At 67.9% G+C, this 55697-nt stretch carries 56 protein-coding genes (2 of these 56 running past the window's edge); 16 read left to right on the forward strand and 40 right to left on the reverse strand.

From position 1 onward, the window contains the following. The 17 genes from dnaE to rpsB all read right to left on the reverse strand — a co-directional run. Positions 1-838 carry the start of a DNA polymerase III subunit alpha gene (gene dnaE, locus MVF76_RS10815; RefSeq protein WP_297528988.1) on the reverse strand. It extends 2669 nt beyond the left edge of the window, so the window shows 838 of its 3507 coding nt (coding positions 1-838); the start codon lies at positions 836-838; its stop codon lies off the left edge, out of view. A 109-nt stretch (positions 839-947) separates the two neighbouring features. Beyond that, positions 948-1607, reverse strand: a complete 660-nt coding sequence (locus MVF76_RS10820) for a hypothetical protein (protein WP_297528991.1) — start codon at positions 1605-1607, stop codon at positions 948-950. Positions 1608-1716: 109 nt separating this feature from the next. Next, the gene (rnhB, locus tag MVF76_RS10825) at positions 1717-2325 is read right to left on the reverse strand and encodes a ribonuclease HII (protein ID WP_297528993.1); all 609 of its coding nucleotides are present in this window, start codon (positions 2323-2325) and stop codon (positions 1717-1719) included. Next, the gene (gene lpxB / locus MVF76_RS10830; RefSeq protein ID WP_297528995.1) at positions 2322-3476 is read right to left on the reverse strand and encodes a lipid-A-disaccharide synthase; all 1155 of its coding nucleotides are present in this window, start codon (positions 3474-3476) and stop codon (positions 2322-2324) included. Before lpxB ends, rnhB begins: the two co-directional genes overlap by 4 nt. A gap of 65 nt (positions 3477-3541) precedes the next feature. Next, complete coding sequence (lpxA, locus tag MVF76_RS10835; protein WP_297528997.1) at positions 3542-4312, reverse strand: acyl-ACP--UDP-N-acetylglucosamine O-acyltransferase; 771 nt, start codon at positions 4310-4312, stop codon at positions 3542-3544. Further along, on the reverse strand, positions 4309-4764 hold the full coding sequence (gene fabZ / locus MVF76_RS10840) for a 3-hydroxyacyl-ACP dehydratase FabZ (RefSeq protein WP_297528999.1): 456 nt from the start codon (positions 4762-4764) through the stop codon (positions 4309-4311). The genes lpxA and fabZ overlap by 4 nt, the downstream gene beginning before the upstream one ends. A 61-nt stretch (positions 4765-4825) precedes the next feature. Beyond that, positions 4826-5854: a UDP-3-O-(3-hydroxymyristoyl)glucosamine N-acyltransferase gene (gene lpxD, locus MVF76_RS10845; protein WP_297529001.1), complete on the reverse strand. Its 1029-nt coding sequence runs from the start codon at positions 5852-5854 to the stop codon at positions 4826-4828. Positions 5855-5873: 19 nt separating this feature from the next. Continuing rightward, positions 5874-6368, reverse strand: coding sequence for an OmpH family outer membrane protein (locus tag MVF76_RS10850; RefSeq protein WP_297529003.1), 495 nt, complete (start codon positions 6366-6368; stop codon positions 5874-5876). Between the two features lie 45 nt (positions 6369-6413). After that, positions 6414-8696, reverse strand: a complete 2283-nt coding sequence (bamA, locus tag MVF76_RS10855) for an outer membrane protein assembly factor BamA (RefSeq protein WP_297529110.1) — start codon at positions 8694-8696, stop codon at positions 6414-6416. Positions 8697-8724: 28 nt separating this feature from the next. Continuing rightward, positions 8725-10080, reverse strand: a complete 1356-nt coding sequence (gene rseP, locus MVF76_RS10860) for an RIP metalloprotease RseP (protein WP_297529112.1) — start codon at positions 10078-10080, stop codon at positions 8725-8727. A 5-nt stretch (positions 10081-10085) separates the two neighbouring features. Continuing rightward, complete coding sequence (ispC, locus tag MVF76_RS10865; protein ID WP_297529005.1) at positions 10086-11309, reverse strand: 1-deoxy-D-xylulose-5-phosphate reductoisomerase; 1224 nt, start codon at positions 11307-11309, stop codon at positions 10086-10088. Beyond that, positions 11302-12108 (reverse strand): phosphatidate cytidylyltransferase, encoded by an 807-nt coding sequence (locus tag MVF76_RS10870; protein ID WP_297529007.1) that lies wholly within the window; start codon positions 12106-12108, stop codon positions 11302-11304. The genes ispC and MVF76_RS10870 overlap by 8 nt, the downstream gene beginning before the upstream one ends. After that, on the reverse strand, positions 12101-12865 hold the full coding sequence (gene uppS, locus MVF76_RS10875; protein WP_297529009.1) for a polyprenyl diphosphate synthase: 765 nt from the start codon (positions 12863-12865) through the stop codon (positions 12101-12103). The genes MVF76_RS10870 and uppS overlap by 8 nt, the downstream gene beginning before the upstream one ends. A 6-nt stretch (positions 12866-12871) precedes the next feature. Further along, positions 12872-13429 carry a ribosome recycling factor gene (frr, locus tag MVF76_RS10880; RefSeq protein ID WP_297529011.1) on the reverse strand — a complete coding sequence of 186 codons (558 nt, stop codon included), beginning with the start codon at positions 13427-13429 and terminating at the stop codon, positions 12872-12874. 6 nt (positions 13430-13435) lie between these two features. Next, positions 13436-14161: a UMP kinase gene (gene pyrH / locus MVF76_RS10885; RefSeq protein ID WP_297529013.1), complete on the reverse strand. Its 726-nt coding sequence runs from the start codon at positions 14159-14161 to the stop codon at positions 13436-13438. Positions 14162-14335: 174 nt separating this feature from the next. After that, positions 14336-15220, reverse strand: coding sequence for a translation elongation factor Ts (tsf, locus tag MVF76_RS10890; RefSeq protein WP_297529015.1), 885 nt, complete (start codon positions 15218-15220; stop codon positions 14336-14338). Positions 15221-15322: 102 nt separating this feature from the next. After that, positions 15323-16087 carry a 30S ribosomal protein S2 gene (gene rpsB, locus MVF76_RS10895; protein WP_297529017.1) on the reverse strand — a complete coding sequence of 255 codons (765 nt, stop codon included), beginning with the start codon at positions 16085-16087 and terminating at the stop codon, positions 15323-15325. Positions 16088-16375: 288 nt separating this feature from the next. Between rpsB and map the strand changes: the two genes are divergently transcribed. The 4 genes from map to MVF76_RS10915 all read left to right on the forward strand — a co-directional run bounded on the left by map (position 16376) and on the right by MVF76_RS10915 (position 20685). Continuing rightward, positions 16376-17164 (forward strand): type I methionyl aminopeptidase, encoded by a 789-nt coding sequence (gene map / locus MVF76_RS10900; RefSeq protein ID WP_297529019.1) that lies wholly within the window; start codon positions 16376-16378, stop codon positions 17162-17164. Next, positions 17164-19869, forward strand: a complete 2706-nt coding sequence (gene glnD / locus MVF76_RS10905) for a [protein-PII] uridylyltransferase (RefSeq protein WP_297529021.1) — start codon at positions 17164-17166, stop codon at positions 19867-19869. Before map ends, glnD begins: the two co-directional genes overlap by 1 nt. Before the next feature lie 2 nt (positions 19870-19871). Beyond that, positions 19872-20240, forward strand: a complete 369-nt coding sequence (locus tag MVF76_RS10910) for a cupin domain-containing protein (protein ID WP_297529023.1) — start codon at positions 19872-19874, stop codon at positions 20238-20240. Between the two features lie 85 nt (positions 20241-20325). Beyond that, positions 20326-20685: a TusE/DsrC/DsvC family sulfur relay protein gene (locus MVF76_RS10915; RefSeq protein ID WP_297529026.1), complete on the forward strand. Its 360-nt coding sequence runs from the start codon at positions 20326-20328 to the stop codon at positions 20683-20685. Positions 20686-21009: 324 nt separating this feature from the next. On the opposite strand, the gene MVF76_RS10920 is transcribed toward MVF76_RS10915, so the two are convergent. The 13 genes from MVF76_RS10920 to MVF76_RS10980 all read right to left on the reverse strand — a co-directional run bounded on the left by MVF76_RS10920 (position 21010) and on the right by MVF76_RS10980 (position 34749). Further along, a complete protein-coding gene (locus tag MVF76_RS10920; protein WP_297529028.1) occupies positions 21010-21609 on the reverse strand; it encodes a prepilin-type N-terminal cleavage/methylation domain-containing protein in 600 nt (199 codons plus the stop codon). Positions 21610-21743: 134 nt separating this feature from the next. After that, positions 21744-22370 carry a type II secretion system protein gene (locus MVF76_RS10925; protein WP_297529030.1) on the reverse strand — a complete coding sequence of 209 codons (627 nt, stop codon included), beginning with the start codon at positions 22368-22370 and terminating at the stop codon, positions 21744-21746. After that, entirely contained in the window at positions 22367-23062 is a 696-nt protein-coding gene (locus MVF76_RS10930; RefSeq protein ID WP_297529032.1) for a hypothetical protein, read from the reverse strand. Before MVF76_RS10930 ends, MVF76_RS10925 begins: the two co-directional genes overlap by 4 nt. After that, a complete protein-coding gene (locus tag MVF76_RS10935) occupies positions 23059-23505 on the reverse strand; it encodes a hypothetical protein (protein ID WP_297529033.1) in 447 nt (148 codons plus the stop codon). The genes MVF76_RS10930 and MVF76_RS10935 overlap by 4 nt, the downstream gene beginning before the upstream one ends. Beyond that, complete coding sequence (locus tag MVF76_RS10940; RefSeq protein WP_297529035.1) at positions 23502-24131, reverse strand: hypothetical protein; 630 nt, start codon at positions 24129-24131, stop codon at positions 23502-23504. Before MVF76_RS10940 ends, MVF76_RS10935 begins: the two co-directional genes overlap by 4 nt. Continuing rightward, a complete protein-coding gene (locus MVF76_RS10945; RefSeq protein ID WP_297529037.1) occupies positions 24128-25717 on the reverse strand; it encodes a hypothetical protein in 1590 nt (529 codons plus the stop codon). Before MVF76_RS10945 ends, MVF76_RS10940 begins: the two co-directional genes overlap by 4 nt. Continuing rightward, on the reverse strand, positions 25717-26919 hold the full coding sequence (locus tag MVF76_RS10950) for a type II secretion system F family protein (RefSeq protein ID WP_297529039.1): 1203 nt from the start codon (positions 26917-26919) through the stop codon (positions 25717-25719). Before MVF76_RS10950 ends, MVF76_RS10945 begins: the two co-directional genes overlap by 1 nt. 7 nt (positions 26920-26926) lie before the next feature. Continuing rightward, on the reverse strand, positions 26927-28633 hold the full coding sequence (locus MVF76_RS10955; RefSeq protein WP_297529041.1) for a GspE/PulE family protein: 1707 nt from the start codon (positions 28631-28633) through the stop codon (positions 26927-26929). Further along, positions 28630-30141 carry a tetratricopeptide repeat protein gene (locus tag MVF76_RS10960; protein ID WP_297529043.1) on the reverse strand — a complete coding sequence of 504 codons (1512 nt, stop codon included), beginning with the start codon at positions 30139-30141 and terminating at the stop codon, positions 28630-28632. Before MVF76_RS10960 ends, MVF76_RS10955 begins: the two co-directional genes overlap by 4 nt. Continuing rightward, the gene (gene mshL, locus MVF76_RS10965) at positions 30138-31874 is read right to left on the reverse strand and encodes a pilus (MSHA type) biogenesis protein MshL (protein ID WP_297529045.1); all 1737 of its coding nucleotides are present in this window, start codon (positions 31872-31874) and stop codon (positions 30138-30140) included. The genes MVF76_RS10960 and mshL overlap by 4 nt, the downstream gene beginning before the upstream one ends. Beyond that, positions 31871-33241 (reverse strand): ExeA family protein, encoded by a 1371-nt coding sequence (locus MVF76_RS10970; RefSeq protein ID WP_297529047.1) that lies wholly within the window; start codon positions 33239-33241, stop codon positions 31871-31873. The genes mshL and MVF76_RS10970 overlap by 4 nt, the downstream gene beginning before the upstream one ends. A gap of 252 nt (positions 33242-33493) precedes the next feature. After that, complete coding sequence (locus tag MVF76_RS10975) at positions 33494-33865, reverse strand: VOC family protein (RefSeq protein ID WP_297529049.1); 372 nt, start codon at positions 33863-33865, stop codon at positions 33494-33496. Further along, entirely contained in the window at positions 33862-34749 is an 888-nt protein-coding gene (locus tag MVF76_RS10980; protein ID WP_297529051.1) for a DMT family transporter, read from the reverse strand. Before MVF76_RS10980 ends, MVF76_RS10975 begins: the two co-directional genes overlap by 4 nt. 89 nt (positions 34750-34838) lie before the next feature. On the opposite strand from MVF76_RS10980, the gene dapC reads away from it, so the two are divergent. Both dapC and dapD read left to right on the forward strand, forming a co-directional pair. Then, positions 34839-36035, forward strand: a complete 1197-nt coding sequence (gene dapC / locus MVF76_RS10985; protein WP_297529052.1) for a succinyldiaminopimelate transaminase — start codon at positions 34839-34841, stop codon at positions 36033-36035. A gap of 29 nt (positions 36036-36064) precedes the next feature. Further along, the gene (gene dapD, locus MVF76_RS10990; protein ID WP_297529054.1) at positions 36065-36886 is read left to right on the forward strand and encodes a 2,3,4,5-tetrahydropyridine-2,6-dicarboxylate N-succinyltransferase; all 822 of its coding nucleotides are present in this window, start codon (positions 36065-36067) and stop codon (positions 36884-36886) included. Positions 36887-37129: 243 nt separating this feature from the next. Here the strand turns inward: dapD and MVF76_RS10995 are convergent, their stop codons facing one another. After that, positions 37130-39265 carry a putative bifunctional diguanylate cyclase/phosphodiesterase gene (locus MVF76_RS10995; protein WP_297529056.1) on the reverse strand — a complete coding sequence of 712 codons (2136 nt, stop codon included), beginning with the start codon at positions 39263-39265 and terminating at the stop codon, positions 37130-37132. A gap of 178 nt (positions 39266-39443) precedes the next feature. Between MVF76_RS10995 and MVF76_RS11000 the strand changes: the two genes are divergently transcribed. The 6 genes from MVF76_RS11000 to MVF76_RS11025 are packed head-to-tail and all read left to right on the forward strand — an operon-like array spanning position 39444 to position 44619. Then, positions 39444-39791, forward strand: a complete 348-nt coding sequence (locus tag MVF76_RS11000; RefSeq protein WP_297529058.1) for an ArsC family reductase — start codon at positions 39444-39446, stop codon at positions 39789-39791. Next, the gene (dapE, locus tag MVF76_RS11005; protein WP_297529060.1) at positions 39788-40921 is read left to right on the forward strand and encodes a succinyl-diaminopimelate desuccinylase; all 1134 of its coding nucleotides are present in this window, start codon (positions 39788-39790) and stop codon (positions 40919-40921) included. Before MVF76_RS11000 ends, dapE begins: the two co-directional genes overlap by 4 nt. An 18-nt stretch (positions 40922-40939) precedes the next feature. Then, positions 40940-41824: a TRAP transporter TatT component family protein gene (locus MVF76_RS11010; RefSeq protein WP_297529062.1), complete on the forward strand. Its 885-nt coding sequence runs from the start codon at positions 40940-40942 to the stop codon at positions 41822-41824. Then, a complete protein-coding gene (locus MVF76_RS11015; RefSeq protein WP_297529064.1) occupies positions 41815-42861 on the forward strand; it encodes a TRAP transporter substrate-binding protein in 1047 nt (348 codons plus the stop codon). Before MVF76_RS11010 ends, MVF76_RS11015 begins: the two co-directional genes overlap by 10 nt. 4 nt (positions 42862-42865) lie before the next feature. After that, on the forward strand, positions 42866-43351 hold the full coding sequence (locus tag MVF76_RS11020) for a TRAP transporter small permease (protein WP_297529066.1): 486 nt from the start codon (positions 42866-42868) through the stop codon (positions 43349-43351). Next, the gene (locus tag MVF76_RS11025) at positions 43348-44619 is read left to right on the forward strand and encodes a TRAP transporter large permease (RefSeq protein WP_297529068.1); all 1272 of its coding nucleotides are present in this window, start codon (positions 43348-43350) and stop codon (positions 44617-44619) included. Before MVF76_RS11020 ends, MVF76_RS11025 begins: the two co-directional genes overlap by 4 nt. A 233-nt stretch (positions 44620-44852) precedes the next feature. On the opposite strand, the gene MVF76_RS11030 is transcribed toward MVF76_RS11025, so the two are convergent. From MVF76_RS11030 to MVF76_RS11040, 3 genes are read right to left on the reverse strand one after another with little or no spacing between them, the layout of a single operon-like run. Beyond that, the gene (locus MVF76_RS11030) at positions 44853-45365 is read right to left on the reverse strand and encodes a hypothetical protein (RefSeq protein ID WP_297529070.1); all 513 of its coding nucleotides are present in this window, start codon (positions 45363-45365) and stop codon (positions 44853-44855) included. Positions 45366-45397: 32 nt separating this feature from the next. Beyond that, positions 45398-45745 carry a hypothetical protein gene (locus tag MVF76_RS11035; RefSeq protein WP_297529072.1) on the reverse strand — a complete coding sequence of 116 codons (348 nt, stop codon included), beginning with the start codon at positions 45743-45745 and terminating at the stop codon, positions 45398-45400. Continuing rightward, positions 45738-46046, reverse strand: coding sequence for a cupin domain-containing protein (locus MVF76_RS11040; RefSeq protein WP_297529074.1), 309 nt, complete (start codon positions 46044-46046; stop codon positions 45738-45740). The genes MVF76_RS11035 and MVF76_RS11040 overlap by 8 nt, the downstream gene beginning before the upstream one ends. 321 nt (positions 46047-46367) lie before the next feature. Between MVF76_RS11040 and MVF76_RS11045 the strand changes: the two genes are divergently transcribed. Continuing rightward, positions 46368-46724, forward strand: coding sequence for a sirohydrochlorin chelatase (locus MVF76_RS11045; protein WP_297529076.1), 357 nt, complete (start codon positions 46368-46370; stop codon positions 46722-46724). A 4-nt stretch (positions 46725-46728) separates the two neighbouring features. On the opposite strand, the gene MVF76_RS11050 is transcribed toward MVF76_RS11045, so the two are convergent. After that, a complete protein-coding gene (locus MVF76_RS11050) occupies positions 46729-47898 on the reverse strand; it encodes a cation:proton antiporter domain-containing protein (RefSeq protein WP_297529079.1) in 1170 nt (389 codons plus the stop codon). Positions 47899-47995: 97 nt separating this feature from the next. Here MVF76_RS11050 and MVF76_RS11055 point away from each other — a divergent pair, with 97 nt between their 5' ends. From MVF76_RS11055 to cmoB, 3 genes are read left to right on the forward strand one after another with little or no spacing between them, the layout of a single operon-like run. Beyond that, positions 47996-48496, forward strand: coding sequence for a YcgN family cysteine cluster protein (locus MVF76_RS11055; RefSeq protein WP_297529081.1), 501 nt, complete (start codon positions 47996-47998; stop codon positions 48494-48496). Further along, on the forward strand, positions 48493-49224 hold the full coding sequence (gene cmoA / locus MVF76_RS11060; protein WP_297529083.1) for a carboxy-S-adenosyl-L-methionine synthase CmoA: 732 nt from the start codon (positions 48493-48495) through the stop codon (positions 49222-49224). The genes MVF76_RS11055 and cmoA overlap by 4 nt, the downstream gene beginning before the upstream one ends. Beyond that, complete coding sequence (cmoB, locus tag MVF76_RS11065; RefSeq protein ID WP_297529085.1) at positions 49221-50204, forward strand: tRNA 5-methoxyuridine(34)/uridine 5-oxyacetic acid(34) synthase CmoB; 984 nt, start codon at positions 49221-49223, stop codon at positions 50202-50204. The genes cmoA and cmoB overlap by 4 nt, the downstream gene beginning before the upstream one ends. Before the next feature lie 162 nt (positions 50205-50366). Here cmoB and MVF76_RS11070 read toward each other — a convergent pair whose 3' ends face one another. From MVF76_RS11070 to MVF76_RS11090, 5 genes are all read right to left on the reverse strand, one after another. Next, positions 50367-51608 (reverse strand): EAL domain-containing protein, encoded by a 1242-nt coding sequence (locus MVF76_RS11070; protein ID WP_297529087.1) that lies wholly within the window; start codon positions 51606-51608, stop codon positions 50367-50369. Between the two features lie 749 nt (positions 51609-52357). Next, positions 52358-52624: a hypothetical protein gene (locus tag MVF76_RS11075; RefSeq protein WP_297529090.1), complete on the reverse strand. Its 267-nt coding sequence runs from the start codon at positions 52622-52624 to the stop codon at positions 52358-52360. Between the two features lie 401 nt (positions 52625-53025). Continuing rightward, positions 53026-53697 carry a tRNA (adenosine(37)-N6)-threonylcarbamoyltransferase complex dimerization subunit type 1 TsaB gene (gene tsaB, locus MVF76_RS11080; RefSeq protein ID WP_297529092.1) on the reverse strand — a complete coding sequence of 224 codons (672 nt, stop codon included), beginning with the start codon at positions 53695-53697 and terminating at the stop codon, positions 53026-53028. Continuing rightward, a complete protein-coding gene (locus MVF76_RS11085; protein ID WP_297529094.1) occupies positions 53694-55652 on the reverse strand; it encodes an ATP-dependent DNA helicase in 1959 nt (652 codons plus the stop codon). Before MVF76_RS11085 ends, tsaB begins: the two co-directional genes overlap by 4 nt. A gap of 2 nt (positions 55653-55654) precedes the next feature. Further along, positions 55655-55697, reverse strand: partial view of a hypothetical protein gene (locus MVF76_RS11090; protein ID WP_297529096.1) — the end only. It continues 488 nt past the right edge of the window; only the last 43 of its 531 coding nucleotides appear in the window; its start codon lies off the right edge, out of view; its stop codon occupies positions 55655-55657.

Raw genomic sequence — 55697 nt, forward strand, 5'->3', positions numbered from 1 at the left:
AGTTGGGCAGGTAATAGGTACCGAGCGTGAGCTCGAGATTGCAGCGGCGCGCGATCTCCACCGAGTTGGCCAGGGCCTCGGGGATGTCGGCGAACAGCTCGGCCATTTCCTCGGGGCTGCGCAGGTACTGCTGGGGACTGTAGCGCTTCGGCCGGCGCGGATCGTCCAGGGTACGGCCGTCGTGGATGCAGACCCTGACCTCGTGGGCCTCGAACTCCTCGGGGCGCAGGAAGCGCACGTCGTTGGTGGCCACCACCGGCACGCCCTGTGCCGCGGCCAGCGCCACCGCGGCATGGAGATAGTCTTCCTCGCCCTCGCGGCCGGTGCGCTGCAACTCCAGATAGAAGCGATCGGGAAACAGGCGCTGCCAGTCGGCGAGCAGATCGGCCGCCTCGGCCTCGCGGCCACCGAGCAGGGCGCGACCCACCGAACCCTCTCGGCCACCGGACAAGGCGATCAGTCCTTCCGTCGCCCCTTCGAGCCAGGCCTTGTCAATGACCGGAACGCCACGCTGCTGGCCCTCGGTATAGGCCCGGGACACCAGCCGGGACAGATTCAGATAGCCCTGGCGATTCTGGCACAGCAGCACCAGGGCGCCCGGATCCTCGCCTGCCCGGGGATCCTGCACCTGCAGGTCGACGCCGACGATGGGCTTGATGCCGGCCGCCATGGCCGCCCGGTAGAACTTGACCAGGGCGAAGAGATTGTTCTGGTCGGTAACCGCCACCGCGGGCATGCCGGCGGCTGCGGCGGCCTGCACCAGCGGCTTGATGCGCACGATGCCATCGACCAGCGAATACTCGGTGTGCAGGCGCAGATGAACGAAGGAAACGGCCATGAAAACCCGGCTAGCGGTGGTTAATGCGCGGCAGTGGCGCCGCGTGTCCACGGCAGTCGAGTGTGCGGCCTCGCCAGGCACGATGCAAGCTTGACAGGCTGCCCCTCCTTCACTCCATCTTCAGCAGCTCGCCGATCTGGTCACGCAGGAACTGGTTCTCGTCCTCGAGCACTTGCACACAGGTCTTGAGTTCCCTGTTCACCCGCTCGATCTCGGCGAATCTTGCCTCGACCTCCTCGGTGCCCTCTTCGTCGCCACCGGCGCGTTTCACCAGTTCGGCGATATAGCCGCGCAGGTAGTCGATGGTCCGGGCCTGCCGTTCAATGACGCTACCGGCGTCGACCTTATCCTGATCCACTGCCGAGGTCTCTGCCACCTCCGGACCCTCCGCCCCGGCCGATACGTCCTGTGCGGCCGGGGCCCGTGGCAGGATCGTCTCGATGCGACCGGGCAGAGCCTCCCAGAAGGCCTCGTCGACACCGCTCCCGTTCTGTTCCGCGATCTCCCGCTCCAGACCCAACCAGGCCAGTCTCATGCGCAGGGTATCCGGCGCCGCATCGCCCAGCGCCTCGATCCGGGAGCGGGTCAGCGCCAGTTCACGCTCCAGGTACAACGAGGGGGGCGGGTGGTCTTCGTCCTCGATGTCTTCGCTTCCGCCCGACCGGGCTCTCTGCTGCCGTCGCCGCCACCACAGGAGGCCGCCGAGCACGACGGCGGCCAGCCCGACCTCGAGCCCGAACAACAGCAGCAGCATTTGGGGGTTGGTCATCGCTGTCCTCTGCAGTCGTTCCGCCCCTGTTCACTGGGACTTGACCACCCGTTCTCCGAGGTTAAACACGAATTGGGGGGTGGGCAACCGAAACCACGCGAAACCGCCTTCAAGGCTCGCACAGCCGACGCACCGGGCCGAAGCTGCGCCGGTGCACCGGGCTCGGCCCGAGCCGGGCCAGCGCCTCGAGGTGGGCCGGGCTGGGATAGCCCTTGTGCCCGGCCAGCCCGTAGCCGGGGTACTCGGCGTCCAGGGCCACCATCTCGCGATCCCGGGCCACCTTGGCGACGATGGAGGCGGCACTGATGACCGCCACCCGCTGGTCGCCCTTGACCACGGCCTCGGCGCGGCAGGGCAGGCCCTCGGGGCAGCGGTTGCCGTCCACCAGCACCCGTTCCGGGGCGGCGCCCAGCGCCAGCACCGCGCGGCGCATGGCCAGCAGGCTGGCCTGCAGGATGTTGATGCGGTCGATCTCCTCGACCTCGGCGCGTCCCAGACCGACGGCGAGGGCGCGGGCGTGGATTTCCACCGCCAGCGTCTCGCGGTGGCGTTCGCTCAGCCGCTTGGAGTCGGCCAGTCCATCGATGGGCTGTTCGGGATCCAGGATCACCGCTGCGGCGATCACAGGGCCGGCCAGCGGGCCGCGCCCGACCTCGTCGACGCCGGCCAGCCAGGGCGCGGCCACCGGGCAGTCCGGCAGGGGCGGCAACACCTTCATGGCCGCGCCACCGACAGCACCGCCTCGGCCGCCTGCCGCGCGGCATCGCGGCGCAGCTGGTGGTGGAGGGCATCGAAGCGCGCGACCAGCGCCTTGCGGGCGGTCGCGTTGTCCAGCCAGCCCAGCAGCGCCGAACCCAGCGCCTCGGGTTGCGCCCGGTCCTGGATGAACTCCGGCACCAGCGTCTCCCCGGCCAGCAGGTTGGGCAACGCGAAGCGGTCCACCGCCACCAGCCGCCGCAGCAGCCGGTGGGTGAGCGGTGCCACCCGATAGGCCACCACCATGGGCCGCTTGAGCAGCATGGCTTCCAGCGTCGCGGTACCCGAGGCCAGCAGCACCGCGTCGGCCGCGGCCATGGCCTCGCGGGCGCGGCCGTCCAGCAGGGTCACCGGCAGGCGGCCGTCCTGGCGCGACAGGGCGGCCTCGAAATCGGCACGCACCTCGGCGCTGGCCATGGGCGCGACGAAACGCAGCGAGGGCCGCTGTTCGAGGCACCAGCGAGCGGCGCCCAGAAAGACATCGGCGAGCCGGCCCACCTCGCCGCGCCGGCTGCCGGGCAACAGCGCAATCAGCGGTCCCTCGCCCAGCCCCAGCGCGGCCCGGGCGGCGGATGCATCGACCCGGTCAGGGATCTCGTCGGCCAGGGGATGACCGACGAAACGGACCGGCACGCCGGCCTCGCGGTAGAAGTCGGCCTCGAAGGGAAACAGGGTCAGCATCAGGTCCACGCTGCGCGCAATGCGCCGCACCCGGTAGCGCCGCCAGGCCCACACCGAGGGGCTGACGAAATGCACCGTGGGAATGCCGCCGGCCCGCAGGCGGCGCTCCAGGCCCAGATTGAAATCAGGGGCGTCGACACCGACGAACACCGCCGGCCGCTCGGCCAGCAGGCGCCGGGCCAGTTGGCGTCGCAGGCGCAGCAGGCCAGGCAGATGGCGCAGCACCTCCACCAGTCCCATCACCGACAGCGACGCCAGGGGATACAGGCTGCGGCAGCCCGCCGCCTGCATGCGCGGACCGCAGATGCCGCTGACCTCGAGGCTGCCGCAGCGCTCGGCAAGCGCCTCCAGCAGCGCCCCGCCCAGCAGGTCACCGGACATCTCGCCGGCGACCAGGCCCAGCCGCAAGCGCCCCTGCCGTTCGCTCACCATGGAACGACTCCGGGAAAAAGGCGGGAAGGTGGGCAGCCGGGACGGATCGCCATCGCCCCGCCCGCTCAGCGCACGATGCCTCGGGTCTGCCCTTCCAGGAAGCGGACCAGCGCCTCGACTTCCGGGCTCTCTGCTGCCTGGTCGCGCAGACGCGCCAGCGCCTCCTCCAGGGTCAGGCCAGACCGGTACAGGGTCCTGTAGGCCTGCTTGAGCGCGCGCAGGGCGTCGGCGCCGAAGCCCCGCCGCTTGAGGCCCTCGATGTTGAGCCCATGGGGCCGGGCAGGATTGCCCGAAACCATCACATAGGGCGGGACATCCTTGCCCAGTACGGTACCAAAGGCCGTGAAACAATGGGCGCCGAGGGCACAGAACTGGTGCACCAGGGTGAAGCCGCCCAGTATCGCATGGTCCTCGACCCGCACATGGCCGGCCAGCGAGGCACTGTTGGCAAAGATGGTATGACTGCCCACCTCGCAGTCATGGGCGATATGCACATAGGCCATGATCCAGTTGTCGTCGCCGATGCGGGTCACGCCCTTGTCCTGGACGGTGCCCCGGTTGATGGTGACGAATTCGCGGATGGTGTTGCGGTCGCCGATCTCCAGCCGCGTGGGCTCGCCGGCGTATTTCTTGTCCTGCGGCGCGTCACCGATGGAGGCGAACTGGTAGATGTGGTTGTCGCGCCCGATGCGGGTCGGCCCCTGGATGACACAGTGCGGGCCGATGCGGCTACCGCTGCCAATCTCGACCCGCGGGCCGATCACGGCAAACGGGCCGACCTCGACATCGTCGGCCAGCCTCGCCTGCGGGTCGATGACAGCACGTGGATCGATCAAGCGTCGATTTCCCTTTCCGTGCACATGATCTCGGCACTGGCCACAAGCTGGTCGTCGACCCGGGCCTCGGCATCGAACACCCAGATACCGCGACGCGTGGTCTTGACCTTCACTTCCAGCATCAGGCGATCGCCGGGCTCCACAGGCCGCTTGAATCGCACCTTGTCCACGCCGACCAGATAGTAAAGCGTGTCACGCTCGGCCTTCTGCTCCACGGTACGGAACGCCAGCAGCCCGGTCGCCTGGGCCAGTGCCTCGATGATGAGCACGCCCGGCATGATGGGCTTCTGCGGGAAATGTCCCTGAAAAAAGGGTTCGTTGAAGGTGACGTTCTTGTAGCCCAGCAGGGTTTCACCCGGGGTATAGGAGAGCACCCGATCAATGAGCAGAAAGGGGTAGCGATGCGGCAGGTGCTGCATGATCTGGTTGATGTCGAGGGTGCCGTCGGCCATGTTCGTATCTTCCGTTGTGTTTGCGCTTTCCGGGTCCGCGCGATGCCGCGCCCTGCCCGCCTCAGTCGGCGTCTTCGCCCTGCTCCAGCCGACGTTCCAGCTCGCGCAGACGCCGTGCCATGTCATCCAGTCGACGCAGGCGCGCCGTGATTCTATTCCATTGTTCGTTCGGCTGCGCCGGCAGCCCCGAGGAATACACCCCCGGTTCGGGAATGGACCTGGTCACCATGGACATGCCGGTCACCACCACGCCATCGGCGATCTCCAGGTGGCCGACCACGCCGACCCCGCCTGCGATCATGCAGTTGCGTCCGATGCGCGCACTGCCGGAGATGCCGGCACAGCCGGCGATGGCGGTATTCTCGCCAATCTGCACGTTGTGGGCGATCTGGATCTGGTTGTCCAGCTTGACGCCGGACTCGATCACCGTGTCCTCCAGCGCCCCCCGGTCGATGGTGGTGTTGGCGCCGATCTCGACATCGTCGCCGATACGCACGCCGCCGAGTTGCGGCACCTTGACCCAGCGCGCGCCATCCCTGGCGATACCGAAGCCATCGCTGCCGACCACCACCCCGGGATGCAGCAGGCAGCGCACCCCGAGACGGACGCCCTCGCACAGGGTCACGTTGGCGACCAGCCGGGTATCGGCACCGATGCGCACGTCGCGCCCCACCACGCAGCCCGGCCCCACCAGCACGCCGGGTCCGATATCGGCCCCGCTCTCCACCACCGCCTGCGCGGCAATCTGGGCGGAGGGATCGACGACCGCGTCCTCTGCCACCACGGCGGAGGGATGCACGCCCGGCTCCAGCGCCCGCGGCGGCGCCAGCAGGGCCGCCGCGCGGGCGTAGGCGAGATAGGGGTTGTCATTGACCAGCGCGGCCACCGGGCACTGCTCTGCCAGCTCGCGGGTCACAAATACCGCGCCGGCGTGCGTGTCCGCCAGGTACTTCCGGTATCGCGGATTGGCGAGGAACGCGATACAGTCCGGCCGCCCATTCTGCAGGGTGCAGACGCCCGCGACCTGCTGCTCGGGGTCACCGATCAGTTCACTGCCGGTTCGTTCGGCAATCTCTCCGAGCGTCAGCACCGGACCCGGGCACCCCGCCCTACTTGAACTCGCGCTTCAGCCGCTCGAGCACGGCGTTGGTGATGTCGATACGCTCGCTGGCGAACACCACGCCCTCGCTGATGATGAGGTCGTACTTCTCCTCCTTGGCCAGGGCCACGATGGCCTCGTAGAGATGACGTTGCAGCTTGGACAGTTCCTCGTTGCGGCGGATGTTCAGGTCCTCGCGGAACTCGTCCTGGGCGCGCTTGAGTTCGCGCTTGCGGCTGATGATGTCGCGCTCCGCCTTGCTGCGCTCGCTGTCGCTCATCACCGCGCCATCGCGCTGCAGCCTGTCCTCGGCCGCCTTGATCTCGCGCTGCATGGCCACCAGTTCCTTTTCCCGCGGCGCAAACTCGGACTCCATCTTGCTGATGGCCGCCTTGGCCTGTGGCGCCTCCTCCAGCAGCCGTGAGGTGTTGACGAAGCCCACCCTGGCCTCGGCCCAGGCCCCGCCTGCCATCGCCAGCAGCCCCGCCAGCAGAAACCAACGCATTGATCGAATCATGTATTTCATTCTCATCCTCTCCGCCACAGGGCCTCAGAAGGTGGTACCGATGGTGAACTGGAATACCTGGACCTGATCCCCGCTCTGGTCATTCATAGGTTGCGCCAGGCTGAAGGTCAGCGCGCCCAGCGGCGACAGCCAGGTCGCGCCCACGCCCAAAGAATAGCGCAATTCGCTCGCCTGGAAGCTGTCGAAATCCGCAAACACGTTGCCCACGTCCAGGAATGCACTCATGCGCATGGAATTCGAGTCCGGGAAAAAGGGCGGCGGAAAAAAGAGTTCGATGCTGCCGACCAGCCTGAAGCTGCCACCGATGGGCTGGTTGGTGACCGCATCACGCGGTCCAAGGGTGTTGTCCTGGAACCCGCGCACCGAACGCACGCCACCCGCGTAATAATTCTTGAAGAAAGGCAGGTTGTCGAACTTGCCGAAGCCATCGCCATAACCCAGCTCACCGTTCACCGACAGGGTGAACAGTCTTGTCAGCGGCACATAGAACAGGTGCCGATAATTGATCTTGTAGTACTGCAGGTCCACGCCCGGCACGCTGAACTCCATGCTCAGGCGCTGGAGCATGCCGCGATCAGCGAAGATTGCCCGGTTCCGGGTATCGTGCGCCCAGCTGCCCGTGAGTCTCAGGTTAGCGAAGGTATTGCCATAGGCAGCCAGGAAATCATCCACCACCTGCGGCGAAAACGCCGTCGTACCGATATCCAGATACTCCGCCTCCACATTGAGATTGACCCGGTCGAACTCGTTGATGGGAATGCCATAGCTGACATTGCCGCCGAAGGTATCCACCACATAGTTGGCAATGTTGGCCTGGGCGGCGTTGGTCTCGCGATAGTAGGCCCCGAAACCACGGCTGACACCATCAATAGTGTAGTAGGGGTTGGTGTAGGAAAAGCTGTAGACGCTGTTGATGTTACTGTTGTTGAACGCGAAACTCACCCGCTTGCCCGAGCCGAGAAAATTGTCCTGGCTGACGCTGGCATTGAACAGGATGCCCGAGGTCTGAGCGTAGCCCAGGCCCAGCACCAGGTTGCCCGACGGACGTTCGGTAACGGAAAAGTTCACGTCGACCTGATCGGTGGTCCCCGGCACGGCCGGGGTTTCCACGTTGACTTCCTCGAAGAAACCCAGCCGGTCGAGCCGGGTTCGGGAACGCTCCACCGCCGCGGCCGAAAACCAGCCGCCCTCCATCTGCCGCATTTCCCGGCGCAGTACCTCGTCGCGGGTGCGCGTGTTGCCGATCATGTTGATGCGCCGCACGTAGACACGCTTGCCCGGGTCGATGAAGAAGGTCACGGTGACCTCCTTGCTGTCTTCGTCCACCTCGGGGATGGTATTGACGTTGGCGAAGGCATAACCCTGTTCGCCCAGATGGTCGCCGATGCGCTCCACTGTCGCGGTCACGCGGCGGCGCGAGAAGATATCGCCCGGATTCAGGGTCACGCTCGGGAACAGTTCCTCGGGCGGCACCACGAAGTCACCGGCCAGCTTTACCTCGCGAACGCGGAACTGGTCGCCCTCGGTGACATTGATGGTGATGTAGATGTCCTGCCTGTCCGGCGTGATCTGGACCTGGGTGGAGTCTATGTTGAAGTTGATGTAACCGCGGTCCAGATAGAATGAGCGCAAGGTTTCCAGGTCTCCGGCCAGCTTCTGCTTGGAATACTGGTCGGCCCGGGTGTAGAAGGACAGCAGCGTGGGCGTGCTCAGTTCGAATTGATCGAGCAGGGTCTCGTCATCAAAGGCCCGGTTGCCGACGATGCTGATCTGGCGGATACGGGCAGCGCGGCCTTCGGAAATGCGAATGCTGATGCCGACACGGTTGCGCTCCAGGGGACTGACCTCGGTGCGGATGCGCACCCCGTACTTGCCGCGCGCGAAATACTGCCGACGCAGTTCCTGCTCGACCTTGTCCAGCAGCGAGCGGTTGAATACCCGACCCTCGGCCAGACCGATCTGCTTCAGCGACTCCAGCAGCGGCTCGCTCTCGATATCCTCGTTGCCCGTGATCTCGATGCTCGAAATCGCGGGACGTTCCTCGACCACCACCACCAGCACGTCCCCGTCCCGCTCCAGTCGCACGTCCTGAAAGAAGCCGCTGCGGAAAAGCGCACGGATAGCGGCCTCGGAACGCGCATCGTCGAAGCGCTCCCCGACCTTGACGGGCAGATAGCTGAACACCGTACCGGCGGAAATGCGCTGCAGACCCTCCACCCGGATGTCGCGGACGGTAAAGGGCTCGAAGGCCAGCGCCCGGCCGCACAGCAACAGGGCCAGCAGGAAACTCGAAAGGGAAGTTCTCATCACGGGTGCGAATTCTTGTTCTCGGCGCTCACTGCAACAGGCGCGTGAAGTCGTTGACGATGGCTATGGTCATCAGCGCCAGGAGAATGGCGATGCCGATGCGCTGTCCGAGGATCTCGGTCTGTTCGGAAACCGGACTCCCCTTGAAAAGCTCAATAAGGTAATACAGAAGATGCCCGCCATCCAGTATCGGAATGGGCAGCAGATTGAGAACGCCGAGGCTGATGCTGACAATGCCGAGAAAACCCAGGAAGGACGCCAGACCCAGGCTGGCCGACTGGCCGGCGAACTGCGCGATGCTGATGGGGCCGCTGAGATTTTCCACCGAGGCCTCGCCGACCAGCATCTTCCACAGGGTACGCAGGGTGAGCAGGCTCATGTCCAGGGTCTTGGCCATGGCCTTGCCCAGCGCCCGCACCGGCCCATAGCGGGTTTCGGTACGCAGTTCCGCTCCCAGCGACTCGGGCACCTCGGGATACGCGCCGATGCGTCCGATCGCGCCCTCGTCGATCTCCACGCGGTCCGGGCGCAGCTCGAGCGTCAACGTCTGCCCGTCGCGCTCGACCGTGACCGGGAAACGCTGCTCCGGGCGTTGCTGGACGAAGTCTACCCACGCCTCCCAGTTGGCGATGGGCACGCCGTCGGCACTTATGATACGGTCTCCCGCCCGGAATCCGGCCCGCTCCGCCGCCCCGCCCGGCACCAGCTTGCCCATCACCGCGGGCAGTTCGGGGCGCCAGGGCTTGAGTCCGATGTGATCGAGCAGATTGCCCCGATCCAGCAGGCCGTCTTCCCGGCTCAGATCCAGGCGCCGTTCCTGCAGCACGCCATCGGCACCGCGCACCTCCACGACCACCGCGGCCCGGTCCAGCGCTGCATCCAGCAGCGCCAGTACCGCCGTCTGCCAGGTGTGGGCATCGCGCTCGCCGACACGCAGGATCTCGTCCTGCGGCTGGAATCCGGCATGGGCGGCGGGACTGCCGGGCGTGACCTCGCCGACAATGGCCCGCACACCCGGCACGCCGGTGACGTACATCATCCAGTACACCAGGATGGCAAGCAGGAAATTGAAGGCCGGCCCGGCGGCCACCACCGCGATGCGCGCACCGACCGGCTTGCGGTTGAAGGCCTGGTCACGCAGTTCCGCGGGCACCTGTCCTTCCCGCTCGTCCAGCATTTTCACATAGCCGCCCAGCGGAATGGCGGCGATCACGAACTCGGTGGCATCGGGATGCTTCTGCCGGCGCCAGATGGGCTTGCCGAAGCCGACCGAGAAGCGCAGCACGCGCACGCCCATGCGGCGCGCCACCCAGAAGTGGCCGAACTCGTGCACTGTCACCAGCAGGCCGAGCGCAACGAGGAAGGCAGCCAGGGTGAACAGCATGCCGCTCACGAGGCCGACCTCCGTTGCCGCGCAACAACGAGGTCGCGCGCCCGCTCGCGCGCCTCGCGGTCGGCGGCCAGCACCGTATCGAGCGAGTCCGCCGTCACCGGCGGGAGCGCAGCCAGCGTGTCCTCGATGACACCCGGAATGCCGGGAAAATCGAGCATCCCGTCGAGAAAGGCCGCGACGGCCACCTCGTTGGCCGCATTGAGCAGCGCCGGCGCCGTGCCGCCCGCGGCCCAGGCCTCGTAGGCCAGTCGCAGGCAGGGAAAACGCACCGGGTCCGGCGCCTCGAAGTCCAGCCGCCCCACCGTCACCAGGTCCAGTGGCTGCACACCGGAGTCGATGCGCTCGGGCCAGGCCAGGGCGTGCGCAATCGGCGTACGCATGTCGGGATTGCCCAGCTGCGCCACCACCGAACCGTCGACGTAGTCGACCATGGAATGGATCACGCTCTGCGGATGCAACACCACCTGCACCTGCTCCGCCGGCAGGCCGAACAGCCAGCAGGCCTCGATGACTTCCAGCCCCTTGTTCATCATGGTCGCCGAGTCGACCGAGATCTTGCGGCCCATGTCCCAGTTGGGATGCGCGCAGGCCTCATCGGGCGTGACGCGCGCCAGCGCCTCGACCGGGGTGTCGCGGAAGGGTCCGCCGGAGGCGGTCAGCAGCACCCGGCGCACCCCTTCCGGCGTGCGCCCGGGCCGAAAGCCCGCCGGCATGGCCTGAAACACCGCGTTGTGCTCGCTGTCGATCGGCAACAGCACGGCATCGTGGCGACGGACCTCGTCCATGAACAGGGCACCGGACATCACCAGCGCCTCCTTGTTAGCCAGCAGCACGCGCTTGCCGGCACGCACCGCCGCCAGCGTCGGCGCGAGACCCGCCGCACCCACGATGGCAGCCATCACCAGTTCGGCATCCGGCAGCGCGGCCGCCTCCAGCAGACCCTCGGGGCCGCCGGCCACGCGGGTATCGATACCCTCTCCGGCCAGCGCGTCGGCCAGTGTCGCGGCCTGACCGGCATCGGCCATCACCGCCAGCTCGGGACGAAAGCGCCGGCACTGGGCCAGCAACCCCTCGACATCGCGGTGGGCAGTCAAGGCACGAACCCGGTAACGATCGGGATGGCGGGCAACCACGTCCAGGGTGCTCACGCCGATGGAACCGGTCGCACCGAGGACGGTGATCCCGCGCGGCCCGCGGGAGGCCCTGCCCGCGTCAGCCACGGACCTGCTCCAGACCCAGCACGAAGGCGGGTGTTGCGGCCAGCAGGCTGTCGATGCGGTCCAGCACGCCACCATGCCCGGGAATCAGGTGACCCGTGTCCTTGAGGCCCACCTGGCGCTTGAGCAGGCTGATGAAAAGGTCGCCGACGATGGAAATCGCCCCGGTCGCCACCGCCAGCAGCACCAGTCCGGGCCGGTTGAGGCCGGCATCGCCCAGCCAGCCGCCGCCCAGCCAGCCGACCAGGGCACAGGCGATCAGCCCGCCGGCGACACCTTCCCAGGTCTTGCCCGGGCTCACCCGCGGTGCCAGCTTGTGACGGCCGAATGCGCGACCCGCAAAGTAGGCGCCGCTGTCCGCCACCCAGATCAGCACCAGCAGGAACATGACCCAGGCCGGCCCCTGGGGCGCGGCGTGCAACAGATTGAGGCCGACCCAGGCCGGCGGCAGCGCCAGCAGTGCCAGCAGCGCCTTCAGTCCGCGCTGCCGCTGGCCGGCCAGCGGCCGCAGGATCCAGGCCAGTGCCAGCAGCCACCACGCCAGTGCCAGCACCAGCAGCCCCGGCGCCCAGTCGGGCTCTGCAAGGCGCAGCCAGCCCAGCCCCAGCAGACCCGCGAACGCCAGCAGATAGCCGACGCGCAGAACCCGTCCGCGCAGGGCGGCCAGCCGCGTCCACTCCCAGATACCGCCAAGCACTACCAGCGCGGTCGCCACTGCGAACACCGGCGGCGGTGCCCACAGCACCACCCAGACCACCAGCGGGATCAGCACCAGGGCGGCGAGGAGGCGCTGCCTAAGCACCCTTGAGCTGCTCCACCTGTTCGCCGGTGCAGCCGAAGCGGCGCTGACGGCCGGCAAACCATGCCAGGGCCTCGGCCAGCCGGTCCTGGTCGAAATCGGGCCAGAGGATGTCGGTGAAATAGAGCTCGGTGTAGGCGAGTTGCCAGAGCAGGAAATTGCTGATGCGCTGCTCACCACCGGTGCGGATGAAGAGATCGGGCTCCGGCAGGTCGGCCAGGCTCACCTCGCGACCCAGCCGGTCGGGATCGATCCCGGCGGGGTCCAGTGCCCCGGCCGCCACCTGCTCGGCCAGGCGCCGCGCGGCGCGCGCCAGATCCCAGCGTCCGCCGTAATTGGCGGCAATCGCCAGGGTCAGGCCCTCGTTGCCGCCGGTCAGGGCCTCAGTCTCGTCCATCAGTTGCTGGAGCCTGGGCGAGAAGGCCGTGCGATCACCGATGAAGCGCACCCGCACGCCGTTGGCATGCAGGTCACGCACCTCGCGCTTGAGGGTGCTGATGAACAGGTCCATCAGCAGCTTGACCTCGGTCCGCGGCCGGCGCCAGTTCTCGCTGGAAAAGGCGAACAGGGTCAGTGCCTCGATACCGTTCTGGCGGCAGGCCTCGACCACCCGCCGCACCGCCTTGACGCCCTCGCGGTGACCGGCCGGCCGCGGCAGGCCACGGGCGCGCGCCCAGCGGCCGTTGCCGTCCATGATGATGGCAATGTGCCGGGGTCGGTCCGCCAGCAGCCGGCTGTCGATGTGGCCGAGTTCGCTCACGCCGGATCAGATCTCCATCAGTTCCTTTTCCTTGGCCGCCAGCACCTCGTCCACCTTGGCGACATACTTGTCGGTCAGCTTCTGGATGCGCTCCTCGCCGTGACGCGCCTCGTCCTCGGAGATCTCCTTTTCCTTGAGCAGTTCCTTGAGATCGCTGTTGGCATCGCGGCGGATGTTGCGAATCGCCACCCGCGCACCCTCGGCTTCCTGGCGCACGATGCGGATCATGTCCTTGCGCCGCTCCTCGGTCAGCGGCGGGAGCGGGATGCGGATCACCGTCCCCGCGGTATTCGGGTTCAGGCCGAGATCGGACTCCATGATCGCCTTCTCGATCACCGGCACCATCTGCTTTTCCCAGGGGGTGACGGTGAGCGTGCGCGCGTCCTCGATGGCCACGTTGGCGACCTGTTTCAGCGGCGTCTGGCTGCCGTAGTAGTCGACCGTGATGTGGTCGAGCAGGCTGGGATGGGCGCGTCCGGTGCGCAGCCTGGAAAGCTCCGTCTTCAGGGACTCGACGCTCTTGCCCATGCGGGTCTCGGCGTCCTTGACAATGTCATCGATCATTCCGGTTCATCCTCTTTCCACCAGCGTGCCAACCGGCTCACCGCAGACAGCGCGCATCAGGTTGCCACGTTCGTGAATGTTGAAGACCATCAGCGGCAGCTTCTGTTCCTGGCACAGCACCACCGCCGTCGCATCCATCACTGCCAGCCTGCGGGTCAGCGTCTCCTCGTAGCTCACGCGCTCGAAGCGCTTCGCATCGGGATTGCTGCGCGGGTCGGCGTCGTATACGCCATCCACCTGGGTGGCCTTGAACAGGATATCCGCCCCGATCTCGATGGCGCGCAGGCTCGCGGCGGAGTCGGTGGTGAAGTACGGATTGCCGGTACCCGCGGAAAACAACACCACCCGCCCCTTGTCCAGGTGACGCAGCGCGCGGTCACGATCGAAGGGCTCGGCCAGGGTCCCGATGGGAAAGGCCGACATCACTCGCGCCTCGCTGCCCTGGCGGCGCAGCGCATCCTGCATGGCCAGCGCGTTCATCACCGTCGCCAGCATCCCCATCTGGTCGCCCTTGACCCGATCCATGCCGGCCGCGGCCAGGCCGGCGCCGCGGAAGATGTTGCCGCCGCCGATCACCAGCCCGACCTGGACGCCGAGCGCCGCCACTTGATGGATCTCGGCGGCGAAGGCGTCGAGCCGGGCGGGGTCGATGCCGGCGGCCAGCTCACCCATCAGGGCCTCGCCGGAGAGCTTGAGAAGGATACGGCGGTAACGCGGAGTCTGTTCAGGCATTTATATCCGTAAAACCAATGGGCTAGCGTTTCTTTTTCATGCAACTTCGGCGCACGGGGCGCAGGAATCGGCCTATTGTCGTCTTTTTCAGTGCGGAATGCCATGCATGCAACGGGGCCGCAGAGCGGCCCCGTGCACGGCGGCAAGTCCCGCCGATCCTTCGTGCCGACCGGCTCAGTCGCCGCGTACCTGCGCCATCACCTCGTCGGCGAAGTTCTCGGACTTCTTCTCGATGCCCTCGCCCAGCTCCATGCGCTGGAAACCGGCGACGCTGGCACCGGCCTTGTCCAGCAGCTTGCCCACGGTGGTGTCCGGGTCCTTGACGAAGGGCTGACCGACCAGGGTGACCTCGGCCAGGAACTTGCGGATACGGCCGTCGACCATCTTGGCCACGATCTCCGCCGGCTTGCCGCTCTCCTCCGCCTGGGCGGTGATGATCTCGCGTTCCTTGGCCAGCAGGTCGGCGGGGACGTCCGCTTCGGACACGGCCACGGGCTTGCTCGCCGCCACATGCATGGCGACATCCTTGGCCAGATCGGCGTTGCCACCCTGCAGGTCCACCAGCACCCCGATGCGGCCACCGTGAATGTAGCTGCCGATGGTGCCGCTGGTCTCCATCACCGCAAAGCGGCGCACGGCAATGTTCTCGCCGAGCTTGGCGATGAGTTCCTTGCGCGCCGTCTCGATGCTGACATCGGAGCCGTCCTCGAGCGGCATTTCCATCAGCGCCTCCAGCGACTCGGGGCTGGAGGTCAGCACGCGACGCGCGACCTTGCGCGCGAAGTCCTGGAACTCCTCCTTCTTGGCCACGAAGTCGGTCTCGCAGTTGACCTCGACCTGCGCGGCGCGCTTGCCGTCGTCGCTGATCTCGATCACGATCAGGCCCTCGGCCGCCACCCGGCCGGCCTTCTTGTCGGCCTTGGCCAGGCCCGACTTGCGCAGCAGCTCGACCGCCGCCTCCATGTCGCCGCCGGCCTCGACCAGGGCCTTCTTGCATTCCATCATGCCGGAGCCGGTGCGCTCCCGCAGTTCCTTTACCTGTGCCGCTGAGATTGCCATGCGCTCATCTCCCAAGACTTGTCTGTTTGCGAATTCGGAAACGGGTGCACCCGCCGGTCCCGGCGCGCCATGCCGGGAGCCGGCGGTGCATCGGGGACCGGATCAGGCCTTGGCCTCTTCCCCGGCGGGTGCCGCCGGTTCCTGAACCTCGACGAAATCGTCGTCGCCGACGCCCACCTGCACCGAGGCACTCTTGCCCTCGATGATGGCATCCGCGGCACCGCGCACATACAGCTGAATGGCGCGGATGGCGTCGTCATTGCCGGGGATGACGTAGTCGATGCCTTCCAGCGAGTTGTTGGTATCGACGATGCCGACCACGGGGATGTCGAGCTTCTTCGCCTCGGCAACAGCGATCTTCTCGTGGCCGACGTCGACCACGAACAGCGCATCGGGAATGCCGCGCATGTCCTTGATGCCGCCGAGACTGCGCTCCAGCTTTTCGAGTTCGCGGCGACGCATGAGGGCTTCCTTCTTGCTCAGCCGGTCGAGGGAACCATCCTCGGCCATGGCCTCGAGTTCCTTCAGGCGACGGATGGACTGGCGCACCGTCTTGTAGTTGGTGAGCATGCCGCCCAGCCAGCGATGGTTGACATAGGGCATACCGCAGCGGCGCGCCTCCTCGCCGATGACCTCGCGCGCGGCGCGCTTGGTGCCGACGAACAGCACGGTGCCGCCCTTGGCCGCCAGGCTGCCGAGATAGTTCATCGCCTCGTTGTACAGGGGCAGCGTCTTTTCCAGATTGATGATGTGGATCTTGCTGCGTTCGCCGAAGATGTAGGGGGCCATCTTCGGGTTCCAGAAACGGGTCTGGTGACCGAAATGCACGCCAGCCTCGAGCATCTGGCGCATGGTGACTTCTGCCATGACTAAAACTCCGATTTTGAAGGGTTGGGCCTCCATGCACCCCATGGAACAACCGGCGGCGAATCACCGACGGCACCCGGTCCCATGTGCCGGTGCATGTGCGGATTGGGCGGCCCCGCGGACGGGGCCGGTACTGCAAGCGCGCCTTTATACCACAGCCGGCGCCGCGGGGACAGATGCAACCCGGCCGCGGGCACGGTGGCCGGAACCGGGGCCGGCTTGCTAGACTGCCGCTTTCAGCCAGCAAATCAGGCCCCTCCGGGGCCGTGCCCGAGACTTCAGATCCCCATGTCCGTCACCATCAAGACCCCCGACGAGATCGAAAAGATGCGCGTCGCCGGCCGGCTCGCCGCCGACGTGCTGCAGATGATCCGCCCGCACGTGAAGGCCGGCGTCACCACCGGAGAACTGGACGAAATCTGCCACGACTACATCGTCAACGTGCAGAAGGCCATCCCCGCCCCGCTCAACTACCGCGGCTTTCCGAAGTCCATCTGCACCTCCGTCAACCACCAGGTCTGCCACGGCATCCCCGGCGGCAAGAAGCTCAAGAACGGCGACATCGTCAACATCGACGTCACCGTCATCAAGGACGGCTTCCATGGCGACACCAGCCGCATGTTCATGATCGGCGAACCCTCGGTACAGGCACGGCGCGTGGTCAGCGTCTGCTACGAGGCCATGCGCATCGGCATCGAGATGGTGCAGCCCGGCGTCCGTCTCGGCGACATCGGTCATGCCATCCAGAGCTACGTCGAAAGCCACAGCTGTTCGGTGGTGCGCGAGTACTGCGGCCACGGCATCGGCCGCGAGTTTCACGAGGAGCCGCAGGTGCTGCACTACGGCACCCCCGGCACCGGCCTCGAGCTGCAGCCCGGCATGACCTTCACCATCGAACCCATGGTCAACGCCGGCAAGCGCCAGACCAAGCTGTTGCCGGACGGCTGGACGGTCATCACCCGCGACCGCAGCCTGTCGGCACAGTGGGAGCACACGGTACTGGTCACTGACGACGGCTTCGAGGTGCTCACCCTGCACCCCAGCGAATCGCTGGACACCATGCCCGTCCTGCCCTGATGAACGAACCGGCCTCGCAGCCGCTGGAACCCCAGCAGTGTTTTCCCGACCCGCCCGCACTGGACGGGCTGCTGGACGAGGCAGCGCTGGATGCCGCGCTGGCCGGGGCGGCCGATCCGGTGCCGGTGCTGCGCGACGCCCTGCGCACCGGCGATGCCGCCCTGCGGCGCCACTTCGATGCCGGCGCCTCCGCCGTCGAACTGGTCTATGGCCGCTGCTGGCTGGCCGACCAGCTCATTCGCCGCGCCTGGGACCGGCACTTCGGCGATGCCACCGATATCGCCCTGATCGCCGTCGGCGGCTACGGTCGCGGCGAGCTGCTGCCCGCCTCCGACATCGACCTGCTGATCCTGCTCGAGGAAGGCGCCGAGCCCCGGCATGCCGCCGCCATCGAAACCCTGCTGATGCAACTGTGGGACATGAAGCTGGAAGTCGGCCACAGCGTGCGCACGGTCGCCGAGTGCGTCGAGCAGGCACGGGCCGACATCACCGTCGCCACCAACCTGTTCGAGGCCCGACCGCTGGCGGGACCGCAAGCGCTGTTCGGTGCCCTGCAGGCGGCCATCGGCCCGGACCGGCTGTGGAGCGGCCCCGAGTTCTTCGCCGCCAAGCTGGAGGAACAGGAGGCGCGCCATCGCCGCTTCGGCGACACCGCCTACAACCTCGAACCCAACATCAAGGAGAACCCCGGTGGGCTGCGCGACATCCAGATGATCGGCTGGGTCGCCAAGCGCCACTATGGCTGCGCCACCCTGGCCGACCTGGTAACCCACGGCTTCCTGACCGCGGACGAATACCGGGCCCTCGCCGAGGGCCAGGCCTTCCTCTGGCGCATCCGCTTTGCCCTGCATGTCACTGCGCGGCGGCGCGAGGACCGGCTGCTGTTCGACCACCAGCGCACCCTGGCCGGCCTGCTCGGCTATCCGGAAGACCCCGAACGCCCCACGGCCGCGGTCGAGGCCTTCATGAAGGCCTACTACCGCACCGTCACCCAGCTCAACCGCCTCAACGAGACCCTGCTGCAGCTGTTCCGCGAGGACATCCTCGAGGCGGACGAGGCCGACACGCCGGTGCCGATCAACCGCCGCTTCCAGACCCGTCGCGGCTACCTCGAGGTCACCGCGCCCGATATCTTCATCCGCTATCCCTTCGCCCTGCTGGAACTCTTCCTGATCCTGACCCAGCACCCCGAGATCAAGGGCGTCCGCGCGGCGACCATTCGCCTGGTGCGCGCCCATCGCCACCTGATCGACGACGACTTCTGCCGCGACCTGCGGGCCCGATCACTGTTCCTGGAACTCATCCGCCAGCCGGTCGGCGTCACCCACCAGCTGCGACGCATGAACCGCTACGGCATCCTCGCCGCCTATCTGCCGGCCTTCGGCCAGATCGTCGGCCAGATGCAGTACGACCTGTTTCATGCCTATACCGTGGACGAACACACCCTGTTCGTGGTGCGCAACATCCGCCGGCTGACGGTGCCGGCGTTCTCCCACGAATTGCCCTTTTGCAGCCGGTTGATGCAGGAGGAGATTCCGAAGCCGGAACTGCTGGTGCTGGCCGGCCTGTTCCACGACATCGGCAAGGGCCGCGGCGGCGACCATTCCGAGCTGGGGGCAGTCGATGCCGAACGCTTCTGCCGCGACCACGGCCTCGGCGACTACGACACGGAACTGGTCGCCTGGCTGGTGCGCAGTCACCTGCTGATGTCCACCACCGCCCAGCGCCGGGACATCAGCGACCCGGCCGTCATCCACGAATTCGCACGCCAGGTCGGCAGCCGGGTACGGCTGAACTATCTCTACCTGCTCACCGTATCCGACATCCGCGGCACCAATCCCGAGCTCTGGAACGCCTGGAAGGACACCCTGCTGCGCGAACTCTACGATGCCACCGCCAAGGCGCTGCGCCGCGGGCTCGAGAATCCACAGGACGAACGGGAACTGATCGAGGCCCACCGTCGGCGCGCGGCGGAGCAACTGCGCGAACAGGGTATCTCCGCGGACGATCTTCATCGCCTCTGGGCGCCACTGGGCGACGAATACTTCCTGCGCCACAATCCGCGCGAGATCGCCTGGCAGACCCGCAAGCGGCTGGAGGCCGGCGATCGCGAAACGCTGGTCGCGCTGCGGCCCGACCTGCGCGGCGGCACCGCCATCTTCATCACCACCCCCGTTCGCCCTCGCCTGTTCGAGGTGACCACGGCGGTGCTGGAACAGCTCGGCCTGGACATCGTCGACGCCCGCATCCTGACCAGCGAGGACGGACGCGCGCTGGATACCTATCTGGTGCTGGACGAGCAGGGCCAGCCCATCGAGGACCGCGAACGGCGGCGGATCATCCGTGAACGGCTGCAACAGGCGCTGGCGCCTGAACGACTGGTGCCGCCGCCGGTCACCCGCCGCGCACCGCACCGCTTCCGCCACTTCGACATACCCGTGGAAGTGGACTTCCGGCCCGATCCTTCGGGCGAACGCACGCTGGTGGAACTGATCGCCGCCGACCGGCCCGGCCTGTTGTCCACCGTCGGCCGGGTGTTCACCGAGCAGGGCGTGGAGCTGCACAATGCCCGCATCGCCACCTTCGGCTCCCGCGCCGAGGACGCCTTCTATGTCACCGATACCGAGGGCCAGCCCGTCACCGATCCCGAACGGCAGCAGGCGCTGCGCGCCGCGCTGGTGGCGGCGCTGGAGGGGAACGACTGAGCATGCGCCACGTGCCGGCAGGGTCCACCCGCAGGCAGCCGGTCAGCCATGATCCGGGGCTGCTCAAGTCGGTCTGGCTCGGCGCCGGCGAGGTCGCCGGCCTGACCCAGCTCGCGCGCACCCGGCTGCCGGCCGGCACCGTCACCCGCGCCCATGCCCACACCGACATGACCGAGCTGTTCATTCTGCTGGAGGGCCGGCTGCAGGCCTGCATCGACGGCCGCGAACTGACGCTGGCAGCCGGCGACTGTCTGGTGGTCGCGCCCGGCGAAAGCCACCGCCTGCACAACCCGGGACCGGGCGAGGCCGATCTGATCCATTTTGGTCTGGCCCCGTCCACGCCCGGCACACGGGCCGACCCTGGACTATAGTTGGGGTATGGCGCCGCCCCCGCGGCGCAACACCACGGCGACCCGGCCCGGCCGGCTCCGCCCCACGCCTTTCAGGAGGTTGCCCATGAACACAAGCTGGACCTCAACCACCGAACGCCCCGCCATGCGCGATCCCGGCGACCCGCTCGCCGCCCTCGACCCCTGGAGCGAGGACCTCGCCCGCGAACGGGCCCATGCCCTGGGCATCGAACTCACCGAGACGCACCTGCACATCCTGCATGCCCTGCGCGAGAACTTTCGCGCCCACCCGGATGCCCATGCCCGGGAAGTGCTGGAGTGCATGGAATGCATCGCCGCGCCGGACGGCAACAAGCGCCATCTGTACGCCCTGTTCCCCGGTGGCCCGGTGCGCCAGGCCTGCGAACTCGCCGGCCTGCCGGTCCCGCCGGGCGCCAGCGACCCCTCCTTCGGCAACGTCATGTAGGGGCTGAAACGGAACGGCCCGCCGGGAGGCGGGCCGTTCGGGTTTTGGCGTCGGTGGCCTGTGCGGCTAGCCCGCATATTGCACCAGGGGCTGCGGATGATGGCGGATTTGCAGCCGGGCTCGGGGAGAGCTGGAACGAAAGCCGTAGCCGTCGCTACGGCTTGAGTGAAGCACCCCCGAGGCCGAGCGAAAATCCGCCAGGGCCGCAGCAGGAAGCGGGCGGGCACAAATCGTACTCCGGGCCATGGGCAAAAAATCCGGTTCATTACGTACCAGGACAACAAGTTGGCTCCCGCCCGCTTCCGACCTGGTGCAATATGCGGGCTAGAACAGTACGCGGATCTGCAGGTTGGTCCGATTCGCCGGATAGGTCGCACCACCGCAGTTGGCGCAGAATACCGAGCCCGTGTTGGCCACGCCGTCGTCGATGTCCTCGTCGAGCCGTTGCGCTGCCTCGGTGCTCAGGTTCTGGACGATCAGCCAGATACCGCTGCGACCGCCATTGCTGCCGGAGTAGATACCGCTGTAGGGTCCCCCATAGGGATGGTTGGGGTTGGCATCGCCACCGGTGTCGGTGGGATCGCCGGGAATCAGGCCGGCATAACGCAGATGCTGCCAGACCATGCAGGATTCGTCACCTGCCGCATTGCAATATCCCCCGTTGATGGTGCCGCCACCGTTGCCATTGGGTGCCGCGGCGTCGAGCTTGACGCTGGCCTGATCGAAGTCGCCTGGCAGCGCCCGATAACGATCCTGGAAGCTGTAGAAGGCCGCGGCGTAGGACTGGACCTCACTGCGCAGGCTCTTGTACTTGGCATTGGCGATCATCTCCTGGCCCTTGAGCACCCCGCCCAACAGGAGTCCGATGATGACCAGCACGATGGCGATTTCCACCAGGGTGAATCCGGATTGACGATGTTTCATGAGCTTGCTCCTGCTTGAACCCTTGGTCTTGCCCGCTGTCCCGCATGGCGGGGCTACCCCCTTAGCGGCCAGGCCCGATCAGACCTTGAATCTGCTGGCCGTTTACCTTTCAAGCCATTGTTTTATAAACCTTCTCAGGGCAGCTGCCCGCCCGCCACCATGCGGCTGAACAGGGTCGTGGCCGGCACCCAGACCACCAGGTCGTCGAACGCGGGCTGATAGTCGCTGGCGACGAAGCAGCGGTCGCTGTCGCGGTTTTCCTGCTCCAGGGCGCCGGCGTTGCGTGTCTTGCCGTCCGAACGCACCAGTGCCGGGACATTGTCCCCGTACAGGGTGCCGCCGCAGTTGGCGGCATCGGTCGCCTGGATGCGGCCGTTGCCGCTGCCGGCGGTGGCCAGGGTGAAGGTGGTGGTGAAGGCCCCGTTCACGGCGTAGCGCCAGGGGTTGCCCCAGGCATCGGTGGCGCTCACACCCAGGCTGGCATGCGGCAGCGCGCCGACCCGCATCCGGTTCGCGGCCGAGGGACAGGCGTCGTTGTCCAGTCCGTCGCCATTGCTGTCCGGACAGGGCAGGCGCCTGTTGATCAGGGCGTAGCCGATCAGGGCCTCGCGGATGGTCTCCAGCGTCGCCTGCGTTTCCTCGCGGCGTTCGCGCTCCATCTGGCTGGCGAGCGGCATCAGCATGCCACCCAGCAGCAGGCCGATGATGACCAGCACCACCGCCAGTTCCACCAGCGAAAAGCCCCGCTGCATGTCTCTCATGGTGGCAGACCTCCCGGCGTTGCCCGGTCGATGCGGGCAATGAGTTCGGACGAGGGCACCCAGGCGACCAGATCGTCGAAGGGCCCGCCCGGCGCCGCCGCATCGGCCGTCGGCGCCCGCTGCACGAAGGACGTGGTCGCGGTGCGGTTGGTGTTCTCGTCGATGTGGCTGGCGGGCGGATTGGCCAGCGCCGCGCCGCTCCCGGTGCGCGCGCCCAGGCCGTTGGGACCATGCGACAGGATCACCGCCGGCAGCGCCGTCGCGACCGGCACCAACGCCCCGCCCGCATCGCGGGTCCGCACCTGCATGTCGCCGGCGCTGGTCAGGGTCAGGCTGCAACCGCTGGCGAAGGCCGGATCGACCACGTAGCGATAGCGATGCTGCCAGGCATCCAGCCGGCCCAGCCCCAGCGTCTGCCAGGGCAGGAATCCGGCCCGGGTGGCCGAGCTGCAGCTGGCCGCGGCCACCCCGCTGGTGGCGCTGGTGCTCGGACAGGGCAGGCAGCCATTGAGCACCGCATGGCCCATCAGTGCCTCGCGAATCTCGCCCAGGCGACCGCTGTCGTCGGCGGCGCGTTCCAGCGCGGGACGTCCCTTGTTGAGCGCGGTCAACAGAAAATAGGCACTGCCGGTGACCAGCAGCAGGGCAAAGACGATCAGGGCCGCGCCCCCTTGTGCTCGATGCGGGTTCATCCGGTATCCCCGCTTGCCGCCTTCGGCGCTACGCTGTCCGGTGCTTCCGGTGCGGGTTGGTAACCCTCGCGGACCTCGCCGGTGATCCGGTCCAGCACCTGGCCGGGCTTCAGGTCGCGGCGGGTGCCCTTCGCATCCAGTTCCAGTCGCACCCACCCGTCACGGAACAGGCTGACATCGCTGCCCGGCGCGTCCGGCGCCACCCCGGCCCCGTTGATCCATACCCGCCGCCGGCCGTCGCTGCTCATCATGATGCCGTCCACCCGCAACCGGTCGACCACTGCCACCGGTGTCTCCACCGGCACCCGGCCCTGGCGCCGGGCCTCGATGCGCCCGCGCTGTTCCGGCGTGGTAAACAGCCGGCCCAGGTCGTCGCCCGCCTGCACCGGCATCAGCGCCGGCAGACCGGCCGCCAGCAGCAAACTGCGGATCAGGCGGCTCACAGCAGCATCTCCTCGTCCTCGGCCGACGCCGGCGGCGTATCCAGGCTATACCAGTCGAGCAGGCACTCGGCCGTGAGATTGGGTCCGTCGACACGCACCTCGCCCGTGTCGTTGACCCGATTCAGGCGACAGCGACTGACCTCGAAGAAGCCCTGCCCACGGACCGCGAGCAGATCGAGGAAATCGACCAGATCGCCCTCGTGGGCGAGATCCATGCGCAACTGCATGCGGGTCACGTAGAGGGCCAGACCATTGCCGGGCAGGCTGGCACGCGCCGAAGGCATGCGTGCCGAGACCTGGAACTTCAGCCCCAGCACCCCGGCACGATCCCCTGCCTCGCGCACGGCCTCGATCCAGACCAGCCGGCGCTCGGGGCCGATGAAGCCTTCTGCCCGCAGGCGGCGGAAGGCCGCGCCGTGATCGGCAATGATGCGAATCGCCTCGCGGGTCTCGCGCGCCTCGTCCTGCAAGGTCGCCAGCAGTTCCTCGGCGTCGCGGGCGGCCTGCGCCATCTGGCTGCGCCAGGCGAGACTCCCGAGCGCAACCACCAGCGCCAGCCCCAGCAGCCCCAGGCTGAGCAGCCAGCGGGCGGAAAGCCTTCGCCAGTCCGGAATCCCGAATTTCATCCCTGCCCCTCCAGGACCAGCCTGACCGCGAAGCGCGCACGCCGCACCACCTCCTCACCACTCAGACTGCCGGCGACACGCGCATCGGAAGCCGTGTTGAGCGGCAACTGGTCGGCAGCCGCACGGAACACGCCCAGACGGTGACGCAGATCCTCGACCAGTGCCTGCACCCGCTGATGGGCGCGGGTGAAGTTGCCGTCGAAGGGCACCACCTCGCCCTCGAGCCGGCTGATGGCGTAGCGCCGGCGCTCGCCCGGCTCGGCCTCGATGGGCTCGCCGTCCGGCCCCAGCTCCGGCATCGCCTCCTGCAGGGTCTCGTCGGCGGCACCCGGCTCCCGCGCGTCGGGGTTCTCGCTGACGAACCAGTCCAGCGCCCGCGGCGCCAGTCCACCGTGCGCCATCAGTCGCTGTCCCAGCGTGGCCAGGGCACGATGCGGGTCCCGTCGCTCCTGTTGCAGGCGCTGGGCCAGGGCCACCGCCGCCTGCATCAGGTGCGGATCGAATTCGGTCTCCGGGAGCGCGGCGCGCACCGTCTCCAGATGCTGCTCCGCCAGCGCGATGCGCTGTTCCGTCGCCGCGCGTTCTGCCTGCAGGGCCAGGCCGTCGAACAGGTTGAGGCCGGCCCAGAACACCGCAGCCACCAGCGCCGTGGCCGCCACCGCCGGCGCGGCGCGCTCGGCGCGATGCCGCCACCGCCGCTTCCGGTCCTCGACGAGCGTGTAGTGGTCGGCCCGGGGGCGGCTGGCGAGCAGCGCCGCGAACAGGCCGTCCGCGCAGGCATCCAGCGGCTGGCCGCGATAGCCGATGCGGGCGGCGGCCTCGTTCATGTCCAGGAACTCGTAGTGATCGAGCCCGCGTTCCTGCCCCATGGCCTGCAGCGCGGCGAGGCGTTCCCCCGCGCTCGGCATGGCTGTCTCCAGGGTGCGGTCGCGTGCCAGCAGATGCAGGTTGGAGAGATAGCGCTTGGTCTTGCCAATCTCGGCGTGCACGAAATCGGCATAGGCCTCGGGCGTCAGCCCGGATGGCACCGGCGTCAGGCGGCTGAAGCGCAGCCGGCCACCGACCACGAACGACTGTCGCAGGCCGCTGTCGCAGCCCTCGCTGACCACCAGCAGCTCGGCCTTGCGGTCGCGCAGCCGGGTCACCAGAGACGGCGTCAGCAACGCCACCGAACAGAGCCCGGCCACCGGCACCTGGCGCTGGCGCAGGGGCTCGAGCCAGACGTCGATGACTTCGGGATTGGTCAGGGCACTGAACAGCACCTCGTCGCGCCTGCGGTCATCGGCCTTGCGGCCCAGTACCTCGGCGCGCCGGTAGGGCGTGCTGCGAAACAGCCGCGCGCCATGCCGCGCCAGCAGGGCCTGGCGATCGCGGCCGCTGGCATGCGCCACCGGCTCGATGCGGAAGTCCTCCTCGACCAGATCGGTGAACACCTGGGTATCCAGCGCACCGACACCGTCGAGATAGTCGGCAAACCCCGCCTGCCCCGCCGCGTCGGCCGGGAAGAAGCCCGCCATGTCCAGGCGTCCCCGGTCCAGGTGCCAGACCCGCAGGCCGGCGGCGGTAATGAGCAGGATCTGCCGCATCAGGTGATCCTCGTCAGGATGTCATAGATGGGCCCGAGCACCGACATCATCACCCAGCCCAGCAGCAGGCCCAGGATCACCGTCATGGTGGGCTCGATCAGGGTCTGCACCCGCTCGATGGATTCGCGCACGTCGCGGGTATAGAAATAGGCCACATTGTTGAGGGCGTGATCCAGCGCGCCCGTGTTCTCGCCCACCCGCAGCATGCGCAGCACCAGCGGCGGGAACAGGGCCGTGTTCTCGAACGCCGCCGTGAGACCGACGCCCTCGCCGATCTGGCGCTGCACGCGCGCCAGCGCCTCCTCGATGACCTTGTTGTCGACCAGTTCCCCGGTGATGCGCAGGCCATCCAGCACGGTGATACCGGCGCCGTACATGAGCGCGAAGTTGGATGCGAAGCGCGCCAGCAGGATCTTGCGCAGGATGGGTCCCAGCGGCCACAGGGACAGCTTCAGTCGATCGACCTCGTAACGGATGCGCGGACTGGTGCGCGCGCCCAGCCGCAGCCCGAAGAACAGCGCCGGCGGCGCCGCCAGCACCAGGTACCAGTAGTCGGTGAGAAAGCCGGACAGTGCGATCAGCGCCCGGGTATGCAGCGGCAGCTCGCCGCCCATGCTGGCGATGAAGCTGGTCAGCTGCGGCACCAGGTAGATCATCATGAAGAAGAAGACAGCGATCACCACCAGGCCCACGAAGGCCGGGTACATGACAATCTTCCTGGCCTGCGCCGCCAGCTCGTCCTGCCATTTCAGCGACTCGGTCAGCTCGCGCAGCACATCGGGCAGCAGGCCGCTGGCCTCGCCGGCCCGGATCAGGCTGACGAACACGCGGCTGAAGATGGCCGGAAAGCGTTCCAGCGCCTCGGACAGGGTCTTGCCGCCCTCGATGTCCTCGATCAGGGTGGAAATGACCTCGCGGAAGCGCGGATTGGATACGCTGTCGCGCAGGTCGCCCAGACCCTCGAGAATGGGCACGCCGGCGCGGGTGAGCTGCTCCAGGTGGAAGGTGAAGGTGATCAGTTCCTGGCGTCCGACCCGGCCGCGGCCGAGCGACAAGCCGCCGCGCCGCGCCGGCCGCGCGCGGATCATCTCCAGCCCCATGCGGGCGAGCCGCATTTCCAGATCGGCGTCGTTGGCCGCCTCGATGCGGCCGAGCACGATCTTGCCGTCGTCGTTGATCGCCTTGTAGTCGAATGCGGTCATGTCGGTGTCACAGGCGGTCGGTCAGGTCCACCACGCGCGAGATCTCGTCCAGGGTCGTGGATCCGTCCAGCACGCGGCGCACGGCATCCTTGACAATGGGCTGGAAGCCCTTGTCCAGCGCCATGTCCAGCAGCTCGCGGCGCGTTGCCCGCCGAGCCACCAGTTCGTCCAGGTCGGCATCCATCTTCAACAGTTCCATCACCGCGATGCGGCCGCGATAGCCAGTGTGGTGACAGCGCTCGCAGCCGCGGGCCCGGGCGACCTGTACCGGCGTGTCGGCCTCCACCCGCAGCAAGCGACGCTCCAGTTCATTGGGTTCGACCTGCTCACGGCAGTCCGGACAGACGCGCCGTACCAGCCGCTGCGCCACCACGCCGATGATGTTGCCGGCGAGGATGTCCGGCACGATGCCCAGGTCGAGCAGGCGCGGGATGGCGCCGATGGCGGAGTTGGTGTGCAGGGTGGAGTACACCTGATGGCCGGTCATGGCGGCGCGCACGGCCATGTCGGCGGTGTCCTCGTCGCGGATCTCGCCGACCAGAATGATGTCCGGGTCCTGGCGCAGCATGGAGCGGATGCCGGCGGCGAAGTCCATCTTGGCGGCCTCGTTGACCGAGGTCTGCCGGATCAGCTGCATCGGATATTCGACCGGATCCTCCAGGGTCATGATGTTGACCGACTCGCTGTTGACGTAGTTGAGCATCGAATACAGCGTCGTGGTCTTGCCGCTGCCGGTGGGGCCGGTCACCAGGATGATGCCCTCCGGCCGCGCCATCATCACCTTGAGCATGGCCAGCGAATCGTCGGGCAGGCCGAGATCGTCCAGCGCCACGATACCCTTGCTGCGGTCGAGGATGCGCAGCACGATGTTCTCGCCCCAGGTTGTCGGCTGCACCGACACGCGGAAGTCCACCGGCCGCCCGAACAGGGTCAGGGAGATGCGGCCGTCCTGCGGCGCTCGGGTCTCGGCGATGTTCATGCCCGACATCACCTTCAGCCGCACGGCGATCCCCGACCAGTAGTTCTTGTGGAGCGAGCGGACCTGGCGCAGCACGCCGTCGATGCGGTAACGCACCCGCAGGAAGCCCTGCTCGGGCTCGAAGTGGACGTCCGAGGCACCGGCCTTGACCGCATCGGACAGCATGGCATCGACCAGCCGCACCAGCGGCTGGCTGTATTCCTCCGCCTCGCCGGCGAAGCTGTCGTAGTCGATCTGGCCGGTCTCGATCTCGTGCAGGATGCCGTCCACCGACAGCTCGTAACCGTAGAACTGGTCGATGGCGTTCTCGATCTCGGTCTGCGCCGCCAGCAGCGGATGGATGTCGACCTGGCCGCCCAGCACCGCGCGCAACTGGTCGATGGCCACCACGTTGGTGGTGTCGGCCATGGCCACCGTGAGCAGGCCACGCGCATGGTCCAGCGAAATGGGCAGCGCGCGGTAGCGCCGGGCCACGTCCTTGGGGATCAGCGCCAGGGCATCGCTGTCCACTACAACCTTGTTCAGGTCGACACTCTCCTGCCCCAGTGCCTCGGACAGGGCGTCGCGCACGATGGCCTCGGTGGCAAAGCCGAGGCTGACGATGATGCGGCCGAGCTGTTCGCCGCGCTTCTTCTGCTCGGTGAGCGCGATGCGCAACTGATCGGGGCTGAGCACGCCCTTCTCGATCAGGATGTCGCCGATGCGGCGCGGCGGCTTCTGCGGTACGGCACTCACGATCCCGCCCCCCCCGAGAGCTGTGCGATGCGCCGCTCCAGCGCCTGGAGATCGAAGGCCACGGTCCGGCCCATCGCCAGTTCCCGCGCCTGGCGGTAGAAACCGAGCGCTGCCTGCGGCTTGCCCAGGCGATCCAGCGCCACGGCCAGGTTGAAGGCATGCTCCGGCCGTTCCGGCGCCAGCCGGTGGGCCTCGAAATAGGCGCGCTGCGCCTCCGCCCAGCGTCCGGCCTGCGCGTGCAGGCTGCCAAGGGCGAAATGCAGGCGGGCATCGTCCGGATGGCGCTGCAGCTGCACCCGCAGGCGGCCGATGTCGCGCTGTTCCCCGCCCTCGAGCAGCGCCAGCGCGGCCAGCGCCGCGGTATCGCTGGGATCACGCCGCAGCACCTCGCGGTAGTGCGTGCGCGCAGTTGCCGCGTCGCCCTGGCGCAGGGCAACGGCACCCAGGCCCATGTGCGCGTCGCGATTTCCGGGTTCGCGGCGCAGGACCTGCCGGTAGCGTTCGCTGGCCGAGTCCAGGTCGCCGCGGCCGAAGGCCGCGAAGGCCGCCGCCAGATCGGCATCGACCGGACGCGGGCGCACCACGCGCCGGATGCGAATGCCGGCCGCAGTCGTGGCCGGCGGTGGCGTGTTCGCCGAGGGATTTGGCGTGGTCATGGCCGCTGCCGCGGGCGGCTCGGCGTCGGGCGCCGCGACAGGCGCCGGGGACGGAGATTCACCCTTGGCCGTCGGGCCCGACACCGGTCGTAGCCGGGTGGGGCCGCTCAGCATCGTGGCCGCCGGTTCCGGTCGCGCGTCGGCGACCCCGCTTTCCGGATCGGTTTCGGGCCCGATGGCAACGGGTTCTGCTGCCCCTGGCACGAACTCGTCGCCGGCGCCGCTCATCTGCAGGTAGCCGTATCCGGCCAGCAGCAGCAGGATCACCGCCGCCAGCCCGCCGAGCATGAACTTCATCCGCCGTTGCGCAGCGGCCTTGCGGGCCCGGGTCAGGGCCACCAGCCGTTCCGCCTGCACCCGCTCCGGTTGTGCCTCGACGGACAGTTCCGCCGCTGCCTGCGGCGGGGGGGCAACGGACGCCTGCTCGGGCCCAGGGCCGGGTGCCCGCGGCGCCGGTTCCGGCGACACGGCAGCGGGTGCCGCTTCTGTTGCTGCTTGCGCTTGCGCTTGCGCTTCCGGTTCCGGTTCCAGCTCCGGTTCGGCGACCGTCACAGGCTGATCCTCGTCGGCGTGGGCTTGCGGCGCCGGCTCCGGCGGCTCGGCCTCCGCTTCGTCCAGGGCTTCGAAGTCGGCCCCGGTCGCGGCCTCCGGCGGTGTGTCCAGCGGAGCCAGCGACAGGTCGGCGCCCTGTTCCTGTTCCGATGCCGCCGGTTCCGCGGCTGCGCACGACCCTGTTTCGGGCAAGCCCTGCGGAGCCCGCGTCCTTCCGGCATCCGCTGCCGCGGCCTCCCTGTCGTTACCCTTTGCCCGGCCCCTCTCGGCCTGGCGCAGGGCGTCCATGAGCAGGCTCATGACCCGTCACCTCCGAACCGCGGGGGCGGGGTCAGGCGTTCCGGATCGCCGCTGAAGGGCTGCGCCGCGGGCAGGTAGTCGCGGAAGTCGGCAAGCTCCTGGTTCAGGCTTGCGTCGCGGATCACCCGCGGGCGCAGGAAGATCACCAGTTCGGTGCGACTGACACGGTTTTCGCGCATGCTGAACAGCTCACCCACGCCCGGCAGCTCCGACAGCCCCGGCGTGCCCCACTTGCCGAGATCGACGCTGTCCTGGATCAGGCCACCCAGCACCGCCGTCTGCCCGGACTGCACGCGCAGGATGGAGTCCATCTCCCGCACCTGGATCTGCGGCACCCGGCTTTCGATCTCGAACGGCGCCAGCGAGGGATTGGGATCATTGACGAAGCCGGTCACGCGCGAGATGGTGGGCCGCACGTTGAGGATCACCGTCTCGGTCTCGCTGATCTGCGGCGTCACGCTCATCACGAATCCGACCGGTACCGTATGTACGGTGGAGGTGAAGGTCGTGGTCGCGAAGCCCTGGCCGCTGGTGGTATCGGCCTCGACGGTGAAATAGACCAGATTGTCCACCACCTTGAGCAGCGCGGTCTGGTTGTTGATGGCCATGATCTTGGGGCTGGACAGCACCTTGACGTCGCCGAAGCGCCGCAGCATGCCCAGGGTGGCGCTGACGTCACCGCGGCGGGTGGTCGGATCCGCATAGGTCAGCAGGGTGAAGGGTTCCTGGCTGAATGTGGTCCCGATCAGGGACTGGTCGATACCCCAGCCGGCATTGTTGGCAATCACGTTCCAGTCCACGCCCAGCTGGTAGTCGTCGTTCAGCCGGACCTCGACCACGGTGGCCTCGATCAAAACCTGGCGCTGGGCGCTGTTGAGCAGGGTATCCAGATAGGCCTGTATCTCCCGGTGCTGGCGGCTGGTGGCGCGCACCGTCAACAGCCCCGCCTCCGGCGAGGCGAACACCTGGCGCAGGGCGCCTTCCTCGCCGTCGCTGCTGTCCGTGCCGGCGACGGGGACATCGGGCGACCCGTCCCCGGCCTCCGCGGGCGTTGCCGCCTGCGCCGTCGCAGCCTCCGATGCCGCAACCTCACCTGCGCCAAGGATGGCCTCGACATTGGCGACCAGGGTGTTCCAGAAGCGCTGGTTGGATGTGCTCACCACGGTGGTGGTGGAGTTGTTGTTGCCGGCTTCGCCACTGCTGTCGCCGACCGCCGAGGCCCCGGTGGTGGCGATCTGGGTGGCGACGCTGACCGTGCTCTGGTTGTCGCGCGCCATGTTGACGTAGTCGACGCGGTAGGTGTGCAGATAGGGCGCATCGGGCTCGACGATCAGGGTGTCGCCATGGCGGATGAAGCGCAGGTCCACCTGCCGCGCGATGCGATCGAGGATCTGCGGCAGGGTCTGGTCGACGGCGTTGAGAGTGACCCGCCCGCTGACCTCCGGATGCACATCGACGTTGACCTTGGCATCGCGGGCCAGCGCAAACAGCAGCTCGCGTACCTCGGCATCGGTGACCACCACCGTGTACAGGGCCTCGGGCGCCCGCGGTTGCGGCGCCTCCAGTACCGGCATCTGATGCACTGGCTCGGGAATGTCGGCAGTTGCCAGGGCGCCGCCATCGACGTGACCGCGATCGGGGCGCTCGGGCGTGGGCGCGCAGGCACCAAGACCAAGAGGCAGCAACAGGCAGACCGCGGTTCGCCGGATTCGCTGAAACAGGCTTCCGTTCATGATGCAGTTCCCGTGTCCGTTGCCAGGGCGTGGCGTTCGAATTCCCTGCGCACCGCTTCCAGCGAACGCAGGTAGGGATGGTTGCGGGCGAGCCGCTCGGGCAGGGCCGCCAGCGCGGCGCGCGCCTCGGCAACTGAATCGAAGCGACCCAGCAGCACTGACCAGCGCGGCTCGCCACTTACCCGGGTCGGCGCGATCAGCAGCCGCTCGCGCAGCGGTGCCATGTCCGTGGAGTCGAGCAGGCGTCGCAGCGGCGCGGGGTCGGCGCTGTCGGTGGTGAGTAGCTGGATGGCATAGCCGGAACCGTCACCCGCGGCCCTGCGGCTTTCCGCCAGCAGGCGTTGCAGGGGATCCTCTGCGGAAACCGGCGTGGCAGACGCGGGCGTACCGGCGGCCGGCGCAATGGCCGCAAGCTCGCTGACGCTGGGCAACGCCGGCGCGGAGAAGTCAGGAACGGGGCCGTGCAACGGCAACAGCAGCAGGGCCGCGAGCCCGGCTGCGAGCGCAGCCCCCCAGCCCCAGGCCGGGCGCGGCAGGCGGGCGAACAGGGCCTGCATGCCGGGACCGGGCAGTTCGCTGTCGGCGATGGCTCGGCGCAGGTGGCGCGCCGTGACCTGCCTGCGACCCTCGATGTAGGCGGCCAGCAATGCCTTGTCGGCTAGGATATGGATGCGCCGCACCAGGCCGCGGGAGGCCCGCGCCAGCAGTCGCAACGCCCCAGGGGTGAAGGGATCGGCACCGCGATAGCCGGCGGCGCGCAAGCGGAACTGCACATAATCGCCGATCTCTGCCGGCGACAGGGGTTCGAGATGAAAACTCTGGGTGATGCGCTCGCGCAACTGGCGCAGCTCGTGGACGGCGAGCAGGTCGTCCAGTTCCGGCTGGCCGAACAGCACCAGCTGCAGCAGCTTGGCCTCCCGGGTCTCGAGATTGGACAGCAGCCGCACCGACTCCAGCGCCGCCCCGTCCATGGCCTGGGCCTCCTCGATGAAGACGACCACGGGACGACCCTCGGCGTGACGACGCAGCAGGTGGCCCTGCAGGGTCTGCAGCAATGCCAGCCGACCGCCCTCGGCCGGCAGCCCCAGCTCAAGCGCGATCGCGGCGAGCACCTCGTCGCTGCCCAGCGAGGGATTGGCGAGATAGACCACCTCGGCGCGCTCGGCGAGCCGTTCGGCCAGCATGCGGCAGAGCATGGTCTTGCCGCTGCCGACCTCGCCGGTGAGCTTGACCAGACCCTCGCCGCGCTCGATGGCGTAGACCAGCGCGTCCAGCAGCGCGCCACGGCGGGCGCCGGCGTAGAAGCAGCGGGTATCCGGCGTGATCCGGAATGGCGGGCGGCTAAGCCCGAAGTGCGTCTCGTACATGGCGGTCAGCCCTGATCAGAGGTACAGCCGCCACAAGCAAGCTTTGGACCAGTTACCGGAAGGGGCTCAAGTGCCCTTCGTATCCAGTTGATATCACATGGATTTGACAAAGGCAGGGCCGTTGCCCCAAGCGCCATTTTCTCCAGGCCGTCAATCGGTTGACGTGGATTTCGGGAGCTGCGCAAGCCTGCAGTTCGGCAGGCAGGCGTTCGGCCGGCGTCCCGGCCAGGCGCGGCTACGGCTCGAATCCGCTCATGGCCCGATGCCGATCAGTTCCAGCGCGTTGCCGTCCGGATCGCGGCAGAAGATCGCTGCACGCCCGGAACGGCTGCGGGTAAAGGCCACGCCGGCGGCCTCCAGCCGCGCCACCAGTGCCGGCAGATCATCCACCGCGAGGGCCACATGCCGGTCGCGTCCGCCGTGTTCGGGACGGCCGGAGACCGGATCGGGGTTGGGCAGTTCCAGGAGATGGATCTGGGCCTCACCCAGCGTCAGCCAGGCGCCGGGATAGCCGAGGTCGGGCCGGTCGGGCGCGACCTCGAGACCGATCAGATCGCGATAGAAACCCAGCGCGCGCCCGGTGTCCGCCACCAGCAGACTGACATGGTGCAATCGTACCTTCATGCCGGCCCTGCCTGCGGCAGACGCGCCGCCAGCCAGGCCGCGGTGACGATCATCAGCCCGCCCGCCCATTCGTTGGGCCGCACCGTCTCATCGGTAAGCAACGCCGCCGACAGGGCACCGGCCACCAGCTCGAACAACAGGATCACCGCCGAACGATGCACCGGCATGTGGGTCACGCCGTACTGCACCGAAACCGTCATCAGCACCATGCCGAACATCCCCAGTGCGACGGCGCCACCCCATGCCATGACCGGCGCGGCCGGTGGCGTCACCGAGCCCGTGAGCAGCAGCGCCACCCCAGCCACCGCCATCACCCCCAGCCAACTCGCCCAGGTCTTCCACCACAAGGCCACGCCGTGCAGGCGCCGCACCATGACATTGGTCAACGCAAACGCCATGCCGGAAGAGACCGCCAGCCAGTCCGCGCGGCCGCGCGGCCAGGGCAGGCCGATGTCCGGATCCCACAGCATTACCAGCGCGCCCGCGAAGGCCAGCACGAACACCCGGCGTGCGAGCACGGTCAGGCGCTCGCCGAGCAGCCAGTAGCCGAGCAGCAGCGTCCACAGCGGCGACAGGAAGAACAGCAGCATCACCCGCACGACATTGCCCTCGATCACGGCAAGTATATAGGCCACGTTGGTCCAGCCCGCGGCCAGACACATCCACAGTAAGTCCAGGCGCTGGCCGGCCAGTCGCGGCGGGCGCCGCAGCACGGGCAGCACCACCAGCGCCGCCGAGGCGTAGATCACCAGCGTGGCCCACAGGCCCGACAGCCCGGCGCCTTCCAGCAGTCGCAGCGGATACCACAGCAGACCCCACAGGGTGGCCGCCAGCAGCAGACTGGCGACCGCAAGCGGGCCGTTTTCGGGTTTGGCAGCGTTCACGTATAATCGCGCCCTTTCCGGATCAGGCTGCATGGTATCGGTTCGTCCCGCCGCTTGCAGCCGCAAATCGCCGCGCCGGCCGACCCCGCATGAATCCCGATCTCAAGCGATTGCAGCCCTACCCCTTCGAGCGCCTGGCCCAACTCAAGGCCGGGGTAACGCCGCCTGCGTCGCTGGCCCACATCAACCTGTCCATCGGCGAGCCGCAGCACGCGCCGCCACACCTGGCCGCCGAGGCCCTGATCGAGCATCTGCACCAGCTGGCCAACTACCCCGTAACGAGAGGCCGCCCGGAACTGCGCGCCGCGATTGCCGACTGGCTGACGCAACGCTTCGATCTGCCTGCCGGTGCGGTTGACCCCGAGCGCCATGTGCTGCCGGCCAACGGCACCCGCGAGGCCCTGTTCGCCGTCGCCCAGGCTCTGGTCGACCGCACTCGCGCGCCGCTGGTGGTCTGCCCCAATCCCTTCTACCAGATCTACGAGGGCGCCGCCTTCCTCGCCGGGGCCGAGCCCTGGTTCGTCGACACCACCGAGGCCAGCGGCTTCCTGCCCGACTTCGCGGAGGTTCCTGCGGAGATCTGGGAGCGCTGCCAGCTCGTCTACCTGTGTACGCCGGGCAACCCCACCGGCGCGGTGATGGGCACGGAGGCGCTGCAGGGGCTGATCGAACTCGCCGACCGTTTCGACTTCGTCATCGCCAGCGACGAGTGCTACTCCGAGCTCTACCCGGACGAGGACCGGCCGCCGCCGGGCCTGCTGGGCGCAGCCGCTGCCCTGGGCCGCGACGACTTCCGCCGCTGCCTGGTGTTCCACAGCCTGTCCAAGCGCTCCAACCTGCCCGGCCTGCGCTCGGGCTTCGTGGCCGGCGATGCCGAACTCATCGCCCGCTTCCACCGCTACCGAACCTATCACGGCTGCGCCATGCCGCCGCCGGCCCAGGCCGCCAGCATTGCCGCCTGGCGCGACGAGCCCCATGTGCGGGAGAACCGGGCGCGCTACCGCGAGAAGTTTGCCGCCGTGCTGGACATCCTCGGCGACGCGCTCGAGGTGCGGGCGCCGGATGCCGGCTTCTATCTCTGGCCCCGGACGCCCGTCGACGACACCGAGTTTGCCCGCCGCCTGTACGCCGAGGAACATGTCACCGTGCTGCCCGGACGTTTCCTGTCGCGCGAGACGGCTGCCGGCAATCCCGGCGCGGGCCGGGTGCGCATGGCACTGGTGCCCGATCTCGAAGACTGCATCGAGGCGGCGGAGCGCATCCGTCGCTTCCTCTCCCGACTCTGACGCATCCAGGAACCCACAGGAGCCCGACCATGAACGACATCCAGCCCATCATCGAGGAAGCCTTCGAGCGCCGTGCCGACATCAACCCGCGCAGCGTGGAACCCCTGGTCAAGGAGGCCGTGCTCGAGGCCATCGACCTGCTGGATTCCGGCAAGGCCCGGGTCGCCGAAAAGATCGATGGCGAATGGAAGGTCCACGACTGGCTGAAGAAGGCCGTGCTGCTGTCCTTCCGTATCGAGGACAACCAGTTCATGAAGGGCGGCTTCACCAACTACTACGACAAGGTGCCGTCCAAGTACGCCGACTACAACTCGCGCGACTTCCGCGAATCCGGCGTGCGCGTGGTACCACCCGCCGCGGCCCGCCGCGGCGCCTACATCGCACCGGGCGTGGTGCTCATGCCCTCCTACGTCAACATCGGCGCCTATGTCGACTCCGGCACCATGGTCGACACATGGGCCACGGTCGGCTCCTGTGCCCAGATCGGGAAGAACGTGCACCTCTCCGGCGGTGTCGGCATCGGCGGCGTGCTGGAGCCGCTGCAGGCCGCACCGACCATCATCGAGGACAACTGCTTCATCGGTGCCCGTTCCGAGATCGTCGAGGGTGTGATCGTTGAGGAGGGCTCGGTGATTTCCATGGGCGTGTACATCGGCCAGAGCACGCGCATCTACGACCGTGAAAAGGACGAGATCATCTACGGCCGCGTGCCTGCGGGATCGGTGGTGGTATCCGGCAACCTGCCCTCCAAGGACGGCAAGTACAGCCTCTATTGCGCGGTGATCGTGAAGAAGGTCGACGCCAGGACCCTGAGCAAGGTAGGCATCAACGAGCTGCTGCGGAACATCTGACCGACATAGCCTGCTCTCGGTCCCCTGGCAGCGCAGCCTCTGATGGGCACGCTGCGCTTTGCCCATCCTACCTCCAGGCCGTCGGCCGGGGAGACAGTTCTGTAGGATGGGCAAAGGCCCGGAGGGCCGTGCCCATCACATCCGCGGTGTAAAGCCGATGGGCACGTCGCTTTGTTTCTTTGCCCGTCCTGTCCCGCGCACCTCGCAGGATGGGCAAAGCGCAGCGTGCCCATCAACGGCCGCTCAGGAGTCCCCTTCCCGCCACACCGGCAATGCCCGTTCGCGCAGCGCTTCCGCACCCTCGGCGAGCAGACGCTGCAGCGCCCCGGGCGGCATGGGGCGGCTGAAGTAATAGCCCTGCGCCTCGTGGCAACCCTGCTCGTGCAGAAAGGCGACCTGTTCCGGGCCTTCCACGCCCTCCGCCATCACCCGCAGGCCGAGGGTATGCCCCAGGCCCACCACAGTGCGCGCAATGGCGGCCCCATCGGCCTTGTGCAGCTCGGCGACGAAGGACTTGTCGAGCTTGATCTTGTGCACCGGGAAGCGCGTCAGATAGGACAGCGAACTGTAGCCGGTGCCGAAGTCGTCGATCGAGATCTGCACGCCCAGCCGGCGCAGGTGCTCGAGCGTGGCAATGGTATTGCGCACGTCGTGCATGATCAGGCTCTCGGTGAGTTCGATCTCCAGCAGCGCGGGATCGACCGCGTGTTCCTCCAGCACAGCCGTGATGTCGTTGAGCAGGTTCTTGTGGCGGAACTGCGCGGCGCTGAGATTGATGGCCACCCGCAGCGGCGGCAGCCCGGCCTGCCCCCAGGCCGCGATCTGGCGGCAGGCCTCGGCCATTACCCACTCGCCGATGGGCATGATGAGACCGGCACTCTCCGCCACCGGGATGAACTCCTCCGGGCCGATCTCGCCGCGTTCCGGGTGATGCCAGCGCAGCAGTGCTTCGACCCCGACTACGCGTCCGTCCTGCAGACTGACCTGCGGCTGGTAACAGAGCCGGAACTGGTCGCGCGACAGCGCCGTGCGCAGCTCGCGCTCGATGACTGCGCGCCGCTGTACCACGCGGTTCAGGTCCGCGGCGTAGAACTGGTAGCGGTTGCGGCCCTCGCGCTTGGCCTTGTACATGGCCAGATCCGCGCTGCGCAGCAGCTCGTCGGCATCGTGATCCTCGTAGGGGTAGATGATGAGCCCGATACTCATGGACGGATGCAGCTCGTGGCCCTCGATGACCATGGGCGCGTTGATGCGCTGCAGAATGCGTTCGGCCAGGTCAGCGGCATCCCCCACCGTAGTGATGCCGGTCTGGATGACCCCGAACTCGTCGCCGCCGAAGCGCGCCACGGTGTCGCTGGCGCGGGTGCAGGCGGTGATGCGCGCGGCGATGCCCTTGAGCATCTGGTCGCCGACGGCATGGCCCAGTGTATCGTTGACATCCTTGAAGTTGTCCATGTCCAGGAACATGACGCTGAGCAGGGTGTCGCTGCGCCGCGCCTGCGCCATGGCCTGCAACAGGCGGTCGCGGAACAGGCCACGATTGGGCAGGCCGGTCAGGGGGTCGTAGTGGGCCAGGAACCGGGCCCGGCTCTCGGCCGCGGCGGGACCGCTGATGTCGCGGGCGACGATCACCGCTGAACTCACCGCACCCAGGGCGTCGAACAGGGGCGCGGCACGCGCCTCGATGCGACGGCGACGGCCTTTCACTGACAGCATGTCGAGCTGCATGACCACCGGCTCGCCCGCCATCACCCGTCGCGCCAGCACCGCCGCCCGCGCCCGGTGACCGGGTGCGATACGCTGGAACAGCGGCCGGTCGATGATGGCAGCGGCGTCCTCCGTCTCCAGCAGCCCGAGGCCGGCCCGATTGACCTCGGCCACCCGGCCATCCGTGTGCACCAGGCACACGGCATCGCTGCCGGTCTCGACCAGCTGCCGCAGAAGCTGTTCACGGGCATGCAGGCGGTCCTGGGCCTGGCGGCGGTCGCTGACGTCCAGCCAGGAGCCTTCCACCAGCAGGGTGTCGTCCTCGTCGAGCGCGACCAGATGACGCTCGTCGCGTACCCAGACATAGCGCCCGTCCGCACCCAGCATCCGGTACTCCGCAATCAGGCTGCGCCGCAGCGGCAGGTACTCGAAGGCCACCCGCACCCGGTCCCGGTCGGCCGGGTGCACGCGCTCGATCCAGCCCCCCGGCCGGGCCAGGTCGTCCGCCGCGCCCAGCAGGCGCTCCGCATTGGCGCTGAGCCAGTGGGCAATGAACTCGCCGCGCTCGGGATGGCAGCGGGCGCGAAACAGCACGGCGGGACTGCGTTCCAGACAGGCGTGGATCCAGTCGGCCGCGTCACCGCTACCCTGGGCAAGGGGGTCGATGGGCATGGATTGTCCTTTTTTTCTCGAAGGGCGGGTCGGCCGGCGCCGTTGCCTGCCTTTCCACCTGTTTCGGCGCAACCCCGTGAGCCTTGAGCGGAATTTCCGCTTTGCCGTGCATCCCTTGCGGCCAGCACGCATAATAGGGTGCCTGTCCCCGGCAACCGGAATCCGCGTCTTCAGATCCATGACGGTCACCCTCTACGGCATTCCCAACTGCGACACCGTGCGCAAGGCCCGCAAGTGGCTGGAGGCGCAGGGCGTCGACTACCGTTTCCATGATTTCCGCAAGGACGGCCTGCCCGCCGACCGGCTCCGGGCCTGGGCAGATGCGGTCGGCTGGGAGACGCTGCTCAACCGCCGCGGTACGAGCTGGCGGCAGCTCCCGGCCGAGGCCCGCGAAGGCATCGACGCAGGGCGGGCGCTGGCACTCATGGCCGAGCAACCAACGCTGATCAAGCGACCGGTGCTGGAACATGCCGGTGGCGTGGAGGTGGGCTTCGACCCGGCCCGCTACGGGGTACTGTTCGGATGAGCGACAGCCCCACCCTGGCGCTGGCCCGCGCCCTCATCGCCCGCCCCTCGGTCACCCCCGAGGACGCCGGCTGCCAGGCACTGATGGCTGAGCGGCTGGCGGCACTGGGCTTCCGCAACGAACCCATGCCCTTCGGCGGGGTGCATAACCTCTGGTCGCGTCTGGGCGACGCGGGGCCGCTGCTGGTGTTCGCCGGCCATACCGACGTGGTCCCGCCCGGCCCGGAGGCCGAGTGGCGCACCCCGCCGTTCGAACCCACCGTGATCGACGGCATGCTCTACGGTCGCGGCGCCGCCGACATGAAGGGCAGCCTGGCGGCCATGATTACCGCCTGCGAACGCTTCCTGGAACGGCATCCGCAGCCGCGCGGCTCCATCGCCTTCCTCATCACCAGCGACGAGGAAGGCCCGGCCGTGGACGGCACCGTGCGGGTGGTGGCAACCCTGCAGGCCCGCGGCGAACGCATCGACTGGTGCCTCGTCGGCGAACCCTCGAGCAGCGAGCGCGTCGGCGATGTCATCAAGAACGGCCGCCGCGGCTCGCTGTCCGGGCACCTGGTGGTGCGCGGTGTCCAGGGCCACGTGGCCTATCCCCGGCTCGCCGACAACCCGGTGCATCGCGCCCTGCCCGCGCTGGCCGAGCTGGCCGCCATCGAGTGGGATAGCGGCAACGAATTCTTCCCGCCGACGAGCTTCCAGATCTCCAACATCCATGCCGGCACCGGCGCCACCAACGTCATCCCCGGCACTCTGGAGGCCGACTTCAACTTCCGCTATTCCACCGAAACCGACCACCAGCGGCTGATGGAACGGGTCGAGGCCCTGATCGCGCGCCATGGCCTGGATGCGCACATCGACTGGACCCACTCCGGCGCACCCTTTCTGACTCCGGCGGGCGAACTGGTGGACGCGGCACGGGCCGCAGTGCAGGATATCACCGGCATCAGCCCCGAGCTGTCCACCGCCGGCGGCACCTCGGACGGACGCTTCATTGCGCCGACCGGCGCCCAGGTCTTGGAACTGGGTCCGGTGAACGCCACAATACACAAGGTCGACGAATGCGTGCGCGTCACGGAACTCGAACAACTCTCACGCATCTATGAGCGGCTGCTGGACCGGCTGCTGGGCTGACAGGGAGATGGAGAGAACATGGACAAGGGTCTTGCGCGCCGGCTGGCGCGCCTTCTGCTGCTGAGCAGCGCGCTGGCCGCCCTGGGCGGCTGTTCCATGAGCCAGATGGTGGTGCGTACCTCCATGAGCCTCATGGAATCCAGCATCGTCGCCATGAACCGCGAGACCGATCTGGAACTCGCGCGCCAGGCCATCCCCGCCAATCTCAAGCTGCTCGACGGCATGCTCGAGGCCGATCCGGGCAATGCCCGCCTGCATCTGTACGCCGCCGAAGGCTACTACGGCTACAGTTTCGGTTTCGTCGAGCGCGACCAGCCGGAACGCGCCGCGCGGCTCTATCACCGCTGTTACCGGCACGGGCGCAACGCGCTGGCCCTGTCCGGGTTCACCACCGATGTAGAGACCACGCCACGGCGCGAGCTGGCCCGGGCGCTGGCAGCCGCGGGCCCGGCCCAGGTGCCCGCCCTGTTCTGGACCGCCTCCTGCTGGGCCAAGTGGGTGGACATGAACCGCGACGATCCGCGTTCCATCGCCCGGCTGGCACGCGCCGCCGCGCTGATGGAACGGGTGCTGGCACTCGACCCCGGCTTCTATCACGGCGGTCCGCACCTGTTCTTCGGCGTCTACTACGGCAGCCGCCCGCCCATGCTCGGCGGCGACCCCGAACGTGCCGCCGACCACTTCGACCGCGCCCGTGAGCTGGGCGGCAGCACCTTCTACATCATCGACGTGCTCCAGGCCGAGTTCCTCGACCGCCAATTGCTCGACCGTCGCAGTTTCCACAACCGCGTATCCAGCATTGCCCAGGCACACATCGACGCCGGCAGCGAAATCGCACTCATCAACGCCATCGCCCGCGACCGCGCCCGCTGGCTGCTGGCGCAGGAGGCCCAATGGTTCTGATCCGCCACACCCTGCTGCTGGCGCTGCTGCTCGCGGCCGTTCCGCCGAGTGGCCACGCCGCCGCGCGCTACACCCTCAAGTTCGCCACCCTCGCCCCGCCCGGCTCGACCTGGATGAACATCCTCGAGGACTGGGGCCGCACCGTGTCCGAACGCAGTGGCGGCCGCCTGGCATTCAAGTTCTATCCCGGCGGCGTCCAGGGCGACGAGCCGGACGTGATCCGCAAGATGCGCTTCAACCAGCTCCAGGGCGCCGCCCTCACCGGCTACGGCATCGGTCAGATCTACTCGCCGCCGCGCATCCTGGAGGTGCCCTTCCTGTTCCGTGATTATGCCGAGATCGACCATGTCCGCGCGCAGTTCATGCCCGAGTTCGAACAGGGCTTCCGTGAACACGGCTACGAACTACTGGGCTGGATGGAAGTCGGCTTCGTCTACTTCTTCTCGCAGAAGCCCATCACGAGTTTCGACGACCTGCGCAAACTGCGCATCTGGATGTGGCAGGGTGACCCGCTCGGCGAGGCCATGTTCCGTGCCAGCGGCCTGTCGCCGGTACCGCTGTCCATCACCGATGTCTTTACCAGCCTGTCCACCGGGCTGATCGACACCGTCTACTGCACGCCGCTGGCGTCCATCGCCCTACAGTGGTTCACCAAGGTGGACTATGTCACCAACCTGCCCATGGCCAACGGCATCGGCGGCCTGCTGGTCTCGCGCCGCTTCTTCGACCGCCTGCCGCCCGACCTGCAGCAGCTGCTGCGCGAGACGGGCGCCGAGACCAGTCGCGAGCTGATCCGCCAGACCCGCATCGACAACGAACGCAGCCTGGAAGTGCTGCGCGAGGAAGGGCTGCAGTTCGTGCTCGACCCCGAACAGGTCGACCAGGCCGAGCTCGAACGCATGCGTGACCAGGCGGCCGCGCAACTGACCGCAGACAGCTACATCCCGGGGCCACTGTTCGAACGTACCCGCGCCCTGCTCGAGAACTACCGCAACAGCCTGCAGGCGCAGCAAACGACGCCTCCCGCCGGAGAATGAATCCGTGCGCCGGGGGCTGGAAAGGTTCCGTCGCGGCCTGGTCCGTATCGAGCTGGTGCTGGCAGGGCTGAGCCTCTTGCTCCTCCTGTTGCTGTCGCTGGCCCAGATCGTCGCCCGCAACTTCTTCGACACCGGCGCCAGCGCGGCCGACGAACTGCAGCGGCACCTGGTCATCTATGTCACCTTTCTCGGCGCCGCCCTGGCCACCGATGCCGGTCGCCATATCAAGGTGGACGTGCTCACCACCTGGTTGCCCGAGGTCTGGATTGACCGGCTGTACCGGCCGTTGAATGCCGGCGGGCTGCTGGTCACCGGCTTCTGGATGCATGCAGCCATCCGCTTCTGGCGCTATGAATGGCAGTACGCACCCTCGCACGAACAGTGGCTGGTGCTGCTCAAGCTGATCATTCCGGTCGGCTTCGGGCTGCTGGCATTGCATTTCCTGCTGGCCACCCTGCTCGGCCCCGGGCCGCGGGTCCGTCCTGCATGACCGCCGCCGCGGTCCTGCTGCTGGTGCTGCTGGCCACGCTGGGCCTGCCGCTGTTCGTCGTGCTCGGTGCCGGCGCCCTTTATGCCGCGGCGCAGGCACACCTGGACCCGGCCGTTCTGGTCATCGAACTCAACCGGCTGGCAACCTCCCCCAATCTCACTGCCATCCCGCTGTTCACCTTCGCCGGCGTGGTGCTCGCCGCCGGCGGCGCGCCGCAGCGGCTGATTGCCCTGTTCAACGCCCTGGTCGGCTGGATGCCGGGCGGCTTCGCCGCAGTGGCCCTGTTTGCCTGCGCCTTCTTCACGGCCTTTTCCGGCGCCTCGGGCGTAACCATACTCGCCCTGGGCGGCCTGCTGTTCCCCATGTTGCGGCAGGTCGGCTATGGCGAACGCTTCAGTCTCGGCCTGCTGACCTCCTCCGGTTCGCTGGGACTGCTGTTTCCGCCCAGCCTGGCCATTCTCATCTATGGCATCGTCGCCGGGGTGAACATCGACGAGCTGTTCCTGGCGGGCGCGGTACCCGGCCTGCTGCTGCTCGGCATCCTGCTGCTCTACACCATGTTCGTCGGCGCACGCGGCCATGTGCCGCACCACCCCTTCGATGCCCGGCAACTTGCACGGACACTGCGCCAGGGCATCTGGGACCTGCTGCTGCCGGTGGGGGTGGTGGTGGGCATCTTCGGCGGCTACGTGACGGTCAGCGAGGCCGCTGCCTGCACTGCGGCCTACGTGCTGCTGCTGGAGGCGGTGATCCACCGCGCCCTCAACCTGCGCCGACAGCTGGGCGCGCTGCTGGCCGATACCAGCGTGCTGGTGGGCAGCATCCTGGTCATTCTCGGAGTGGCCATGGGTCTGACCAACCTGCTGATCGATGCCCAGTTGCCGATGAAACTGCTGGACTGGATACAGGGCAACATCCATTCCCAGCTCGAATTCCTGATCCTGCTCAACCTGGTGCTGCTGGCCGTCGGCGCCATGATGGACATCTTCTCCGCCATCGTGGTGCTGACCCCGCTGCTGCTGCCCATTGCCCAGCAGTTTGGCGTACACCCGGTGCACCTCGGCATCGTCATGCTCGCCAACCTCGAGATCGGCTATTCCACGCCACCGGTCGGCATCAACCTGTTCATCGCCTGCCAGCGCTTCAAACGCCCCATCCTGTCGCTGTTCCGCGCCGCGCTGCCCTTTCTCGGTCTGATGCTGGCCTGGCTGCTGCTGGTGACCTGGTTCCCGCAACTCAGCCTGTGGTGGCAAACGCCGGAGGGATAAGGAGGCCAGCAGCCTGTCGGACTCAGGGCCAATCTGCTGCGCCGCCGGGGAAGGCGACTCTGCATGAAGAGCGCCACGGAATCCACCGAGTCCACTGCAACTGCGGATGCGGGGACAGTGCATCCGTCAGCGGGCCGGAATCCGCGCCACGAAGCAGGCGACCGCCATCCGAAGTGTCCGTGGCGGTCATCGATTGCCGGCCGCCACGCTCTTGCAGGACCGGGACATCTCTTTCACTCTTGCATGCAGCCGTTCGGCGAAAAGACCTCCGGCGCCGGCCGCACCTGCCGAAACCCGATCAGGTCGTGCAGTACCTGAATCTCGCCATGGTGGGTCCAGGTGTAGAAACGCAGTGGCAGACCCCGGGCGTCCAGGCACCACAGCCAGCGATCATGGTCGCCCGGCTCGCGAAAATCGAGCAGCGTGACCCGCTCGCCCAGCACCAGCCCCTCGCCCAGCGGCCGCGACTGCGCCAGCATGTCCGGCGGAAACACCTGCCGGTCGGTGTCGTGGCGGTGGCAATGGCGCGCCTCGCCCCGCCGCTCGAACACCCAGGCGCGCCCTTCGGCCGCATGCAGGATGTAGCCCAGCTCGCGATCGGCATTGGCAAAGCGGTTGTACAGGGCATAAGACTGCCTTTGCCCGTCGTAGTGAATCACGCCGGTGCCGCTGTTGGTGATGTCCGGCAGCGTCTCCTGCCAGTAGTACTCGAGGCTCCAGGCCTCGCCCCATTCCTCGAATTGCATGAAATCTTCCTGTTGTCGGTGAAACGGTCACATCAGGCCGTTGGCCGAATGTCTCCCTTGCCGGTACGCGCATCCATCTCCAGATCGAACTCCCCGTACTCCTCCAGCAGATCCGCCGGCGTCGGATCATCGGCGCAGTTGCAGCCGGCGATCAGGGAGGTGAAGAAGAGGCCGACGCGGATCAGCAACCGCCCGCCGGCCTCGCGCGACGAAATGAGCAGCACCTCGCGCACGCCGCCGACCGCCACACTGCCGTGGGTCAGCGCCTGCTGCAGCGGCAGCGCATCGGCATCGCGTCCGATCAGTGCCTCGCGCACAGCAGCGGCAAGGGCATCACGATCCCGGGTGCCGACGAGTTCCGGCAGCGTCAGCTCAGCCATAGCCGTACAACCAGTGCGTGGTGCCGGAATGGATGTTGGTCACCGAATGCACCACGCCACGCGGAATGAACAGCTCGTCGCCGGGGGAGAGCACCCAGGTCTCGCCGTTCATCTCCACCTGCAGCCGGCCCTCCAGCACCGTGACCAGCTCGTCGACATCGTGCACGTAGTCGCGCCAGGCGTGGCCCGGGGGATCGCTGGCGGTATCGCAGGAAAAGCCACGTGCCTGCCAGTCGGCGCAAACGGCGCGCACGTCCACCGGGATCGCGAAGCGACCGGGTTCGAGTGCCGGCGCGGCCACGATTCAGTCTCCCGGCCGCCGGTCAACCTGGACCAGGCCGGCCATGGCGAGCAGCAACGGGAACAGCCAGCTTCTTCCCTTCATAATCCTTCTCCTCCAATCACCCGACCCCATCCTACGCCAGCGACAGACCGGCTCCAAGGCAGGCGGCAGGATGGGCAAAGTGCCGCAGGGCCGTGCCCAACACAACGGCTGAGGTCACAGGATCGGCCAGGCGAAGCGTGCCCGTCAGGCGCCCAAAAACCGGCCTGCCGGCACGGGAATGCTGACCCCTCCCGCGCGCTTGCGTATCATGGCCTTTCCCTGCAAGGAGACCACCGCATGAAGGCCCTTCTGCTCGTCGCCCACGGCAGCCGCCGTGCCCAGTCCAACGACGAGGTCCGCGAACTGACCGCCCGCATGCGCGAACGCGACGCGCAGTTCGACATCGTCGAATGTGCCTTCCTCGAACTCGCCGAACCCTCCATCCCCGACGGTATCGAGTCCTGCATCCGCCAGGGTGCCCGCGAGGTGGTGGTACTGCCCTATTTCCTGTCCGCAGGTCGGCATGTGGTCACCGACATCCCCGGCGAGGTCGCCGGCAAGCAACAGGAACACCCCGGGGTGAAGATCGAGATCGCCCCCTACCTGGGCGCCGCGCCCCAGATCGCCGACCTGCTGCTGGGGCTCGCGCGCTGACCGTTCAATTGCGCCGCAGCTTCTCGGACACCGCGATCGGCGTCGGGTAGCGCATCACGATCAGGTAGGAGGAGGCAATGAAGCTGAGAATGGTCGCCGCCTGGATCAGGTAGCCCGCCTCCCGGCTGATGATGTTCAGCTCCAGCGCCAGCACCGCGATCAGCAGCGAGAACTCGCTGATCTGTCCCAGCCGCCAGCCGATCTCCCCCGCCCGCTCCGGCAGCTCGCCGGAACGCACCAGCAGCCAGCGGAACACCAGCGGCTTGAGCAACATGCCGCCGCCGGCCAGCAGCAGGGCCGGCAGCCAGACCTCGTCCAGCACCGACAGATCAAAGCCAGCCCCCAGCGAGAAGAAGAACATCACCAGGAAGAAATCACGCAGCGGCTTGAGGCTTTCGGCGATGAACATGGCGATGGGGCTGGTGGCCAGCACCACGCCGGCGATGAAGGCGCCGATCTCCTGCGACAGCCCCAGCGCCACCGCCAGCTCGGCAAAGCCCAGGCACCAGCCGATGGCCAGCAGGAAGATGTACTCCTGGATGGTGTCGAAGCGCTGGATCAGCGGCAGCAGCACGAAGCGGTCCAGCACATAGGCCACCAGGAACAGCAGCGGCAGCGAGACCACCAGCAGCGTCAGCCGCACCGCGCCCACCTCCATCCCCCCCATGAACTGCAGCGCCAGCAGGATGACAATGGCGATCAGGTCCTGCAGCAGCAGGATACTGACAATGATCTCGCCGGTGCGCTTGTGATGCAGGATGGTGGTCGGCAGCAGCTTCAGGCCGAGAATGGTGCTGGAGAACATCAGCGCCGCGCCCACCAGCAGGCTGTCGGTCGTGCCGTAGCCGAAGGCGGCCGCCAGCCCCCAGCCCGCCGCGCCGAACAGCAGCGAACTCACCCCCGTCACCAGGGTAGTCTCCCCCACCAGCGACAGCAGCTTGCGTGCCGGCAGGTCCAGCCCGAGCAGGAACAGCAGGAAGATGATGCCGACCTCGGAAATGCCCTGGATCACCTCGGCATCGTGCACCCAGCCCAGCATCGACGGCCCCAGCAGCACGCCGAGAAAGATATAGGCCACCAGCAGCGCCTGGCGCGCGTAGAGCGCCAGCGTGGCCGCCAGCGCGGCGCCGGTAAAGATCACGAATATGACATGGAACAGCGATTCGCTGGGCATGGAGACTCCGGTCCGCCGGTTCCGCCTGCGGCGGCCTGCGCTGCTATAATGTCGCAGCGCCACAGCCGGTGCAAACCACACCCAGGAACGCCAGCCCATGTCCGATATCCCCTTCTGGAAAGCGAAGTCCCTGTCCGAACTCGACCGCGACGAGTGGGAATCGCTGTGCGACGGCTGCGGCCGCTGTTGCCTGAACAAGCTCGAGGACATCGACTCCGGCCACATCCTCTATACCAATGTCGTCTGCCGCCTGTTCGACAACGACAGCTGCCGCTGCACCCGCTATACCGAACGCAGCACCCTGGTCCCCGACTGCGTGACCCTCACCCCCGACAACCTGACCGACATCGACTGGCTGCCGGAGACCTGCGCCTACCGCCTGCTCAACGAGGGCCGGGACTTGCCCTGGTGGCACCCGCTGGTCTCGGGCACGCCGGACACGGTGCTGGAGGCCGGCATCTCGGTCCGCGACCAGGTCATCAGCGAGGACTACGTCCACGTCGACGACTGGCAGTACAACCTCATCGACCTGGACCTCGGCCTGCCGAAACCGGAGCCGGAGGACGCCGACGACGACAGCCGGGCCGCAGACGCATGAGCGAGGGCCGCGACCGCCTGTACGCCGAGGGCGGCGACCTGGTCGACTTCGCCTTCGACGAGCGCGTCGCCGGCGTCTTTCCGGACATGATCCGCCGCTCTGTGCCCGGCTACGAGAACGTCATCGCCCTCACCGGCCTGTTCGCCGAGCGCCATGCCCGGCCCGGCACCCTTCTCTACGACCTCGGCTGCTCGCTCGGGGCCTCCACCCTCGCCATGCGCCGGCGCCTGCCCGCCGATGCCGACTGCCGCATCCTGTGCGTGGACAATGCCGCCGCCATGCTCGATCGCGCCCGCGAACACGTCGCTGCCGATGGCCCCGGCGTGCCGGTCGAATTCATCGAGGCCGACCTGCGCGAGGTGCCCATCGAAAATGCCTCGCTGGTGGTGCTCAACTTCACCCTGCAGTTCGTGCCGCCGGCCGGGCGCCTGCCGCTGCTGCAACGCATCCACGCCGGGCTGGTCGAGGGCGGCGCGCTGATCCTGTCGGAGAAGATCGAGTTCGCCAACGACTTCGAGGACGACTTCCAGCGCGATATGCAGCTCGCCTTCAAGCGTGCCAACGGCTACTCCGAGCTGGAAATCGCCCGCAAGCGCAGCGCCCTGGAACAGGTACTGATCCCCGAGACCCTCGATGAACACCGCCAGCGCCTGCAGTGGGCCGGCTTCGGCCGCGTCCACCTCTGGCACCAGTGCTTCAACTTCGCCTCGCTCGTCGCCCTCAAATGATCGACCTGGAACGCCTGCGCGCCCGTCTCGGCGCGGCCGGGCTCGGCGACTGGGCCGGGCGGCTGGCCCGCGACATCCCCGCCCGTCTCACCCCGCAGACCCACGGCGACCTGCCCCGCTGGCAGGCCGCGCTCCATGCCCTGCCCGACGTTCGCGCCGATGTCGTCGAACTCGACCGCCCCGCCCCGCGCATCGGCCGCCCCGATGTCCTCGACGACGCGCAGCGAAGGCAACTGCGCGAGGCCCTGCTCGCCCTGCATCCCTGGCGCAAGGGGCCGTTCGAGCTGTTCGGCGTCACCATCGACGCCGAATGGCGCTCCGACCTCAAGTGGGCCCGGCTCGCGCCGCACATCCGCCCGCTCGCCGGCCGCCGCGTGCTCGACATCGGCAGCGGCAACGGCTACTACCTGTTGCGCATGCTCGGCGCCGGCGCGGAACTAGCCCTCGGCATGGATCCCATGCTCATCTTCCTGATGCAGTTCCACGCCATCCGCAGGTATCTCGACGACGACCGCGCCTGGGTCCTGCCCTTCGGTGTCGAAGACCTCCCGCCCCGCCTCGCTGCATTCGACACGGTGTTCTCCATGGGCGTGCTCTACCACCGCCGCTCGCCCCTCGACCACCTCGCCCAGCTCCACGACGCCCTCGCCCCCGGCGGCGAACTGGTGCTCGAAACCCTCGTCATTCCCGGCGAGCGCGGACAGGTCCTCGTCCCCGGGGACCGCTACGCCCGCATGCGCAACGTCTGGTTCCTCCCCGCCGTCCCCGAACTCGAGGCCTGGCTCGCCCGTATCGGCTTCACCGGCATCCACACCGTCGACCGAACAGCTACTACAACGGAGGAACAGCGCAGCACCGAATGGATGCGCTTCGAATCGCTGGACAAGGCGCTGGACGCAGAGAATCCGTCGAGAACGGTGGAAGGGTATCCGGCGCCGCTGCGGGCGGTGGTGGTGGCGCGGCGGCGGGGGGAAGGTTGATTAACCCGCATATTGCACCAGGGCGGAAGCGGGCGGCCGCTGACTTGCTGCGCTGGCGGGCGAGGAACCGCATTTCGTGGTCATGACCAAGAGCGCAGTTTGTGGCCGCCCGCTTCCTGCTGCGGCCCTGGCGGATTTTCGCTCGGCCTCGGGGGCGCGCTTTCAGAACTCGGGCGGTGCTTCCACCCAGCAGTGTGCGACGTCCTCGGCGGCCGGCCGGCCGATGAGATAGCCCTGCCCGTACTGGAAGCCGAAGGCCTGCAGGTATTCGAACTGTTCCGGCGTCTCGATGCCTTCGGCAACGATGTTCAGCCCCAGCGACTGCGCAAGCCGGCCGATGGTCTGCACCACGGTCAGGCTGCGGTGACTGCCGAGCATGGCATGCACGAAGGAGCGGTCGATCTTCAGGGTGTCGATGGGGAAACGGTGCAGATAGCTGAGGCTGGAATAGCCGGTTCCGAAGTCGTCGATGGTGATGCCGAAGCCCAGCCGCTGCACCTGCGCCAGCGCCACCGAGGCCCGTTCCGGGTCGCGCATGAGCAGGGACTCGGTGATCTCCAGCCGCAGCAGGTGCGGCGACAGCCCGACTTCCTCGATGATGCCGTAGAGCTGGGTGATGAACTCGGGCTCGTCGAGCTGGCGGGCGGACAGGTTCACGCTCATGAACAACGGCTGCGCCCCGGGCCGCAGCGACTGCTGGCGCTCGTTGAGGCGCTTGAGCGCGGAACAGGCGCTGCGCAGCACCTCCAGGCCCAGCGGCACGATCAGGCCGGAGGCCTCGGCAAGGCCGATGAACTCGTTGGGCGGCACCAGCCCGCGCTCGGGATGCAGCCAGCGCACCAGCGCCTCGAAGCCGGCGATGCGGTGGCTGTTCAGCGCCACAATGGGCTGGAAGAAGAGCGTGAAGCGGTGTTCGCCCAGGCTGCTGCGCAGTTCCTCGTTGAGACGGATGACCTCGATGGCCAGTTCCGTATCGCCATTGTCCGCGGGTGCGGCGGGCCTTTCGCCGACGGGGCGGTTGAGGCTGATGCGCTCGCGCCATTCCCGGAAGCGGCTGAGGATGACGCGCAGGAACAGGTTGAGCACGGGGTCGGCGTTGTCGATGCGATTGTGGATCAGGTCGTGACTGACGACGATGGCCTCGACCGCGTCGCGCGCGGTGGCGGTAGCGGTCCGCACCCCGCGATCGACCAGGGCCATCTCGCCGACGATCTCGCCGGGGCCGAGCACGGCCAGGCGCAGGTTGCGGCCGTTGACCAGCGAGGTGATGACGACGTGGCCGCGTTCGATGATGTAGGCGCATTCCCCGGCCTCGCCTTCGCGGAACAGGGTGGCGCCGGGATTGAAGCGCCGCCGGTGATCGCGATAGGCCTCCGGGTTGTCGGTGGCTAGATTGTTGTTCATGCAATGCCGCCGGCGGGCCGGCCCTCCCCTTGAAAGACTTTCCGATTAACCCGCTTGTTGCACCAAGGGCTGCGGATGATGGCGGATTTGCAGCCGGGCTCGGGGAGCGCTGGCGCTCAAGCCGTAGCCGTCGCTACGGCTTGAGTGAAGCGCCCCCGAGGCCGAGCGAAAATCCGCCAGGGCCGCAGCAGGAAGCGGCAGGCCACAAACTGCGCTCTTGGTCATGACCACGAAATGCGGTTCCTCGCCCGCCAGCGCAACAAGTCAGCCGCCGCCCGCTTCCGCCTTGGTGCTATTAACCCGGCAACCAAATATGTCGTGTTCAGCCGGGCTGTGCCGGTCCACAGCAAGGCGTCGGCGCGCCGCTGTAGCACTCCTACAGCAAGCGACGACAACGCAAACTGTGGGCCGGCACAGCCCGGCCTTTCCCTTGATATTCAATATGTCAGGGATGCAGAGAAAGCCCCTGCCCGGCGTTGTGGCTCTTGCCAAGGGCCGGGCCATTGCCTGCGAGCCACGCCTTGGTCAGCGGCTTTCTCTGCATCCTGAACACGACATATTCGGTTGCCGGGTTAATATATGCGGGTTAACGGCAGGCGATCGCGGAAACTGAGTGACGCCGGTCACGAAACCGGCTTGCAATCAACTGCTTGGCAGGGAGGTTGAACCCGGATATTTCACCAGGATCCCGAGAGCAGGCGGAATTCGCAGCCGCCAGGGCGCGGATAACAATGTCCCGGGTCGGCAGCTCAGCCGTTGCGGATCAGGCTTTCGATGCGCTCGACGGTCGCGCGCCAGGCGGCGTCGGGGTGGTCGGCCTGCGTCGACCGTTCCATCAGGGCGTAGGCCAGCTCACGCTGCTCGGGCGAGAGGTCACGCAGCTTGTTGAGCAGGAACAGGTACTGGCCGTTGTCGCTGGAAAGGGTCTTCATCAGCGCGAACAGGGTCAGCGAGGCGCCGCCGTGGGTGTCGGCAGCGACCAGGGCCTCGACGGCCTCGAGCGGGTTGTCGGTCATTGCGGCTCCGGGGTGCGGACTGGATCGGGGACAGAAGGATACCGGATTCTTGCGGCCGGGTGGGCGCCCGTTGAGACACCCGGTTGCGCTCCCTCACCCTGTCCCGGATTGCGGACTGCCGCCGTCTTTCAAACAACCCTGTCACGCAGATAGTGACGGACTTGGTAGGATGGGCAAAGGCCCGAAGGACCGTGCCCATCATGACGGTCACGGGATGCTGATGGGCACGTCGCTGCGCGCCTTTGCCCATCCTGCAAATTCACAGGACTTCCATGTTCAGACAATTGTGAGACGACTAATAATAATCCTCGGTGCCCTCTGCGTCTCGGTGTTCTCCGCGTTGATCACCCGCTTCGCATGACAGGCACCCCACCCTGTGGCCATCTGCGATCCGTCGATGCTCAAACCACCTTGTCGCGCAGATAGACGGGCACGGCCTGTTCGGGCGGCAGGCGCACACCGGCTTCGAAATCACGCACGGCGAGCGGCAGCATGTCGGCCGCAGCGGGGTAACGCACGCCGCTGTCGCCGGCGAGCCGGTCTCCGAGCCGTGCGGCGAGTGTCTCGCCGTAGCTGTCCCAGCCGGTGCCGGCGGCCAGCCAGCGGCCGGTGGCGGGCACGGCGATGCGTTCGGCGGGGCACACGCCCTCCTCGCCCTGCAGCAGCGCCAGGCCGTCCGCACCGCGGGCATAGGCGGCGTGATAGACCTCGTTCATGCGCGCATCGATCGCGGCCAGCACACCCTCCACCTGTGTATCCGCGTCCAGCGCGGCCTGCGCCAGCGCCGCGAGCGTGGACACCGGCACCACCGGCAGATCGGCGGCGAAGGCCATGCCCTGGACCACGCCGGCGGCAATGCGCACCCCGGTGAAGCTGCCCGGGCCACGACCGAAGGCCAGGGCGTCGAGATCAAGGGGGCGCAGGCCGGCGTCGGCCAGCAGTGCGTCGATCATGGGCAGGATGCGGCGCGCCTGTTCGCGCGGGGCCACCGCGTATTGCGCGCGGATGGCACCCTCGATCCAGAGCGCAGCGCTCACGGCCTCGGTGGCAGTGTCCAGTGCCAGCAGCTTCATGCGCCCTGCCCACCCGCGATGGCCTGCGGCGCGAAGAAGGCGCGCACGGCGTCGGCGCTGCGCGTGACCGGCATCGGCGGCAGGCTGTTGCGAAACACCCGCCCGTAGGGCTTGCCCAGCAGGCGCGGATCGCACAGCACCAGCACGCCGCGGTCGGTGACATCGCGGATCAACCGGCCCACGCCCTGCTTGAGCGCAATCACGGCATTGGGCACCTGAAACTCCATGAAGGGGTTGCCGCCGGCGGCTCGGAGGCGGTCGATGTGTGCCTGCAGCACCGGATCACCCGGCGAGGCGAAGGGCAGGCGGTCGATCCAGACCAGCGACAGCGCCTCGCCGCGCACGTCCACCCCTTCCCAGAAGCTGCTGGTGCCGAGCAGCACGGCATTGCCGGCACGGCGAAAGCGCGCCAGCAGCTCCGAGCGCGGCGCATCGCCCTGCACCAGCAGTGGATAGCCGCAGTCCTCGCGCAGTACTTCGGCAGCGTGGCGCAGTGCGCGGTGGCTGGTGAACAGCAGGAAGGCGCGGCCCCCGCTGGCCGCCAGTGCCTCGCGCGCGATCTCTAGTGCGGCGTCGTCATAACCCGGCTCGTTGGGCTGCGGCAGGCCCTCGGGCAGCCACAGCAGGGTATTGCGCGCATAGTCGAAGGGGCTTTCGAGCCTGAGCGTGCGGGGTGAATCCAGTGCCAGCCGCTCGCAGAAGTGGGTGAAGCGCTCGCCCACGGCGAGGGTGGCGGAGGTGAACACCCAGCTCGCCTCCTGCCCGGCGCGGTGCTGCTGGAACAGGTTGCCGACCTCCAGCGGCGTGAAGTGCACGGCGAAACCGCGGCGGAAGGTCTCGAGCCAGACGATGAAGTCCTCCGGCGGCGTCTCGTCCAGTTCCTTCAGTACCCGCGCGGCACGTTCGGCACGTTGCCAGCAGTTCTCCAGGCCGCGGCCACGCGGGGCCGCGGCCTCGAGCCAGGCACGCAGGGCCTCCAACGCCTCGCCGGTGGCGGCCAGCGCATCGCGCACCTGCGGCCGGCCGGCCAGCTGCCGCCAGGGCAGACGCTGGCCGCTTTCGCCCAGCGCCAGCCGCAGCTCGGCCACGGCGCGCTCGAGCTGCTGCGCGGCCTCGGGGATGCCGGCCATGTCGCCGGCCTCGGCGAGATGCTCGAGCACGGCGTCGCGGGCCAGGGCGTTGAGCTGGCGGGCGCTCAGGCCATGGCCGAAGAAACCGGTGGCGGTCTCGGCGAGCTGGTGCGCCTCGTCGACGATGAAGAGCTCCGCGCCGGGCAACAGTTCGCCGAAGCCTTCCTCGCGCAGCGCCATGTCGGCCAGCAGCAGGTGATGGTTGACCACCACGAGATCCGCCTCCTGAGCGCGGCGCCGGGCCTTGAGGACGAAACAGTCGCCGAATGCCGGACAGTCGCTGCCCAGGCAGTTGTCGGTGGTGGAGGTGACGCGCGGCCACAGCGGCGAGTCCTCGGGGATGCCGCCGAGTTCGGCGATGTCGCCCTCGCGGGTGCGGCCGGCCCAGTCGCGGATGCGTTCGAGGTCGGCCTGTTCGCGACGGGCCATCGGCCGGCCTTCGCCCAGTGCGATCGCCAGCCGGTGCGGACAGAGATAGTTCGCCCGCCCCTTGAGCAGGGCCAGCCGGGGCCGGCGCCCCAGGGCCTCGCACACCAGCGGCAGGTCGCGGTGGAACAGCTGGTCCTGCAGGTGACGGGTGCCGGTGGAGACCACGGTGCGGCAGCCCGCCTGCAGCGCGGGCACCAGGTAGGCGAAGGTCTTGCCGGTGCCGGTGCCGGCCTCGACCACCAGGTCCTCGCCGTCGGCGATGGCATCGGCCACGGCGGCGGCCATCTGCTGTTGCGAGGCGCGCGGCGCGAAGCCTTCCAGCGCGCGGGCGAAGGCGCCGTCCGCGGCGAGCGCGTCGTGGGCGTCACGGGCTTCGGGACTGAGGGAATCGCTCAAGGTCAGGAGTCGGCCTGGTTGTCCCAGATCTCGTCGTCGATCTCG

Origin of the sequence: Thiohalobacter sp. (assembly GCF_027000115.1) — a bacterium.
In the GTDB taxonomy this organism is placed as follows: domain Bacteria; phylum Pseudomonadota; class Gammaproteobacteria; order Thiohalobacterales; family Thiohalobacteraceae; genus JALTON01.

Coding starts and splice junctions, on each gene's coding strand:
- dapD (WP_297529054.1), top strand. CDS start 36,065: ATGAACGACATCCAGCCCATCATCGAGGAAGCCTTCGAGCGCCGTGCC.
- MVF76_RS10940 (WP_297529035.1), bottom strand. CDS start 24,131: ATGAAATTCGGGATTCCGGACTGGCGAAGGCTTTCCGCCCGCTGGCTG.
- rnhB (WP_297528993.1), bottom strand. CDS start 2,325: ATGAAGGTGTTGCCGCCCCTGCCGGACTGCCCGGTGGCCGCGCCCTGG.
- MVF76_RS11045 (WP_297529076.1), top strand. CDS start 46,368: ATGAAGGCCCTTCTGCTCGTCGCCCACGGCAGCCGCCGTGCCCAGTCC.
- MVF76_RS11015 (WP_297529064.1), top strand. CDS start 41,815: ATGGTTCTGATCCGCCACACCCTGCTGCTGGCGCTGCTGCTCGCGGCC.
- mshL (WP_297529045.1), bottom strand. CDS start 31,874: ATGAACGGAAGCCTGTTTCAGCGAATCCGGCGAACCGCGGTCTGCCTG.
- MVF76_RS10910 (WP_297529023.1), top strand. CDS start 19,872: ATGCGCCACGTGCCGGCAGGGTCCACCCGCAGGCAGCCGGTCAGCCAT.
- dapC (WP_297529052.1), top strand. CDS start 34,839: ATGAATCCCGATCTCAAGCGATTGCAGCCCTACCCCTTCGAGCGCCTG.
- pyrH (WP_297529013.1), bottom strand. CDS start 14,161: ATGCCTGAACAGACTCCGCGTTACCGCCGTATCCTTCTCAAGCTCTCC.
- MVF76_RS10925 (WP_297529030.1), bottom strand. CDS start 22,370: ATGAGAGACATGCAGCGGGGCTTTTCGCTGGTGGAACTGGCGGTGGTG.
- MVF76_RS11070 (WP_297529087.1), bottom strand. CDS start 51,608: ATGAACAACAATCTAGCCACCGACAACCCGGAGGCCTATCGCGATCAC.
- MVF76_RS10945 (WP_297529037.1), bottom strand. CDS start 25,717: ATGCGGCAGATCCTGCTCATTACCGCCGCCGGCCTGCGGGTCTGGCAC.
- MVF76_RS10975 (WP_297529049.1), bottom strand. CDS start 33,865: ATGAAGGTACGATTGCACCATGTCAGTCTGCTGGTGGCGGACACCGGG.
- MVF76_RS10960 (WP_297529043.1), bottom strand. CDS start 30,141: ATGAGCCTGCTCATGGACGCCCTGCGCCAGGCCGAGAGGGGCCGGGCA.
- MVF76_RS11050 (WP_297529079.1), bottom strand. CDS start 47,898: ATGCCCAGCGAATCGCTGTTCCATGTCATATTCGTGATCTTTACCGGC.
- map (WP_297529019.1), top strand. CDS start 16,376: ATGTCCGTCACCATCAAGACCCCCGACGAGATCGAAAAGATGCGCGTC.
- MVF76_RS10970 (WP_297529047.1), bottom strand. CDS start 33,241: ATGTACGAGACGCACTTCGGGCTTAGCCGCCCGCCATTCCGGATCACG.
- lpxB (WP_297528995.1), bottom strand. CDS start 3,476: ATGGTGAGCGAACGGCAGGGGCGCTTGCGGCTGGGCCTGGTCGCCGGC.
- MVF76_RS10920 (WP_297529028.1), bottom strand. CDS start 21,609: ATGAAACATCGTCAATCCGGATTCACCCTGGTGGAAATCGCCATCGTG.
- MVF76_RS11055 (WP_297529081.1), top strand. CDS start 47,996: ATGTCCGATATCCCCTTCTGGAAAGCGAAGTCCCTGTCCGAACTCGAC.
- frr (WP_297529011.1), bottom strand. CDS start 13,429: ATGATCGATGACATTGTCAAGGACGCCGAGACCCGCATGGGCAAGAGC.
- cmoB (WP_297529085.1), top strand. CDS start 49,221: ATGATCGACCTGGAACGCCTGCGCGCCCGTCTCGGCGCGGCCGGGCTC.
- rseP (WP_297529112.1), bottom strand. CDS start 10,080: ATGCTGTTCACCCTGGCTGCCTTCCTCGTTGCGCTCGGCCTGCTGGTG.
- MVF76_RS11075 (WP_297529090.1), bottom strand. CDS start 52,624: ATGACCGACAACCCGCTCGAGGCCGTCGAGGCCCTGGTCGCTGCCGAC.
- rpsB (WP_297529017.1), bottom strand. CDS start 16,087: ATGGCAGAAGTCACCATGCGCCAGATGCTCGAGGCTGGCGTGCATTTC.
- dapE (WP_297529060.1), top strand. CDS start 39,788: ATGAGCGACAGCCCCACCCTGGCGCTGGCCCGCGCCCTCATCGCCCGC.
- MVF76_RS11030 (WP_297529070.1), bottom strand. CDS start 45,365: ATGCAATTCGAGGAATGGGGCGAGGCCTGGAGCCTCGAGTACTACTGG.
- MVF76_RS10930 (WP_297529032.1), bottom strand. CDS start 23,062: ATGAACCCGCATCGAGCACAAGGGGGCGCGGCCCTGATCGTCTTTGCC.
- MVF76_RS10995 (WP_297529056.1), bottom strand. CDS start 39,265: ATGCCCATCGACCCCCTTGCCCAGGGTAGCGGTGACGCGGCCGACTGG.
- MVF76_RS11000 (WP_297529058.1), top strand. CDS start 39,444: ATGACGGTCACCCTCTACGGCATTCCCAACTGCGACACCGTGCGCAAG.
- MVF76_RS10915 (WP_297529026.1), top strand. CDS start 20,326: ATGAACACAAGCTGGACCTCAACCACCGAACGCCCCGCCATGCGCGAT.
- MVF76_RS11035 (WP_297529072.1), bottom strand. CDS start 45,745: ATGGCTGAGCTGACGCTGCCGGAACTCGTCGGCACCCGGGATCGTGAT.
- MVF76_RS11010 (WP_297529062.1), top strand. CDS start 40,940: ATGGACAAGGGTCTTGCGCGCCGGCTGGCGCGCCTTCTGCTGCTGAGC.
- glnD (WP_297529021.1), top strand. CDS start 17,164: ATGAACGAACCGGCCTCGCAGCCGCTGGAACCCCAGCAGTGTTTTCCC.
- fabZ (WP_297528999.1), bottom strand. CDS start 4,764: ATGGCCGACGGCACCCTCGACATCAACCAGATCATGCAGCACCTGCCG.
- bamA (WP_297529110.1), bottom strand. CDS start 8,696: ATGAGAACTTCCCTTTCGAGTTTCCTGCTGGCCCTGTTGCTGTGCGGC.
- MVF76_RS10950 (WP_297529039.1), bottom strand. CDS start 26,919: ATGACCGCATTCGACTACAAGGCGATCAACGACGACGGCAAGATCGTG.
- MVF76_RS10820 (WP_297528991.1), bottom strand. CDS start 1,607: ATGACCAACCCCCAAATGCTGCTGCTGTTGTTCGGGCTCGAGGTCGGG.
- MVF76_RS11025 (WP_297529068.1), top strand. CDS start 43,348: ATGACCGCCGCCGCGGTCCTGCTGCTGGTGCTGCTGGCCACGCTGGGC.
- tsaB (WP_297529092.1), bottom strand. CDS start 53,697: ATGAAGCTGCTGGCACTGGACACTGCCACCGAGGCCGTGAGCGCTGCG.
- cmoA (WP_297529083.1), top strand. CDS start 48,493: ATGAGCGAGGGCCGCGACCGCCTGTACGCCGAGGGCGGCGACCTGGTC.
- tsf (WP_297529015.1), bottom strand. CDS start 15,220: ATGGCAATCTCAGCGGCACAGGTAAAGGAACTGCGGGAGCGCACCGGC.
- MVF76_RS10850 (WP_297529003.1), bottom strand. CDS start 6,368: ATGCGTTGGTTTCTGCTGGCGGGGCTGCTGGCGATGGCAGGCGGGGCC.